This is a genomic window from Stenotrophomonas sp. C-A, from assembly GCF_054030835.1.
The window spans coordinates 2,366,688-2,424,358 of sequence record NZ_CM132916.1 but is presented as its reverse complement, the minus strand read 5'-3'; the positions used below and the strand labels follow the sequence as shown (position 1 = coordinate 2,424,358).

The window sequence follows — 57,671 nt, the reverse complement described above, 5'->3', positions numbered from 1 at the left end:
TTGACGCTCATCCAGCGCCGCAGGCATCAGATTCTACTCATCGCGTGAGAGCTTCCCGCAAGCCCAAATCGACCTTGTGACGCGCCAGTAGCGCTTCCTGGCGCTAAGCCCTCATCACGCGATCGGCGGCGAACGGCCTGAACGCGGGCGAAGTCGACCCAGAAGAGAGGAGAGGGATTGACCTTAAAGTTAACTTCAATCCTATGCTCGAAGCCCCCCCCCCTCCACCTTCAGGGCAATAAACATGAAAACCGCAACCCTAGCTCCCGTCCTTGGCGCCGGCCTGCTGGCTGCCGCAGCATTTGCCCAAGCAGCCGAGACGACATTAATCAAGATTGGCGACCACGATGTTCCCGTGGTGAAGGGAGGATTGTATGACCGCTATCGGTCCAACCCACCGCTGTCGGTCATTGCCGCGGAGGCGCCTGACACCGACCTCAGCTGGTTCAAGGGCATCACCAAGGAAAAAGTGAACATTGGGTTTGAGAGCTGGTCTCCGAACTTCTATTACGAGAACCGCCGCATCACTGTCATCTTCACCGCAGATCTGAACCGGCTACGTGAGCTGATGCCGCCGGAGGTCTTGGAGAAGGTCCAGCCCTTGCAGGTGTGGCCCGGACGTGGCGTGGTCGCGCTGACCGCCTATTCCTATCAGCACTGCGACAACGATAGCTATAACGAGATTGGGCTGTCCGTCGTCACCAGCAAGCCTGGCTCTACCAGCTGGGGACCGCTCTCCCTGATGGGTCAATCCTTCTCTGATGACTTCTGGGGCTATGTACTTAAGTTGCCGGTCGACACCGAACTGGCGCGTGTCCGTGGCGTTGTTGGCTACAACTTGCCCAAGTGGCTGACGCGAATCGATTACAACGAAGGCGACAAGGACGTTGTCGTCAACATTTTCGACAGCCAGACCCAGGCACTGGACGTAACCCTGGAAACGCGCAAGCTCGATGTCGGCTCCAGCAAAGAGACCTTCGTGACAAACCACTTCACGAATCTTGACCAGCAAGGAAATCTCCAGATCGGGAACACCACGGCGCGCCAGTTGAGCCAAGCCAGTACGTCCAGCCGCGATGCCGTCAAGCTCACGCTGACCGATGGCAGCCTGTCAGGCTTCATCTCGTCATTGAAGCTGGGAAGGATGCTCAAGTATGAGTACGTGCCCGATTTCCAAGCCGTCCTGTACGCACCCAAGCCTCTCGCCAAGGAGTGATCGCCGTGACGCTCGCTCAAGGAAGTACTGAGATGGTTGACGTATTGAGTCGACAGCGCGCTGCCTTCCTGCAAGATGGCGCGCCAAGCCTTTCCTTGCGTAAGGCACGGCTTCAACGACTACGCGCTGCAGTGCTGCGACATCGTGAGGCACTGAAGGATGCCGTCAGTGCAGACTTCGGTAATCGCTCAAGGCATGAAACCGACCTGATGGAGTTGGCCTGCATCATCCAGGCCATCGACTACCTGCTCAGCAACCTTCGCCGCTTCATGAAGCGTGAACGCCGCCACGTGCAGTTTGCCTACCGCTCTGGTCGCGCCTATGTTGAGTACCAACCGCTGGGAGTTGTAGGGGTAATGGCGCCGTGGAATTACCCTCTGTCTCTTACGCTGGTGCCGTTGGCCACTGCATTGGCTGCGGGCAATCGGGCCATGCTCAAGCCCTCGGAGCTCACGCCACGGGCCAGTCAGGCGCTGCACGACGTGCTCACTGAAGCTTTCGCAGAAGATGAGGTCGCCGTGATACTAGGTGGGCCCGAAGTCGGGGCCGAGTTCAGCGCACTGCCATTTGATTACCTCTTATTCACTGGCAGCACGCAAGTGGGGCGCAAGGTCATGCGCGCTGCCAGCGACAACCTGGTCCCCGTGACCCTGGAGCTGGGCGGAAAGAGCCCAGCAGTCATCGCGCGTGGTCACGTCAACGATCGCACGATACGAAGCCTGGTGTTCGGGAAGCTCTCCAATGCCGGTCAGACCTGCGTGGCACCGGACTATGCTCTGGTCCATGAAAGCGATCTGCAAGCATTCATCGATCAGTACACCAACACGGTCAGACGCTTCTACCCCAACGGGCTGGACAGTCCCGATTACACGACGATCATCAACACACGTCACTACCAGCGCCTGCGCGGACTGATCAATGACGCACGCAATCGGGGGGCGCGGGTGCTTGAGATCGGTCAATGCCCTGACGACGTAGCGGTACGCGAGCGCATCCTGGCACCAACGCTGGTCATCAACCCCGACGACGATGCACTGCTCATGCAGGAGGAGATCTTTGGACCGGTCTTGCCTGTGCGCACCTATAGCTCCCTTGATGAAGCCATCGGCTACGTAAATGCTCGACCGCGGCCGCTCGCGCTCTACTACTTCGGTGACGAGGATCAAGGCTGTGCCCAAGTGCTGGCGCGCACGACTTCGGGCAACGTGGGCATTAACAACACCCTGCTGCACGTGGCACAAGACGACTTGCCCTTTGGCGGCGTCGGTCCGAGCGGCATGGGCGCCTATCATGGTGTCGAAGGCTTTCGCTCCATGAGCCAAGCCAAGGGCGTGTTTGTGCAGGGGCGTTGGAATCTGCCGGCGCTGCTACATGCCCCCTTCGGCAAGATCGCTGAATTGGGCATCGCCTTTACCCTTGGGAAGAGCAGGGTGCCTTCGCCGTGAAGTAGAGGAGCTACACCAGGTACTCACAGACGGGACTCGCAGCTGGAAGCATCGCGACCTGGCCGGACAAAAATCCGCCAGGTGGCGTTCAGCGGTTCTGTGCCGGCCGTCGAGCATGCTACTGACGGAAGAAGTCCTTTCGAATTAGCTCCAAGCCCTGGCTGTACGTCGTGACTTGGAACTCCGGGAACTTGCGCTTGAACTTCGTGGAGTCGAAGATATTGTCCTGTTCGTAGCGCGGCAGCAGTTCCTGGATCTCCCGCACGGGTTTGGAGAATAGTCCGGCAGCGGCCAGCATCCACCTGCTGATGACTCCGTAGGACGGCTCGCGCCCCCACACTTGGCTGGCCATTGTGACGAAGTCTTTGTAGGTGGGGCGGTCGTCACAACACGGCAGATGCCATGTCTGGCCAAAAGCATCAGGGGTGTTACCCAGGACGGCAAGAGCGCGACTCGCATCAGGCGTCCAGATCAGCGTACGCAGGGTGTCATCACGCACAGGTACGCGCGGCTTTTTTCCAGCTTGGAGCTTGTCAATGATCAGTGCGTTGGTAAAGCTCTGCGTCCTGCCGGGACCATAGAACTCAGGTGCGCGACCGATCAATACTGGGATCTCACCGCGTGCCATCTCTTCGAGCACCATTGAGGCCATGGCTGCGCGCACGACGCCTTTGCGACCTACTGGCGCGAAAGGCGCGTCCTCAGTCAGCAGCCGTGCGTCCTGGGGGTACATGTACGTGTTGTCGAAGTAGGCAAAGCTGGCGCCCTCGGCACGGCAGGCATCCAGTGTGTTCTTCAGCATCGTCGGGAACTGCGTCTCCCACACTCTCGTGTCCGGCGGCAGGCCTGCCGTGAAGTAGACGATGCTGCTGCCCTTGACAGCTTTCAGCGTTTGCTCGGCGTCCAGCAGATTGGCCGCCATCAGAGCATCCGTGTCGTTCACCTTGCGGGGACTGCGGCTTACCAGCCTCAGCTCGCCGGTGTAGGTGTGCCGGAGTTCCCGGGCGAGTTCGGTGGCGATCTGGCCATTGGCCCCGAGGATCGTCTGCATTGCTAAGGCCTCCTCAAAATTGCACTTGATAGCGCGACGACGCAAGGCTAACCTTGAAGTAATGTTTAATGTAAAATGCCATTGTCAATTGGTGCAGCCCTAACATGAAAATTGGAGAACTGGCCCAGCGCACGGGCTTGGCGCCATCGCGAATCCGTTTCTACGAACGCATCGGCTTGCTGAAGGCGGTGGAGCGGCAAGACAACGGCTATCGCAGCTACCCCGAGGATGCAGTACTCGCACTCAGGCTCATCGCCACTGGACAACAGGCAGGCTTCAGCCTGGATGAGCTGCGCGTACTGCTTCCCAGCGACCTCGCAAGTTGGGAGCACGGCACGTTGCTCGGAACACTCCAGCGAAAGATCAGCGAGATCGATAAGCTGCAGGCCCAACTCACAGAGAACAAGGCGCACTTGTTGGAGCTGATTGAGCAGATCGATGCCAAACCACAGGATATGGACTGCGCAACCAACGCCCGACATGTGCTGTCGACGACCCAACTAGTGGACGTCGGAAAAGCGCCAGCCACGAAACGAACCCGGCGTTAGTCCGCAAGTCCTCTCTCCATCACAAGATGCGAGCTTCTGGAAACGATGAACCCTGTGCAAGGGCAGGGAATGCACTGAATCCAGCGAAGCACAACTGCCGCCGTGAGACGAACACCACCGCTTTAAGCCGCTGTTGCAGGCGAGCCCCATCTCCGGTTTCGCACTCCACCAGATCATGAACACCTGCAGCCCTGAGGCCTTCAACCACGGTATGGCCGCAGCGTAGAAGAAGGCCAGGGCAGTGAGGCCTGCAACGAGCGGCCCGTTACCGGTTTACAAGGACAACCTTGCCGATGTGTTCTGCGCTATCGATCAACCTATGCGCGTCAGCAGCGTTGGCCAGCGGGAACGCGCTGTAGACTTCAGGGTTCACACGCCCTTCGGCAATCAGCGGCCAAACATTCCGCTTCAGCTCGGAAAGAATGCCTTGCTTGTCCTCATGGGTCCGCGAGCGCAGGGTCGAACCAGAGTGCGTCAGCCGCTTGGCCAGCATGGGCCACAGGTTGAGTTCCTTAGCCGGGCCTTTCAGCACACTGACCTGGAGAATCCTACCGTTCATAGCTGCCGCTTCGTAGTTTCTGGCCACATAGTCGCCACCGATGATGTCCAGAATCACGTCAACTCCAGCGCCATCTGTCGCAGCCTTTACCGCAGCAACGAAGTCATCTTCCAGGTAATTCACGGCGACATCCGCTCCCAGGCGCAGGCTAGCCTCCTGATGGGCCTTCGATGCGACGGTTGTGATAATCGTAGATGCGCCCAACTGACGGGCGAGCATGGTTGCGGTCGTTCCGATACCTGAAGCGCCGCCGTGGATTAGAACCGATTCACCAGCCTTGAACTGCCCTCGCTGGAACAGATTAAGCCACACTGTCATGAACGTCTCGGGTAGCGCAGCGGCTTCAATCATGCTCAGACCATTTGGGATTCCAAATGTGACGCGCTCGTCAGCCACCGCGTACTGAGCATAGCCGCCACCGGTCAGCAATGCCGCAACGCGATCTCCCACTGCGTGATCTATGACATTGGCGCCCACAGCCTCCACTTCACCCGCAATCTCCAATCCTGGGATGTCGGAGGCGCCGAGAGGCGGATTGTAGAGCCCCTTGCGCTGCAGGATGTCAGGGCCGTTCACACCAGCAGCTTCCACTCTGATGAGGACTTCATTTGCCTTGGGCGAAGGGATAGGACGGGTCGTAGGGCTCAGTACTTCGGGGCCGCCAGGTTGAGTGATCTCAATAGCGACCATCTCAGTGGGACGATCGCGGGCTTGAATCGGGGTGTTCATCGCATGCTCCTTAGAGTGGCGTGCTGTCTGGCGGATATCCGCTCAGCAGGTCTGCGCGTTAGGGCTCGGATGCAGCAGATCCGAGCGTCGAGGCAACTCTAAGGTTGAAGCTTTGTTTAAGGTCAACAGCCTGGTGCGCGGAGCGTTCAGCTAAGATCGTGCTGCCAGCCCTGACTTGGCATAGCACCTTAGGGGCCGATGGATTAGGCGTAGTTATCAGGGGTAGGGTAGATGTCCGGTCCTGGCCGAAAGCAGATACTCGCAGAATCACCCGTGGCGCTGGCATGCTTACCTCCATCAAACGAGCACACGCTACAGATGGGTGCCACGTACCCCAAGGCTCACGCCAAGCGCTTGCACATGAACACACGCTCGTGGCCGGTCGGTAGTCGCTAAGTCGGGCGAGCACCGCGTAGCCATGGCGCGCGTAAAACCCCTCGGCCTGCCAGTCAAAGGTGTTTAGGCGGGCAGATCAACGTCTTCCGGCGCCGCCTGCGTCAGGGCGAGAACTTCCTTGTTGGCCATGCTTCCTCCTTCGCCATGCGTACAGTGGGGCAGGTTACCGATATTGTTGGGCCTTGGGACCGCAGTATCCCCCCGATCGTCGTTGACCTGAAGGAACTTACGTGCGCTACAAGGTAGTCGGTTTCAGCGAAGACCGGGCACAGCGCTTCTGCATCCAGCTTTTTCATGGATTGACGGTTGCCGGAAGGGCGATCTGGTCTGATCCAGACGCATCCATGGCGACCCAGCTCAACGGTTTGAAGTGGCTGAATGAAATACAGCACCGCTTCTGGACGGCTTAGTCCCAGCCTTCCGGGGCGGGCCTGGTCGTACTGCTTGATAAGCTGGCGGCTGACTGTGACCAGGCTCCGGAACTGGCGCCTCTGGTCCGGTATGCGCTGGATGAGGTTGCAAGGTGCAGCAGAGTTTAGCGCCAAGCCCGCGGCGAGGCAGGCATGCGAGGATTAGCTCCGGAATCTCTCTTCAGGATTTGTTCGTGGCAAGCGCGGTTATCGAGCGACGGCGATGTCCGCTTCTGGTCGATAGGGGACATCGGGGGAAAGGAGATCAGGGCTCGCCATCAATGATGGATGCAAAGCGTCTCTGAGGGATTTTTAGTGTAAGAATGACAAGGTCACAGAGCCATCCTGCTGATCATCTAGGGTAGTAACAGTGGCTACTCTCCTGACGTCCTCGGTGGCAACCTGTCGTCACGCTGGTGCCAGTTAGGAAGCTGCGGGGCGTGGCGTTTGAGCATGGCCTGGATGGCCGCGTGAGCCTTACCTCTCTCAGCGTGCTCGCATTGGTCCAGAATCTCCCCAGCCAGCAATTCAAACTGCGGCCAGAACTGCGCTGGATGTCGCACCTGCGCCAACCAGTGCACCAGCATCTCGCCCAGCGCATCAAGCTGCACCTGGATTTCGGGGCGAACGTTCATCCCGTGGCCGCCCCCAGATCAAGCGCAACACGGTAGTGATGGCCGTCATCCCGAAGCAGGACGGTAAGGTCCGGCTGCAACATGCCATCCACATGCAGCGTAGGCTGATCCTGCGCAGTGCGGGTCACCACGAACTCGTAGAAGCTGCGGCCGAAGCGGTAGCTCAGTTCGAATGATGGCCAGTGATCGGGCAGGCAGGGCGCAAGCGATAGGCGATTGCCCTCACGACGTATGCCGAGCAGGGATTCGACCAGCAGGCGATACATCCAGCCGGCCGAACCGGTGTACCACGTCCAGCCGCCGCGCCCGACGTGCGGAGACACGGCGTATACATCCGCTGCCAGCACATAGGGTTCGACACGGTAGGTCTGCACCGCCTCCGGGTCCAGCGCATGATTGAGCGGGTTGATCATGCCCGCCAGCTCCCACGCACGTACCGCATCTCCCTGCTGTGCGAATGCCATCGCGGCCCACACAGCCGCGTGGGTGTACTGGCCGCCATTCTCGCGCACGCCAGGCACGTATCCGCGAATGTAGCCGGGGTCTTCGGTGGTCTGGTCAAATGGCGGATCGAGCAGCTGGATCAGCTGGGCGTCCTTTCGCACCAGATGCGTGTAAAGCGAATCCAGCGCCTGCGTGGCACGCTCAGGTGCGGCAACGCCTGACAGCACCGACCAGCTCTGGGAGATCGAGTCGATGCGACATTCCTGGTTCTGTGACGAGCCCAACGGGGTGCCGCTGTCGAACCAGGCGCGGCGATACCATTCCCCGTCCCAGGCATGCTGTTCCAGATTCTGGCGGAGGCTTTCGGCCTGCTGTTGGCACCACTGCGCACGGGCGGCATCGCCACGCGCGTTGGCCTCCCCGATGAAGCGATGCAGCGTGTCATGCAGGAAGAAGCCGAGCCACACACTTTCACCGCGCTGCTGGTCGCCAACGCGGTTCATGCCATCGTTCCAATCACCACTGCCCATCAACGGCAGGCCGCGCTCGCCGAGCAGCCGGCAACCGCGTTCAAGCGCCAGGACGCAGTGCGCATACAGCGTGTCGCGCTGCGTCGAAGGGGTAGGCGTGTCGTAGTACCCTTCCTCCTCCGCGGCCACCGCACGCCCCTCGATGAAGCCGACCGTCTCGTCCAGCACGCTGGCATCGCCGGTGACCTCCAGGTAGCGGCAGGCGCCATGGGGCAGCCACAGATAATCGTCGGAGCAGCGGGTGCGCACCCCTCGACCTTGCGGTGGGTGCCACCAGTGCATCACGTCGCCGTCGGTGAACTGGTGTGCAGCGCAGAGCAGCAGGTGTTCGCGGGTCAGCTCCGGGCGAGCGTGCACGAGGGCGAGCGCGTCCTGAAGCTGGTCGCGGAAGCCGAACGCTCCGCCTGACTGATAGTAGCCACTGCGCGCCAGGTAGCGGCAGCCCAGGGTCTGGTAGACCAGCCAGCCATTGGCCAGTGCGTCCAGCGCCGGGTCCGGCGTACGCACCTGCACCGTGGCCAGCACATTGCGCCAGTGGATGCGAACCGCGTCCAGCGCGTCGATGGCCTCCTGGGCGCCCTGGCGGCTTCGTGCCAACGCCAGCGTTTCCTCGCGGTCGCGCCCCGCGCCAAGGCGGAACGTAGTTTCACTGCGGTCGCCTGCCGCCAGCTCCAGTGGCACCTGGATCGCCGCACAGGGATCCAGGCCCGCGCCCATTCGACCATCCAGCCGTTCGCGCCGCAGCGCCGCCGGTGCGTGCAGACTGCCGTTGCGGCCGATGAACTCCAGGCGATCACAGGTCCAGCCGCAGCCATCGGCATCGGTGTCGAAGAAGGCCATCCGGCCGCCGAAGTCGGTGCTGTAGGCATTGCGCGCCAGCAGCGCCCCGGTCTGTGGATCGCGCTCGGTGACCACATGCATGCGCGACTTCGCGCGCAGGTCACCCATCACCCACTCGATATAGCCGACGGCCGACAGCCGCCGCGTCCTGCCCGACAGGTTGTGCAAGCGCAGGACCGAGAACTTCAGCGGCGCGGTGACGTCGACGAAGACCCACAACTCGCTGGCGATGCCGTCCTCGACATGCTCGTAGACGGTGTAGCCGAATCCATGGCGCGTACGGTAGGCCCCGCTGCCCCTGCGCGGCAGCGGCATCGGCGACCAGACGCGACCGGTTTCCTCGTCGCGCAGGTAGAACGCCTCACCGCCCGTGTCCGAGACCGGGTCATTGAGCCAGGGCGTCAAGCGGAACTCGTGCGCATTCTCGAACCACGTGTAGCCCGGCGCGCTTTCGCTGACGACCGTGCCCAGGCGCGCGTTCGCGATCACGTTGGCCCATGGCGCCGGCGTCGGCGCGTTTTCGCGCACCACCACGACGTACTCGCGGCCGTCCTCGCTGAAGCAGCCGGTGCCGTTATCGAACTGGCCGGCGCCGCGATAGGGAAGGAACGGCCACGGGTCATCCATCTCGTCGTCGTGCTCGGCGCCCGGGGGCAAGCCGGCGTCGGGGCCCGCGTCGGCGACGATGGGCAGCCCCGGCGTCGCCTCTGGCGACAGTGCCAGTTCCTGCTGCACCGCCTGTGGCACCAGGGGCGGGATCCGTCGCGGAGGCAGCGGTTGACGGCCGACCTGCGCGGCCAGGGTGCCGTCCTCGTCGCTGATCACCGCCCGTGCCACTGCCTGCAGCAGGACGCGATCCTCGTGGGTCATGTTCTGCACCGGCCGCACGAAAATACCGCCGGGGCGATCAAGCAGGCCGGTCTCCGAACTGGCGGCCACCATCCCCAGGATCTGGTCCTGCAGTTCCTGCCGATAGCCGGCCTTGCTGTCGTTCCAGATGACCAGGTCGGTGTTGAGTCCCTTCTGGCGCCAATAGGCGTGCGCCTGCACCAGTTGCCTCACCAGTTCCACGTTGTCCGCATCGGTGACCTTGAGCAGCACGATGGGCAGGTCACCGGAGATGGCATGGCTCCATAGCCCGGATTGTCCGCGCTGATTCTGCAGCAGGACCCCGGCACCCGCGCGCAGCAGTGGCCCGGCATACAGCACGTGGGCGGCCAAACGTTCGTACAGCGCCGCCTCGGCCTGGCTGGCGTTGATCTGCCGGCGCACCACCTGGCTGTGCGTCCAGGCCAGGTCGAAGACGCGGTCGGCCAGGCGGCGATCGCGGTACTTGTCCACCAGCACCTCGCAACCGGGACGGTCGGCGCCGACGCCGTACACCATGTCGAGCTGCACGGTCTGCTCGGGCTCAAGCACCACGCGAACGCGGATCGCCACGATCGGGTCGAGCACCGAGCCATCCGTGCCGGAAAGGTCGGTATCGGTGGTCAATGCCTGTGGCGTCCGTGGCGTATTGCCACGGCCCAGGAAGCGCGCACGGTCGGTTTCGTAGGAGATCGACACCACCTCCGCGTCATGCACCGCGACCAGATGGAACATCCACGGCGGTACTTCGTCGTGCGAACGCGGCCGGCGCGTGCACAGCACGGCCTGCTTGGCCGCCAGGATCTCGCTCTGCACGAACAGGTTGCTGAAGGCCGGATGCGCATCGTCGGCCGCGGCGGGTGCCAGCACCACTTCGGCATAGGTGGTGACTTCCACCGTGCGCTGGCGACGGCTGCGGTTGGTCAGGCGCAGGCGCCTGAGCTCGATGTCGTCCTCGGCGGAGATGGCCACCTGCAGGTGGCTCTCGCAGCCGCGGCGCGTACCACGGAACTCCGCCTTGGCGTCCGAGAAGATCGCCTCGTAATTGTCCACCGCTACGCAGGTGGGCTGGTACGCGGCAGACCAGAACTCGCCACTGTCCACATCGCGCAGATAGCAGAACGACCCCCAAGCATCGGTGGTGCCATCCTCGCGCCAGCGGGTGAGCGACAGGTCGCCGTGACGGCTGTAGCCGCCGCCGGCATGGGTCAGCATGCCGTGGTAGCGTCCATTGGACAGCAGCTGCACCTCCGGGCGCGGGCCACCCGGGTCCCGCAGCACGCGCAGCGACGTCTCGTCCTCGGCCATGGCCGAGTGTTCGCCCAGCGCTTCCACCTCATGTGGATGGAAGACGCCGATGCGCGGGATGCGCTCCTGCAGCAGCAGCAAGGTGGCCTGGAACTCGACGTCGGCAAGGAAGCGGCGCTGCATCGGCTGGTCGCGCAACAGGTAGTCCAGCGACAGCAGGCCCATGCCCTGATGGTGGGCCATGAACGAGCGCAACAGCACGTGATCCTGCCCGGGCGGCAGCCGGGCAGGGGTGTAGTCGATTGCCTCGTACATGCCAAAGCGCCCGGCAAAACCCAATCCCTCAAGCACCTGCAGGTTCTGGCACGCCGCTTCCGGCGCCACCATCAGCGCCATCATGCTGGCATAAGGCGCGATGACCCGATCCTGGCCCAAGCCGCGCTTGAGCCCCAACCCTGGCACGCCGAACGCCCGGTACTGGTAGTTCAGGCGGGCATCGACGGCGTTGTAGCCGGACTCGGACACGCCCCACGGCAGGTTCAGGGTACGGCCGTAGACGATCTGCGCCTCGACCGCATGCCGCGTGGTCTGGTCCAGCAGCGTGTCCGGATAGCTGGGCATCACCAGCTGCGGCATGAGGTACTCGAACATCGAGCCACTCCATGACAACAGCGTCGGCATGCCGTTGACCTCGGTGAGCATCCGCCCAAGCGCGAACCAGCTTTCCTGCGCCAACTGGCCCTGGGCGATGGCGACGAAGGCGCACAGGCGTGCTTCGGAGGCCAGCAGGTCGTAGAAGCTGTTGTCGAGGCGATGATCGTCGACGTTGTAGCCGATCGAGAGCAGGTTGCGGGTGCGGTAGAACAGGAACCCGTATTCCATCAGCGAGAACTGCCCGGCGCGGTGCGCCAGCGCCTGCAACTGCTGGATGCGCGCACGGGCATCCGCACCGGCGGTGCCGCGCCGCGCAGCCAGCTGGCGCAGGCTGGGCACCGGTACTTCGTCGTCCGCATTGGCATCGGCAGGGAGACTGGCAAGCGACGCGTAGGCGGCATGGCATTCGGCGGCGAACAGAGTCGGCCAGTGCAGCTCGCCTTCCTCGGGCGATGGCGGCGCGGGCCACTGCGCCAGCACGACGTCGGCCAGGCCGACCAGTTCCTGCAGGCGGGCGAGAGTCTCCGCCGTTCCGACAGGGCGGTCGAAACGCGTTGAGGCCAGACGCTGGCGCAGATGGTTGAGCGCCTCGACCAGTGCTGCATCGTCGCGGCGATGGCGCTGCCGTTCCTCTTCCAGCACGCCGAGCGTATCGGCCAGGCCATCGAAGGTGTGCGGCGCCAGCACCGGCGCATCCACCAGCGCGAGCAGGCCCTGGCGCAGCGTCAGCAGATGCCCGGCAAGATTGCCGCTGTCCACGGTGGAAACGTAGCGCGGCGGCAGCGGCGCCAGGGTTTCAGTGTCGTACCAGTTCAGGAAGTGACCGCGATGGCGCGGCAGCTGGTCCAGCGCGTCGAAGGTGAGGGCCGTACGTTCAGCGACCGCGCCAAGCTGCAGATAGCCGAAATCCCACGCCGACAGATTGGCCAGCAGGGACAGGCCGATGTTGGTTGGCGAGGTGCGGCGTGCCACCACCAGCGACGGATGCTCCTGGATGTTGTCCGGTGGCAACCAATGATCCTGCTCACGCACCCAGGCCTGGAAGAAAGACCAGGTGCGCCGCGCCAGCCGGCCCAGAAACGCCCGCTGCGTAACGGAAAGCTCCGCCACGCTCGCGGCCGGTGGCCGGCCCAGCCACGCCATCAACGCGGGAGCAAAGACCCAGGCCAGCAGCAAGGGCAGGGCGAGCGGCAGTGCCTGCGGACGCAGGCTGGCCACCACGGCCACCAGCACGAGCGCCAGCACCGAGGCCGGCGCCATCACTCGCCATTCCGCGCCGCGGTCGCTGCCGAGACGGCGCTCAACTTCGCTTGAAGGGTTCCACTGCAGCAGGTGGCGGCGTGTGACAGCCATGCGCCAGAGCGTGCGCAGCACCGCGTCGCTCGCCAGCAATGCCTCGAAGGGCAGGCACGCGACCTGGGTGGACGCGCGCAGCAACGATTGCAGCGTGCCGCGCCCGACCTTGATGTAGTGCGCTTCCAGGGGTGTGTCGTCCGGAACGCTCAAGGCATCGCGCAGCATGCCTATCAGCGGCGGCGCGTACCATAGCGCCAGCACCCACACCGTCCATGCAACAGGGTTTGCGGCATGCAGCCAGCCTGCCACCAGCAAGGCCAGGGCAGCGATCGGCACCAGGCTGCGGCGCAGGTTGTCCAGCAACTTGCCGCGCGACAGCAGGCTGAGCCGGTTGCGTTCCCATCCTGGGCCCGGGCGCGGCGTCCACGGCATCAACCACGGCAACAGCTGCCAGTCACCGCGGATCCAGCGTGCACGGCGCTTGGCGTCGGCGGCGTAGCGCTCGGGGTAGTCCTCGTACAGGCGCACGTCGCTGACCAGGCCCGCGCGTGCATAGCAGCCTTCCAGCAGGTCGTGGCTGAGGATGCGGTTCTCTGGAAAGCGGCCCTCGAGCGCATGCTCGAAGGCCTCGACGTCATAGATGCCCTTGCCCACGAACGAGCCTTCGTCGAACAAGTCCTGGTAGACGTCCGAGACCATGCGCGTGTACGGATCAATGCCGGGCTCGCTGCCGAACATCCGGGCAAAACGCGAGGTGCGGCGCCGCCCCAGGCTGGTGCCGACGCTGGGCTGCAGGATGCCGTAGCCCTCCACCACGCGTTGCAACGCCGGATCGAAGCGCGGGCGGTTGAGCGGGTGCGCCAGGGTGGCGACGAACGCGCGTGCCGCGTCGCGCGGAAGTTGTGTATCCGAATCCAGCGTGATGACGTAACGCACGCTGATCAGCGCAGCCGCATCACCCACGATGCGTATGAACGCGGCCGCATCGCCCAGACGGAGCAGGGCATTGAGTGCCGCCAGCTTGCCGCGCTTGCGCTCGTGTCCCATCCACACGCCTTCGCCCGGATTCCATTGCCTGGGGCGGTGCAGCAGGTAGAATCGATCACCGCGCTCGGGCGCATAACGCCTGTTCAACGCCTCGATCCGTGCCGTGGCGTGCGCAAGCAGGGTGTCGTCCGTCGGCGCCGTGGCCTCGGCCGCGTCGAGAAAGTCCGTCAGCAGCACGAAGCGCAGCTGAGGATCACGGTTGGCCAGAAAGCGGACCTCCAGCGCTTCGACCAGCACGTCGATTCCCTCGATGCTGGACAACATCGAGGGGACCGCGACCACGGTGGCGCAGGCGGCAGGGATGCCCTCGCTGAAATCCAGCTTGGGCAACGGCCTGGGGGCGACCAGCACCGTCGCGGTCCAGTTCACCAGCACGATGCCCAGCTCACTGAACACCAGCAGCGCGAGCAGCGCGGCCAGCCAGAGCGGTACCGAGCCGCTGCCGGTTGCCAACAGGCCAGCGGTGGCCAGCACTGCCAGCAGGGCGATCGGCAGCAGATACAGCGCAAGCGGCACGCGATGTGCCAGCCGCCGTGCCCTGCGGTGGCGCGGTGCTGCCTCGGCCACCGCTTCAACGGTAGCCTTCAGGCCTTCGCCAACCAGCCAGTAGCCTACGTGCGTGCGCGGGCCCTCCGGTGGTGTCGCCGCCCGCGCCAGGTCCAGCGCGATGGTGGCAACGCGCTCCTCTGCCATGTGGCTACCGCGGGCGATCTTCTCCACCACATGGCGATAGGCGTCGCGGGTGGCGAAATCCATCTGCGCATAGACGGCCATCGGGTCTTCGCGCAGCCGCTGCTCCACCACACTCATCTCTTCAACAAAGGTGCGCCAATCCATGGTGGACAGAAAGCGCAGGCTGCCGATGCTGTTGCCGATGGATACCTGGTCGGCCGCCTGCTGCTGCCCCTCGGCGGCGACCAGCTCGTCCACGCGCTGCCCGGCCGCTGCAGCCCACTGTTCCAACCATGCGACAGGCATGGCCCACGCACCGCCGCGCCCCTGCAGCGAGCGCGTCAGCTCGGCGATGAATGCGCCGGTCAACGGCGGCGCGGACCGTGCCATGTCGGCAACCACGAGGACCACTTCGGTGGGGGTCTCGGAGGCAGCTTGATTGAGGCTATCCGCCCATTTCGAAGCCAGGCGGCGGTCGGTTCCATCGCGCATCACCCGCGCAGCCATGCGCCGCAGATTCTCCAGCAGAGCCAGGCGCAGCATGATGGGAACTGCCCACAGTTCGCCCAAGCTCATTGGCGCGAGAGACTGGTAGGACGCAATGAACCTGCCCAGCGTGTCCGCGTCAATGCGCCCATCACCATGCGCAATGGCCTGCATCGACAGTTCATATACCCGCGGCAATCCAGCCGAGGGGCCGGAGGCAAGTGAAGGCAGCTGCCGGCTGTAGCCGCGCGGCAGGTGCCGGCGCGCGATCTGGATCTGTTCCTCGATCAGGTAGTAGTTGTCGAGCAGCCATTCCCCCGCCGGGGTCACCGGCCGCTGTTCGCGGACCACGCTGCTGAGTAGCGTGTTGGCGTCTACCAGCACGCGCTCATTGGCTTGCAGACGACCGAGCAAGCGCTCCGGGCCGGGGTGCATCCGTACGCGATGCTGGCGTGCAAGCGCCCGGCCGTAGACTTCCATCTGTTCAACGCTGTACAGCGCGGCGCGCAGTGGGCCCTCGGTGGGCTCGATGGCCGGCGCCGAGGCCTGGTGCTCACGCCATCGCCAACGCAAGCGACGACGCAGGCGCAGCCAGCTGCCAAATAGACGACGAAGGTGGGGCATGGGCTACCAGGGGAGGGACGCGTCCTGCATAGTTGCATCGGATGTGCGTCGCTGGCTGTGAAGGCCAGTCGCCGGCTGGAATCACCTGTGCTGTTTACGGTTACGAGCCTGCTGTTCTTTAAATGCGCGCAGCTATCAGACGGGCCAGGAAGCTGATTAACTTTTCTAAATCAGTTGATATCTCAGGAAGGACGGATGGGGGCAGCCGGCCTACTTGAGGTGGGAGCCACCAGACCTCGACACAGTGACGATTCGCTTGGGCGGCTAGACCCAAGTGTCCGCTCTTGGCCGCAAGCGGACATCGGGCGGAGACGGCGATGAGGAATATTTATCCAGGTCGCTTCAAAAATAGTCGGCAGTCCCCCGTCAAGACATTGGCTACTGCGGCATCTCCACAACCACTTTGCCCTTGGTCCGCCCGCTCTCCACATGGGCCAGCGCACCCCGGGTATCCTGGAAAGTGAAAATCCGGTCGATGACCGGGCGGATGGCACCGGACTCCACGAGCGAAGTGATCTCGCTGAGCTGACGCCCGTCGGCGCGCATGAACAGGAACGTGTACGTTACGCGCTGCCGTTTGGCCCTGCTGCGGATTCCACGGCTGAGCAGGCGCAGAACCTGCTTCAGTGGCCAAGCAAGCCCGCGCGCCACGGCAAACGCGGGAGTGGGCGGTCCGGAGATGGAGATGAGATGTCCGCCCGGCTTGAGGATCTGCAGCGATCGGGTCAGTTCATGCTTGCCCAGGCTGTTGAGCACTACATCGTAGTCACGCAGTTCAGTCGCGAAATCCTGCTGTCTGTAATCGATGACGACATCAGCGCCCAATGCTTTTACCCACTCGACATTGGCCGTACTGGTGGTGGTGGCAACGAAGGCACCCAGATGTTTGGCCAGCTGGATCGCTACGGTACCGACGCCGCCGGAGCCGGCTTGGATGAAAACCTTCTGACCCGGTTTGAGCTGGGCCGTTTCGACCAACGCCTGCCATGCGGTGAGCGCTACCAGTGGCAGTGAGGCCGCCTCCACCATGTTGAGGTTGCTGGGCTTGAGGGCAACTGAGGCGGCTTTGACCGCGATGAACTCGGCGAACGTCCCGATGCGATCATCATCGGGACGCGCATACACTTCATCGCCCGGTTTGAGGTGGTGCACGCCTGCACCCACACTGACCACCGTGCCGGCCATGTCGTTGCCAAGGATCAGCGGCAGGCGATAGGGCAGGATCAGTTTGAACTCGCCGGTGCGGATCTTGGTGTCCAGCGCATTGACGCTGGCCGCAGATACGCGGATGAGAACATCGTCATGCCGCAGCGAAGGCTGTGGGGCGTCGCCGATGCGACCGGTTTCCTTTTTGCCGTAGCGGTCGATGAGGAAGGCTTTCATGCGCGGTGTGTCTCTGATGAGGGAAGCCGTCGGGCTGCAGGGCAGGGATTGCGGGGACCTGTGAGCCCAAGACTCACTGGGCGGGGCGATAGCGTTCCGCCGCCTGCGCCTGCCGGATGTCCGAGAGCAGGCCTTGGCGCGAGGCGTCCAGCGTGTCCCAGCGTGAGGCCACATGCAGTGGTGGAATGGTGACGGACTCGCGGCGATCGAAACCGACCAGGGCGGCATCGACCAGCTCGCCGACATCCATCACTTCCGGCAACGTGTTGATATCGATACCGGCACGCTCCCAGATCTCGGTGCGCGTGGCGGCAGGCAACACGGCCTGCACGTAGACGCCCTTTGGCTTCAGCTCCAGGCTCAGCCCCTGCGAGAGGAACAGTACGAAGGCTTTGGACGCACCGTACACGGACATGCCGAACTCCGGCGCCAGCCCAACCACCGATCCAATGTTGATGATCGCGCCTTCGCCAGCGTTTGCCAGGCGCGGTGCAATAGCGGCAGCCAGGCGGGTCAGGGCGAGGGTGTTCAGCGTGACCAACTGTTCGATGCTGTCGGCCGATTGCTCGGTGAAGCTGCCGGATTGGGCGATGCCAGCGTTGTTGACCAGGATGCCGACGCGGGCATCGTCGCGCAGTCTGGCTTCAACGGTAGCCAGGTCGCTGCGCTGGGTGAGGTCGGCCGGAAGTACGTCGACGGCAACGCCGGTGTCGTGGCGCAGGCGCTCGGCCAGTGCGTCCAGCCGCCCCTTGTCGCGCGCGACCAGTACCAGATCGTGGCCGCGGCGAGCAAAACGTTCGGCATAAACGGTACCGATGCCGCTGGAGGCGCCGGTGATGAGGACAATAGGCAGGCTCATGATGTGTCTCTTGAAATGTGATGGGCGAACGGGGACGCGGCCCGGCGCTGGCCGCACGGTTACTGCGGGAGAGTTCCAGTCAGGGCGGGGTAGTCGGTGTAGCCTTCCGCGCCACCGCCATACAGCGTGGCCGGGTTCAAGGCGTTCAAAGGCGCGCCGGTCTTCAATCGTTCGACCAGATCCGGATTGCTGATGAAGGCACGGCCGAACGCGAACAGGTCGGCCTTGCCAGCGGCGAGATGCGCGTCGGCCAGTTCCAGGTCATAGCCGTTGTTGGCCAGGTAGGTGCCGTTGAAACGGCGGCGCAAGCCGTCGAAATCGAACGGTGCGACGTCGCGCGGGCCGCCGGTCGCGCCTTCGACCACATGCAGGTAGACGATGCCCAGCGCGCTGAGCTGATCGACGATGTAATCATACTGCGGCTGCGGGTCGCTGATGGTTGCGATGGCGTTGGCCGGAGAGACCGGCGAGATGCGCACGCCGGTACGATCGGCACCGATCTCAGCAGCCACCGATGCAGCCACCTCCAGCAGCAGGCGCGCACGGTTTTCTATAGAACCGCCGTAGGCGTCGGTGCGCTGGTTGGCGCCGTCCTTGATGAACTGTTCGAGCAGGTAGCCGTTTGCACCGTGGATCTCGACACCGTCGAACCCGGCGGCAATCGCATTGGCGGCAGCCTGGCGGAAATCGTTGACGAGGGCGGGTAGCTCATCGATCTCCAGGGCGCGCGGATCGGACACATCAACAAAGCCGTTGTGGACGAAGGTCTTTGTCTGCGCGCGGATCGCCGATGCGGACACGGGCGCGGCGTTGCCCGGCTGCAGGTCCACATGCGAGATGCGGCCCACGTGCCACAGCTGCACGAAGATGCGTCCGCCGCGTGCATGCACGGCTTCCGTGACCGTGCGCCAGCCATCAATCTGATCCTGCGTATAAAGCCCCGGGGTGTCCTGGTAGCCCTGGGCCTGCGCCGAGATCTGGGTGGCCTCGGTGATGATCAGGCCGGCCGAGGCGCGCTGTGCGTAGTAGGTGGCGGCCAGCGGACTGGGCACCAGGCCGGCAGCGGCGCGGTTGCGCGTCAGTGGCGCCATCACGATACGGTTGGCCAGGGTAAGCGGGCCAAGGGGATAAGGCTGGAAGAGCTGCGAAGTCGTCATGGTGGATGCAGGGTCGTAATCGTTGTGGGGTGACAAGGGCGGGTCAGCAGCGTCGCCGCGTGCATGGGCTCAATGATGATGATCGTAATCTTAGATGTCAATGGTTTGATGATGACAATCATCTAACCGTGATAAACTGTGCTGCCCAGAAAGGCAGAGCATCAAGAGACAACCTGTTATGAAGGTCACCAAGGCGCAGGCGCAGGCCAACCGGGCCCACATCGTCGACACCGCATCCACGCTCTTCAGGGAGCGCGGCTACGATGGCGTGGGCGTGGCGGACCTGATGGCGGCGGCCGGGTTCACTCACGGCGGCTTCTATAAGAACTTCGGCTCAAAGGCCGACTTGATGGTCGAGGCCGCGAGACACAGCTTTTCCAAATCGGCCGAAACTGTTGCCGAAATGGATTACCGGACATTCGTGGCCAACTATCTCTCGCGCGAGCATCGGGATGCGCCGGGCCGAGGCTGCACGATGGCAGCTCTATGCAGCGATGCAGCTCGCCAGCCAGAATCTCTCAGGGAAGTGTTTGCAGCAGGTATTGAAGCCCGGCTAGCAATGGACGTGGACTCAAAGGATCAAGCGGATGCCACGACCGTTTCGCGTAAGCGAGCCCAGCGCATTGCGCTCATTGCACAGGCAGTGGGGGCAGTGGTGCTGTCGCGATCATGCCCGGATGATTCCTCACTTGCGGATGAGATCCTCAGCGTGTGTCGGGAAGAAATCCTGTCAAATCTGGAGTGACCATACGACCACGTGTGGCGGCGGCCTTGACCTCGCTGCCACCGTGCATGGGTGTCCCAACGGTGGATTAGCCTGACGGCGACCAGCCGCTGTTCCGGCACCATGACGAGGTGCTGCCCCAAACAACCGTTGGCAGCGAATGCCGCGGTTGGCCCGCGCTGCACATTGAACAAGTCGGTCGGTTCTACGGCGGCGGCTGGTGACCTGTTCACCATTTCGCCAGCTCGGGACCGAGAGATCGGGCTTAGCCTCCGACCGGATGACGACCGGCAATCGACCCCATCGTGAAGACGTATCCAGCGTCTTCAAGCATTGATCGCAGCCGCATTTCTGCTCGTCGCGGCATGGGAAGACCGCGCGACGCATACAGCACATAGACAACATGACCGTCCGGGCCATGCTCCCTGCGCACGCTGCAGGTATTCGTCTCTGCAGCATCTGACCAAACCGCCTTCAGCTTCTCTGGCCCGATGGACTGCCCATTTCGCAGACGAAAGCTAAGCCAACGTACGCTTACTGGGTCGTACTTTTCTAGGTCAGCCATTGGGCACCTTCAATACGGCGATGGAGATCGTCCAACACCACCGGATCTATCCGGGGATGCTCGTCAACAGAGGACATGGGCAGATCAATGCGAGTTGATCGCCTAGCCAGGGCCGGAGAAGCACGTGACAAGTCGATCCACCACCCTTCAGGCAGGCGTAACCCTCTCCCATTTCTATCGTAGATGCTGATGAAGAAAGGCATGTGGAGGACCCAAACCCGGTAGCAGGCTCAGGCATGCCCGCTCGGGGCGACGCGACTGGCACACAGGAAAACCTGGGCCTCGTCCTGCTGAACCTTCAGAAACGAATCAAGCCAACGGACAGCGGCGCCGCGATTCTCGATGACTCTTCCCAGCTCTTCAGTAAGGCAGCGTGCGCATTCCATTCCACCGGGGCTGGGGGAATGACAAGAACGACAAAGCCCCATGGTGGTCGTAGTCGCGGGGCGACACTGATACATGATCTTGGCCATCAAACTTACCGCTTTCTCATGCAATTTCATGATCTCTGATTCCTGCTGAGCCCGAAGAAAGCCGCGCCAAGCGCGGCTCCTCGTTATGCCCTAGCGGCGAGAGTTTTGCTGCTCACCATGCTTTTCCTTGGCACTTCCCTTTTTGCTGCCCTCCTGGCTGCCTTGCTGCTGCTTCTGCGGATCCTTCTCGCCCTTTCCGTCGGGACCGCCACCGAGCTCCTCGCCATTCACTTGGCCCTGTTGCCCCTGCTGCCCAGCGCGCTTTGCATCGCTGCTGTCGTTGCTTCGGGCATCCTGACCCTGGTTGACATTGTTCATTCGTTACTCCACTGCAGCTAAGTGCTGCCCACTCACAATCCTCTCTGCGCCGTTAGGAGGGCGTACTGCAGCGTCCCATTTATGAACAAGGGCTCAAACAGCAGAGTGACTAAGCGAGTAGAGTCGGAGCCCCGAAAGGAGAACTGCCATGGAAAGCCCCAGAAACAAAGACTACGTCGACATAGACAGAGAACTTGCTCACTGGGAATTGGCTTTCAATGCCGGGGCTCTTCCTGCGCTGAACTTTCGTCACGAGGTTGCGCCCGTAATTCGACTGGCCTGCGACATATACACCAGAAATCCACATGGCACCCAGGTTGCCTGGCTACACGACCTTCAGGAGCGTTTGGCAAAGCGGCCTAGCCTGCGAGGAAATCCCGGCGCTGAAGAGATCGCGGAAGGCTGCTGGAAGCTCATTTCCGTTTCCCCTTTGTAGGATAACGAATGCGCCAGCAACCTCGAGCAGGCGCGAGGGACTATCGAACATAGTCGCACTTTGCTACACACGCCAGAAATGTTCACGAGAGAGTCGTTGGCACAGCTCGGCTTGATGCGTCCTTCATCGGATTGACGATAGGATAGCAACTGTTGGCTCTTCTCCGGCGCGACATTCTTCGCGCCCCTGTCCAGCCCTGATATGGCTGGACCCCATGACCACCCCCACTTCGTTTCGGATCCTGAGGATCCATGCTTTGCTTCGCGCCAATGGAAGTTTTGAAGGTGTAGAGGCAATGACTTGTAGATGCCAGGCATGCGGCAAAGAGTCCAAGCTATCTCGAACCTCCGGGCTTGAGGAGCTTCCGAACGTCGTTCAGCTTACCTGCCCGACATGCCACCAATGCGCTGATGTGCCAACGCCGTGGATCTGGGCAGAATGGGCCGAGCAATTGCGGCGTGTGTTTGGGGTGCGGGTTACCGAAGTGCGCCAGGACGTTTCGGCCTCTGTTCTGGATCCTGACAGTGCCCGACTGCTGCAGGCAGCCCCTGGTAACGCGGCACTACAGGTCATTCGCTTCTACTGTAGTGAAGCGCGCCCCGTCCAGGTTGCGGTAAGCCTCTATCCCAGCGGGAGGCTTCGGCAGAGCATCCGCTTCAAGATTCCACCGGAGGATGGCAACGGGGGATAGCGCCTGCAGGTAGGCGCCGAACGCCAGCGCCGTGTGCCATCAACGATGGAATTGATAGCACTTCTTCAGATCACACCGGGCCTAGAACAGTTGGAACCAGCGCAAGCGCGGCCTCGCAAGCATCGAGGCGATCAAGGATTTCTGTGATCTCGGGTGTCATGGCAGTCTGGACAGGAAGGGGAGGGCGATAGTCTGCAATCGTCTAGACGAGTCCGCCATGAGCATCCTCAACGTTCTGCTCACTTCTGACCACCTGGTCGTCGCAGCGGATACCCTGGCAGAGGATGCTCTCACAGGGGCACATTCTGCAGGGGCAAAGCTGCTGCTGATCCCTCAGCACAACCTGGTGTTTGCTACGCGAGGTTCTACGCAGTTCTTCCTTCGCATCTATGAGCTGGCGCTGCAGGCGAGCTTCCGCGCAGATTTCACAATGGAACAGTTATCTGCCGAGCTGGGATTGGTGGTGGACCAGCTGTGGCCGAACTGCGAGAAAGCGGCAGCCGAGGCAGGACTGCCGACCGAGCACCTCGGGACCGAGTTGGTGCTTGGCGGCTGGTCGCCGAAGAACGGCCGGATGATGGCCACGGCATATGCCAAGAGCGGCAACCAGCTCCCTTGCGTGGTCCAGCCGATTGGAGGCCAGCTGGCGTCGCCAGGCGAACCGCTCAAGCCCGTGACGCCTAGCATGGCCCAGACGGATCTTCTGGCCCATGCGCGTCTGCAGGCGAGCTACCTCAATAAGCAAATGGGCCGAAAGGTGGCAGGAGGACGGCTGCTGGTTGGGTTCCTCCAGAAGGAGCAGGCCGTGCTCAAGGATCTAGGAGAAATCTAGCTCGTGAAGCCAATTGCGCCAGAGGCTGAATTCTATGTTCAACCCCTGGCCCCAAGGCCCAAGAACCGCAATAGGCCAAGGTCATCCGTGGATTAGGAAGATTTATCGCGGGTATGGATGGGCACCGCGCTCGCAACCGACGTTGTGCTCGGCTTTGCTAGATCGACGATGTCTGCTGTACTCGGTTTCGAGTTCAATCTTAAACTCGAGGGCTTACCCGACTCTGATGCGGGGGGGGGGGGGGGCGGGGGCGTGGCAACGGCCCTTCGCGCAGACAGAAGAAGGAGGGCAAGAGAGGGCCAATCGAGGACCTGGTGCCCTACTGGATCTGCGAGGCGTCCTGAGATTCGGCGGTAGATCGGGTGCTCCAGCTTCCTTTGAGCCAGAACCGCCTGCGCTTGGTTTTTGGCCAGCCATGTCGGCGGGACCTGCTGGGGCACTTGCAGGTACGCAATGACGCCGGCGAAGACGTCCAGATCAATTGCGGGTTGCGTTACTTCCCGACTAGAAGGATCTAACCGGACTAAGGCCAAGGACCGCCCTTGGCCGATTTGTTGGGAGGCCACATGGTAGGAATCGCGAAGCACCCGAATACATCCCACGCGAAGTGCATGCTCACAGTTTGATGTTATCGAGCCGAATCTTCCGGAATGGCTGCGACGATGTCTCGCGCGAGTGAGCATGAGCGCGGCGCACGTATCCGACGGCAGTTCCGTTCGAATATGTCGCGGCGCCAGCGCGCCATCCAATGAATTCCGGCCAACCACTCGGCCGCGGGAACAATGTCTCTGAGTGGATCAGTGCATCAGGGTGCGCTCGAGCCTCTTCGGCGGTTGTGACACGATATCGCCTCAACATTCCATTGTTCGAATCCAGGACCGCGTGATTGAGGCGGTGCCTAGATGGAACGCGCCTGGCTATACACTCATCGAACTCACGAGCGATCGCGGTTGCGTCCTCAATTTCTCGGAAGTAAACATTTGCCATCCCGGTGAGCAGCTGCTGCTGATTGAGCATCCGCACGTCATTCTCATCCCTGACGTCAACCCAACGACTGGACACAGGAAGCGAGTAGACATCGCCGTCGTATGCCAAGAAGAAATGCCTGGGAGTGAGAGGAAGCAGGCAGATTGCCCCAGATTTTGCCAGGCCTGGCGAACCCAGTCTTTCATGTCCAGGGCGCAGGTACCAACGATTCGTATGAATCGCCGGATCGTCACTAGTGAAGAAGTCGACAGCTGAACGATTGCGCAGCAAACACACTTTGAGGTCCTCCACGACAGAGACCATTTCTGGCACTGTCGACATCGCCACCTGCACGGCGTCCGCGATAGACGCACGGAACTCTTCGGGTGCCCCAGTCGTGTCGACCACCTCATTAGACAGAGCAGCGAAAGCGCGCGAAGCCGCATCTGTCCGCAGGTGCTGCAGCACCCAGAACGAGCGAAGGATCTCAGAGTCGTCGCTGGTCAAGGTGTAGCCGGGACTAGAGATGCGCGACACAGCTGCAGAATAAAGCCCCTCAATCACCTGCATACTCTTTTCGTAGTGAAGGTCCTTTCCATAGAAGTAGTCCGCCGAACATTGATTCTTCGCCGGCGCATTAGGGACCGCACGGCCCCGTGCGAAGTTAAACAGGTTTATCGCCAAGCCTTCACCATTCAGAGTGAATGGCCTCAGGTGGCATCGCGGCACATAATGCTGATTCTTGAGTGCAGGCATAGAGCGTGATTGTGCCGTTGTCCGGTTTTCGGAAGCAAGCGTTCCCGACAAAGTGCGTTGCTAGCGAGCGGCATTCACGTAGACGGCTGCCGCCGAGGGAGGGGAGGGGGCGGGAGGGAACAATAGGTGACAGGGTGCGGCAGTTAGACTTACCGCAAATTCCGAATTTGTCGGAACTTATCACGGTCTGCGCAATCGACCCCGGCATGCGGAGCGCCCTAAAGCGCGGGGCATCAGGAATGATACCGAGAGGGGGGCAGCGGCCCGCCACCGAAAATGACCAACCTTCCACATCTGCCTATAGCAACCCGGCTGTTCCGAGTCGGGACGGCATGGTATACCTCAACTGTAGCCTTGGGGAGACAAGCCCCGGCTTAACCTTGCATCCCCAAATCATTACGTAGCTCACATGTCGCCCACTTTCAACGACCTGCCAGAAGCCCTTCCGGGTCCGGACGAGCTGAAGGGCGACCCTGCACGCCAAGCCGTAGCCTCTATCCGAGGTATCGTGTACCAGATTTGGTGGACGATCGATGCCTGGTTACGTTTGAGCTCATCAGATGAAGTCATCTTCCTGGAAGGTGCAGAGGATCTTGACCGCATAGCATCAAGCGGAGCCATCGCCGAACAAGTCAAGCATGAGGCGCAGAGGCTCTCGCTTAACAACCAGCGGTCCCACGAGGCGCTTGAGAACTACTGGACGCTCAGCCAGCGCGAATCGACCCGGCGCGTTGACTTTCACTACATCACGACTGCCTCCGCCGCGCTTGAACAAGATGCACAATTTGGTGGTATCACGGGCCTCGAGGCGTGGCGAATTGCTCAAACCGATCCCGAAATGGCGACAAGGATTCAATCCTATCTCGCAGCAAAACTCGCAGCTAACAGCGCGCTGAGAGCTTTCCTTACATCGGCGACAGCGGAGCAAGTCAAAGAACGCCTCATCAGTCGCGTTCATTGGTTTCTAGACCAGCCCGGTCTCGAACAGGTGAAGCAGAGCGTCGACGACAGACTTGTCGTCCGTTTGAACTCAGCTAAAGCCCCGCTATCGTACGTCGGGGCAGTCCGGGACCGCCTTCATTCCTTCGCCTGCGATGTGCTGGTCCGACAGGAGTCCGCCAAGCGCCGTTTGTGTCTTGCGGACCTCCTCAGAGAGATTGACGCCGCCACAACGGAGCACATCCCGGTCCCCGCACATCAGTACCAGCAGTTTCAATCAGCACTCCAGACAGGCGCCTTCGACCCTGGCTCTGCGCTTCTTAGAATTATGCGACTGCCCGTACCCCGGGCACCATCACCGCTCCTGAACCGAGCATCTCTCATTGAGCACGTTAGACTGCGAATTGCGCAGCGGAAGACCGTGTTGCTAACTGGCACTATCCATAAAGGAAAGACGACCATTGCTCAACTGGTGGCAAGTTCATTGTGTCCAGATGCATGGTGGTTCACCCTTGCCTCACGCAGCGGAGTTGACACCGACAATATCTTGAAAGCAATTGCAGCATGCGTTAGCGATGAATCAACTCCTTCGCTTATCGTAGTCGACAACATTGACCTTTCCCCGAATACACATGGGGCATACAAGGAAACATTGGCGCTGCTGGTAAATCGCGCTTTGCGCTCGGGGCGTGGCTTACTTCTGACTGCTCGCGGCGAGTCTGCCGAAGCAGCGCAGCTCTCGGACTTTGCGAACATCGAAGCCATCGATGTTCCTGAGATGTCGGTCGAAGACGTCCAAGAGCACTGCCTTAGTAATGGCTGTCCTAAGCACATGTGTGAGGCGTGGGCGGCCTTCATTCGCGGAGCCGCTGGAGGCCATCCCAAGCTGGTTCAGGTGAGAATCGCCGAACTTGAGGCCAAACAGTGGCCACCGCCCACACCAAGTGACATCACGACGATCTCGCCAGCTATAACTAACGCAAGACAGGTCGCACGGCGGATGTTGAGCGAGACCGTCTCGCCCGAGACGGCGGCATTTGTGTACACGGCTGCGGAGGCCACACTGCCCCTGACCCGGCCGATGCTGCTCAGCCTGACCCAGGCTGTGGGCGGCATCGTAAATGGCGGCGACATCATTGATGCATTGCAAGGCAAGTGGCTAGAGCAGGCTCTCGTAGGAAGGCTGAGTGTGACTCCCCTCCTAAAGGGCTCTGCTGGAGAGGTGTGGTCACTGGGACGCAGGCGGCTTGCCCACAGCCAGATCTACGATGCAATCGCAGGCGTCAGGAGTCTGGATGTATCCGACGCAGGGGCGCTCCTGTTCCACGCCTACATCGCGCAAGACGCGGGCCGCCTCATGCACTGCGCACGCATTCTGGAAACCATCGACGAGGACACCATATCGGCCGCTGTCTTTCAGCATCTTGTTTGGCTACCGTACGTGTCGTTATCTGAAGGCCAGCGCTTCCTTGAATCCCAGCCGTTCGTCAGTGTCGTACTACGTCAGCTTCAATTTTCAGTGGCTACCCAGCTCGATTCGGAGATGCTACCGACCATCCTGACCCGCTGGACCGAAGAGGTTGATCAAATCCCTGAGCAAGAACCGCGTGCGGCGCTCCAGGTCATGCGCTGCTCCAAGTTGTTCACCAATAGGAATCCACGGATTCAGCTAAGACCGAAGTTGACTGCGATTGGGATCCTCAGCAGGTTGAAGGGAGAGGCTGCAATTCTTGCCGAAGAATTCGCTCGTCAGTTCATGGCCCAATCCGATGAGCTGTTGCATGGCTTGCCACCTAGCGCGACGAGCACACAGTTCTTTCTCTCGCTCCAAGCGTCTTCTGTGCGAGATCTGGAGAGCTTGACGCAAGTTGTCGACTGGCTTGAGTTAGATGCCGACGTCGATGATCGGCGAGCCTTCGAGGCTATTCTCACTTGGCCTTTAGTAAACTCTTGCGGAGCCTTCGTCCACGGCGCCTGGGCCTCACAGAGCGCTAGTGGAACAGAATGGGAGCCTATGATTGCACTTCTGTCCCGAGCAGGGGCGATCGCACGCCGCTTAGACCTCACCCAGTTCGGTAGTGAGGTAGCGAAGGCCCTTTCCATCATCCATGGCGAGTACCTTCATGATCATTCGGCGGCAATTCAGATCTTGGAGCACGCGGCGTCAGCGCATGGGGAAACTCCCACAATTCGTGAGCAGAGAGTGAATGCTCTCTTCCAAGCGAACGATGAAGTCGGTGCTCTTGCTGCTTGGAATTCGCTTGTTTCCGACCCAGTGGCTGCGAGTGGCTTAGATGCTTTTGCGTTCCGACGAGCAGGAATCTGCGCTTGCCGCCTTGGGGAATGGTCGCAGGCTGAGCATTATTTTATCGCTGGCTCAACTGTTCGGCCCGAGTACCGTCTTAGCATCACGAAATTTGGGCTCCTAGTTGACGCCAGTCACGTTATGGCTGTAGCTGGCGCGCCTCAGCGCGCCGCAAAAATGCTCACTGATATGCTATCTGACTTGCCAGCGACGGCTCAGGACGATGGAGAGGAGGGCTGGGATGCCATATTTCAGCTCATCAATGGCGTTTGCAATCTAACTGATGCCATCGCAAGACAGAAAGACATCTCAACACTGAGGCTACCCTTCGGAAAGGCCTCTGAGCCTGGCCTAAGCTTTGGCCAGCCGCGCCCTGGCCAGGCGATACGGACTCAACTTAGCGTTGTAAAAGCAGGGCTGTTGGCTTCCCAGCTCGGGGACATATCTCCAAAGTTCCGGACCCAACTAGAAGCCTTGCGAACCTCGAACTTCCCATTGGTGAGGTTCTCCGTTGCAGAGGCACTTCTTGCGTTTGAGTTCAATGCTGGAACGAGCAAAGAGTTCGTATGCGTGCTCGCTGATTTCGAACGAGAGTTCAACCTCATCACTTCACTTGTCGATTACCCTCAAGAACTGCCGAGCAATGCTGGCAACATGTCTACGAATGCGTCTAGATTAAGCCCTGAGGGATTGTTTGCAGTTTTTGCCGCAGCTGCAATCTGCTGCGATAGCCCCGCGCGGACCATTGGCGCGTGGCAGGTCGATGCAGCTCGCACTTGGGGACCAAATAGTGCGATCGTCTCGACGCTTGCCGACATTTCATGCGGTTTTGCGCTGTCGGGCCAAGCGGCCCGGGCCGCTGCCAGCCGCCAAGTAGAACGCTCCTCAGTTGGCAGAACGTTCGGAGCGGCACTTGCGCTCATGCAGAACTCCTCTCTCACCCCTGAAGACGCGTTCCACATTCACCTTCTCGCATCTTCGGCGACGGTCTGCTTCTCCGAAGGTTTATTGCTTCAGAAGACGTTCGGCAGACCTTTGGCACGTAGACTCTCTCCGACCTGGAAGCACTTGGCTTCAACTTCGTCCCGATTCAGTTCTCCCCAGCACCTTCCCGCGCTGCACGAAACAGTTGCCGCGGTCGACCGTGGTGAGGCCTCTATAGGCGAACTCCTGAACGCTGCAGCGCGTACTATTGACGCAGTTGTCGGTGAAGTGGGGACTAGGCTGGAGTAGACTCCGATGCGCCTGTCGCCATCTTTGTAGCGAACGGCTGCAACAGGCTGCGTCATCGGCAAGATTGCACAGATTCCAACCATTGGCGGCAGCGATTTCGGATAGAGCGCTTGGAAATCGGCCGCCAATGGCAACCCGCTTTTCAAGAATTTATCGCTGATCTATGGGGATCACTGAGGTAGGCGAAACTCACTTAAGAAGTCGTGCTGCTGGATTGTGTTCGGCAGCGCCCGCCTGAAAGTACCCAATCACGCTCGCCACGGAGCGATGCTCTGTCATCGCCATCACTGCTGGCAGCGGCACGCCTTGCCTACCGGCCTCGGTCACAAATCCTGATCGCAAGCTATGGGCCCCAAAATCCCCCTCCAGCCCCGCCAGACGGGCTCGGCGCTTGACGATTGCGGCCACCGAGCCCGGAAGTAGGGCGGGGCCGACTCGATCCTTCCAGATCCGTCGGAAGATTGCCCCCTCATGGATATCTGCCGCCTCCAGCCAGATCGCCAAAGCGTCAGCACTGCGACCGAGGATGGGCTTGTCCGGCGTCGAATCCGTCGTCACCCCTGCCTGCTGCGTCTTTGAGTACTCCAGCCGGTAAATGTAGCCATCATCGCCAACCTTGCGCAGGTCACGCATGTCAGCAGCCGCGATCTCGCTGCGCCGGCGGCCGCCGCTGGCGAAGCCAAAGCAGAGCAGGGCACGGTCGCGCAGGCCCTCTAGGCTGTCATCGCAGGTGGCCAGCATGGCTTCCAGTTCGGCCCGGGTGATCGCGGTCTTTTTGGTCGGCCGCTCACCACGCTTGACCGCGGCGCGGCGGGCGCGGCTGAGCAGGGTGCGTACGCTGGGCAGCTCGCACGGGTTGGCCAGGCGCTTGAGCTTGTGGGCGGTGGACAGCACCGCCATGCGCTGGACCACGGTCGACAGCTTCAGCGGCCCGATCTTGGCCTTGAGTCCAGCGGCGACCAAGGCCTGATCCAGTGTCGGCGGCAGCTCGCTGACCAGCTCGGCCTTGCTTCTACGCTGAATGTGGTCAACCAGGAACTGGATCACCACGGCCTCGCTGACCGGAAGCGCCAGTTCGAACCCGTAGCGCCCCTGGTGCCATCCGGCCCAGTAGCGCAGGGCGGTGGCATAGCTGCGGGTGGTATTCGCCGCGGCTGCCTCAGCGAGCAGTTGGCGCACTGCATCGCCGGCTTGCTGGGCCAGTTGCTCCGGCAGGGCCAACTGAGTCGTCGTTGCCGGCAAGATCGCAGTAATGGGATTTCGCTCCATAATATGTAATGTACAATATGAAATGAGGCATCTACTAGCGATAATCATCACTTATCGTGAGTAAGATATCAGCAGAGCAGGGCGCCAGTACAGGAGAGCTCACATGGCCCGCGGCATCACCGAATCTGACGTCCATGCCGCCGCCGACGAGCTGGTGGCCAAGGGCGAACGCCCAACCGTCGAGCGGATCAGGGCTCACCTAGGGACAGGCTCGCCGAACACTGTGACCCGCTGGCTGGAAACCTGGTGGAAACGACTCGGCACGCGCCTGCAGCGAGGGCGCGCAGACCTTGAAGACGCACCAGCTGTGCTGGCGGAGCTGGCCGGGCAGTGGTGGGAGCTGGCGTTGAACCACGCCAAGGACGTGGCCCTTCGAGAGCTTGCATCCGCCCAGCAGTCTCTGGCTGCTCAGCGTGATGAGCTGGATGTCAGCTCTAGGCTTGCGGCTGAGGAGCTGACGCAAATGCGTTCAGAGCGTGACGTGGCGATCACCGGAAAGAGAATTGCAGCGACCCAAGCTGCAGAGCTACAGCACCTGGTTGATCAGCTCCGTCTGCAGATCTCAGAACTTGCAGAGCAGCGGACCCTAGAGCTTCGAAGAACCGATCGAACCGAGGCAGCGAGACAGCAGCTCGATGCCCGGCTTCACGAAACTCTTGAGACGGCGAAATCTGAGCGGGAGGACTGGACCGAGTACGTCAGATTTGTCGAGAATCGGGCGCTCAGCGATGTTGATCGCGCACGCCAGGAGGTGAAGGAACTCCAGGCGCAGCTAAGCAAGGAATCCGAACAACACAGGGCCCTTGAAAAGCAGCTGCGTCAGGATATCCAGGCCGCCCAATCAGCGGCCGCCACAGCCAGTCAGTCTGCCGATATCCTGCGCGGCAGATGTGACGCGCTCGAGGGGCAACTTTCAGCGCTTCAAAACTTGCCGGCACAGCTTGAAGTGGCACTAAAGCGGTCCAAAAGGGTTCCTTCGCCTACGACTCGGAAGCGCTCAAAGCAATAGGGCGCACGCTACGACCCCAAAGGCTTACAGAGGCACCAGCTCTAAGGATTCCACGTCAATGCAGGGCGTTTTTTCAGTAGATCGAGCGAATCCAGTGCATCTTGTGCGAGGGTTCTCAGATCTACGGGCAGATTTCCCCGGAAAAGCGGGCAAGTCTCTTCGGCTACAAGGGTGACTTTTCCGCGGTAATCAGGAGTCACTCACGCTCAGGCACCGAATAGATAGCGGCTATTCTTCCTCATTGAATTCGATGAGCGCCGCACGCAAGACCGCGGCAGGATCGGTCCTGAGAACCTCCTCAGGGGTCGCGCCGTCCAGTAAAGCGTTGCAACTCATAAACCACTCCACCTCACCCCAGCCGGTCGTGCGACCCTGATCGTCCGGCGTAAACGGTCCTTTTGCTCGCATGACCGTCAGGATGTCATGCAACTGGCTGACGGGCTGACCGTCCTCCCCAAACTGCCATGCGGGGTAGCGGTAGTGGGATGACGGCGGATCCATGTATACAGCGAGAAGTCGCCACTGTTGGCGGAGCTTCGTTGCCACTGTCGGCAGCGAGCTCTCATAGGCTGGATCGACGATCCTAGATACTTCCTGGGCCGTCAGCCAATGCTCCGCCAACCTCGCACGTTTTTGGGCGGCGGCGACCAAGATTGGGGGGAGGCTGTCGAAACGGGAAATCACCATCTTGCACCTGCACTCTAGGACAAGAAGTCCTGCTCAGTGGTGGTGCCCCTGGTCGGAATCGAACCGACGTGTACGCGCTTATCTGGCACGTGCTCTCACCGGAGTATAAGGCCGGCGCTCTGACCAACATGAGCAACAGGGGCGTGATCGATCGAAGCGATCACGCGGGTATTCGAGGGTCGAGCGATGCTAAGCAGGTCATAGGGCAAGCATACCGGCATCGACACCAGGCTGCCATGTACAGAGACGCGAACCCCGGTTTGCCACAGAGCGAAGGCGATGGATCGCCGGGAGCCACGGTCCAGCGACAGAAGCCTCCGTTGCTTCCGAACTAGTAACACCTTTACATGGCGCTAGGTAACAGATTTACCTGCTTCGTCACCAAGCCAGAGCCGGAGCCATTGCCAAGCGGATCCCACGAGCCGGATCAGGACAGATACTGCATTTCGCATAATGTATATTATGTTCATGGCATCCCAAAGGACGCTGGCGTACCGCTCGCCTCAACCAGCGGCCTCGCTATGCCAAGAAGCCAGCCTCCTCAGCGTGCCCCTCGCTGCCTGGCAGGCTACGGCTTCCTCCATCGTCCAATCAGGGTCTTGTGCATGACCCAGGCAATCCAGCCGCTCCGCAACGCGGGCCCCAGCTCTTCACGGATTTCCCGGCGCAGGCCATCCTCGATGCGTTCGTCGGGCTCCAGCCCGCCACCGGACAGCGCCCATTGGCCTGGAAATGCACCACGATCCAACGGCATACGGCACAGCAGATAGGCGCCCTGGTTCTGGATCAGCGGGCATACGATGACGCGTTGTCTCACAGTGTCTTCCTTGGATGTTGAGCAGGTCCCGGAAGGATTGTATGAAACCCAACCCCATCCCGATGGATTGCAATTGATTTAGCGTGGCACATCACAACGAACCTGCGCAGCGCACCGGCTTCACACGTTGCCGCCGCTCACTTCGCAATAGTGCGGGGGTCCTCGTTGTTCGAGTGGTACATGTCCCCTCCTCCTGCGCCCGCGCTTCACCTGTCACGGCGATGGCGCATTGCCATCTATATCCTGCTGGGCCTCTACGCGCTGTACCTCCTGGCCGGCAACATCTTCCTCAACACGCCCTTGTTCGACCAGGTCACCAACCGCAAACCGCACAAGTTCGTGATGACCACAGGCCCGGCCATCACATTGCTTCCCGGCCACGTGATCGCCTGGAACGTGCACATGCGCGGCCACGTCAACCACACCGTCTACGTGCTGCATGCCGACCGGGCAAGCGCCAGGCTGGCAGTCCTGCCGCTGTTCCAGCGCGAAGTACGGGTTCCGCGCCTGCAGGCCACGGGCGTATCGGCCGAGATCAGCCGCGTTGACGAGGCCATTCCGCCGCCCCCGCGCAGCGACGAGGGCTGGACGCTGCGTTTCGATGCCATCCACAGCGACAGCATCCGCAGCGCCCGTTTCGGCAAGCTGCTGATCATCGGCAAGGGCCAGGGCACGGTCGGCTTCATCAAGCAGCTGCGCGGTGGCCCCTCGGAACTGCTCGATTCAACCGTCACGTTCAAGGGTGCGGACACCAGCTTCGATGGCGTGCAGCTGCTGGATGACATGAACCTTGCCGCGCGCTTCAGCTACCCGCGCCACTACCGTGACCAGGCGCCTGGGCTGGCCAAACTGAAGATCCTGCATGCCCAGCTGGACGTTGATGCACGCAGCCAGGGCTTGCGAATGGATACGGATGCCGCCACCCCGAAGATCTCCAGCGCCCCGGTGCCGGGCCGCCTGCAGCTCTCGGCACACCTGATCGACGGCCAACTGCAACCCGGCGACCACGCTCTCTGGCAGGTGCCGCTCTATCTTGGCGACGGCGCTCCCGACCGCGGCGTGCTGGCCCTTCAGCTCAATGTGGCCAACGACCTGCGCCTGCAGGCCCGCCTGCCGCCAAAGCCCGGCTCGGGCAGCGAAGTGGACGCGGACCTGCACATCACGGGCCGTGATATTCCCTTCCAGGATCCGGCGCAGTTGCTGGAGCGCAGTTCCGGCACGGTGCGCGGCGCATGGACGTTCACCTCGCTCAACTGGATCCCTGCCCTGTTCGTCCGCAGACCGTGGCTGCAACTGGACGGCGGCGGCACGCTGAAGGCAGACCTCCGGCTGCGCAACGGCGAGCTGAGCGAAGGCAGCACGGTGGACATTCCCTCTGCCGAAGCAGTTGCCGAGGTGGCGGGCGTCCGGCTTGCCGGTACCGCCAGCGCGCATGGGGAACTGAAGTCAGGTACTCCGAATCAGGCCCTGCTTGCCGTCCGCCTGCCCCGCTTCACCGCACGTCCCACCGATGCCAAGGACGTGCGGCTGTTCGACGGCCGCGATCTGCTATTGGACCTGACCGGCGACGGCCGGTTGCAGGAGCTGCGCAAGGGCGTGCGCGCGCACCTGAGCTTCAGCGAAGCCACGATTCCAGATCTGTCGGCCTACAACCGTTATCTCGGTTCAAAGCAGGTGCGCCTGCTGCGCGGCACCGGCTCACTCAGCGGTGATGCCACCCTCGATACCGATGGCCGCGTTGGCCATGGCACGGCCCGCCTGCGGGGGCGCAACACCAGCGCCAAGGTCGCCGGCCTGGACATGGGCGGCGATGTGGACGTGAACGCAACGCTGCGCCGTGGCGACTTCAACCAGCGTCACTTTGATCTGTCCGGCACCACGGTCGAGCTACGTAACGTGCAGGTGGCCGGCACTGAACGCTCGACTGCGTGGAAAGGGCGTGCGGCCTTCAAGCGCGGCCGCATCGATGCGCAATCGCCCTTCCAGGTGGACGCCACCACCGACCTGACGCTCAGTGATGCGCGCCCCTTGCTGGCGTTGTTCGCCGAGCGCACGGACTACCCGCGCTGGACCTTGTCGCTGCTGGATTCCGGCCAGGTGGATGCACAGGCCAGGCTGCGCTGGCGCCCCGGCCATCTGGTGATCGATGGCCTGCAGGCCGAGAATGATCGGCTGTCGGTGCGCGCGCGGCTGGATCTGCTGGAACAGCGCAAGCGCGGCGACCTTTATCTGCGCTGGGGGCTGTTGGGAGCGGGCATCGAACTGGATGGCGACCAGCGCCAGTGGCACCTGGCCAAGGCGCGCGAGTGGTTTGACGAGCGCCCATCCCTGCTGCCGGCAAGTACGGGCGGATCTTCAGACTGAAAGCCGCGGTACCTGCATCCAAATATCGCTTTCAAGCGTATGCAGGGGCATACGGAGCATGGAGCGGTATCGGGATGAAGCGCGGCACACAGATTTCCGGGTTTCTGGGCTGGTTGGCGATCACCTTCGCTGCGGCCGCGTTGGGCGCGTGGGCATCTTCATCGGCGGCCTCCTTCTATGCCTCGCTTGCCCTGCCCGCGTGGGCGCCGCCGGCCGGTGTCTTTGGTCCGGTGTGGACGCTGCTCTATGCCCTGATGGCGGTGGCGGCCTGGTGGGTCTGGCGCGAGCGCGGCTGGCGCGGCGCGCAAACGGCGCTGCGACTCTATCTGCTGCAGTTGGCCGTCAACGCACTGTGGAGCTGGTTGTTCTTCGGCTGGAAGCTTGGCGCTCTTGCGTTCGCGGACATTCTTCTGCTGATTGCGCTGGTGTGCGCCACGATTCTCAGGTTTGCACGCGTCAGCCGCATTGCGGCAGTAATGCTGCTGCCCTACCTGGCCTGGATCGTGTTTGCCTGCGCGCTGAACTACGCGGTGTGGCGCGCCAATCCCGCACTGCTGTGAGCGCAACACATCTGAATCAGGCCTGGGCAATGGCCTGCGGGCGCCACGCCCGCAACAGGGAGGGCTTGAAGGCCTGCTGGCCACAGCCGGTGGGGCAGCGCACCACTCTGGCTGCAGAATGGCTCACTAACCCTTGGCCTTCCTCTGCCTTGAACACCGTTTCGCAGGAAAGGCAGCGGGCCACCAGTGAGTACAGATGCAGAAGACGACCGCTGGCAGGATCCTGCAGGGCATCCACATCCAGCAGTTCAAACTGGCAGCTGTCAGGCAGCATGCGGTACGGAAGAGATGGCAGCGTCTGCAGGTTCACGGGCGTGGCAACGGTTGAAGGTGGATTCACCATAGGGCAATCGCTGTCGAGTTGGCGTGCAGCCGACATGCACCGGCTGCGAAACCTTTTGCACGGACGCCTTCCACATCGTTTGTCGCTGCGTAGATGAAGAATTCAGGTTTGAATGAAATGCCTTTCACATGCATCAGGTGGTAGGCGAATGCGCGCTTTTGCTTCACCATCCCTGCTAGCAGGATGTAGCTGGGCTTTTCCAGCCATCCATGAATCATGAGTCCCGCCCTTGATGCCATCTGCCGAGTCCACGCACGACCTTGCCCTGTCCCGCTGTGCGCGCGAACCGATCCACACACCCGGCGCGATCCAGCCCTACGGTGTGCTGCTGGTGCTGGAGCCGCAGTCACTGCGGGTGCGCGAGCGCGCCATCAGTCAGCCGAGCGTCCTTCAGCAGTTCGGCGAGCCGTTGCTTCAGCACGTCAGTGAGGTACTCGGTGGCGTGCTGGCGCCCTTCCAGGCGCTGCTCCAGCAGGCCACCATCGGCAGCAGTGCGCATGTGGGCGCCGTGCACCTGGATGGTCACGGCCGGCACCAGCTGCTCGTGCATCGCTCCGCCACCGACCTCCTTGTCGAGCTGGAAGCACCGGTCCCGGGCCAACCGGGCTCGCTGGAAGAACTGTATCCGGCCATCCGCGAGCTGATGACCGCTATCGAATCGGCCTCGACGGTGGAAGACCTGTGCCAACTGGCCGCCGCGCACATGCGCCGGCTCACCGGCTTCGATCGCACCCTCGTCTATCAGTTCGACGCCGGCTGGAACGGCGTCGTGGTGGCCGAGGACGGCAATGGCCTATTGCCCTCGTACCTGGACCTGCGCTTCCCTGAATCGGATATTCCTGCGCAGGCCCGTGAGCTGTACCGCCGCAACCGCGTGCGGCTGATCGCAGACAACAACTACACCCCTGCCCCGCTGATGCGCGCCGAGGCCCATTGGGATGCACCGCCGACCGATCTTAGCCTGGCGGTGCTGCGCAGCGTGTCCCCCGTCCACCTTCAATACATGCGCAACATGGGCACCGGGGCGTCGATGTCGGTCTCGCTGGTCCATGAGGGCCAGTTGTGGGGGCTGGTGTCGTGCCATACGGTGCAGCCGCGCCGCCTGCCCTACCACGTGCGCACGGCCTGCGAGTTCATGGGCCAGATCCTGTCGCTGCAGATTGCCCTGAAGGAGCGTGCGCGCGCGATCGAAGAACGCGTGGCTCGCCGTTCCGTGCTGGTCAAGCTGCTCGCGCGCATGGCCGGCGACGAGGACTTCATTGCCGCGCTGCGCATGGATGAGGCCAGCCTGCTATCGCTGACCGGCGCCACTGGCGCGGCCATCGTGCACAAGGGCGACTGCATGCGCATGGGCCAATGCCCTTCTGCCAGCGACGTGCTGGCCCTGGCGAATTGGTTGGCCACGCAGCAGGCCGGCCAGGAAACCTACTGCACCGATCACCTGGCAGCCGACTGGTCACCTGCCGTGCACCTGGCCGACGTAGCCAGCGGCGTGCTGGCGGTGTCCATTTCGCAGTTGCATGACAGTTACCTGATGTGGTTCCGGCCGGAAGTGGTGCGCACCGTGCGCTGGGGTGGCGATCCCCGCAAGGAAGCAGCACCGGGCGTGGCGCTGTCTCCGCGCAACTCGTTCGAGGCCTGGAAGGAGACCGTGCAGCAGCGCAGCCTGCCGTGGAGCGATGCTGACTGCGACGCGGCACACGAGATGCGCACGGCCATCGTCGATATCGTGTTGCGCAAGGCCGAGGAAATGGCCGAACTGAACGAGCAGCTGCTCCGCAGCAACAAGGAACTGGAAGCCTTCTCCTACTCGGTCAGCCACGACCTGCGCGCTCCGTTCCGTCACATTGTCGGCTATTCCGAACTGCTGGGCAGCTCGGCGGGCGAGCGCCTGAACGATACCGAGCGCCGCTTCCTGGACACGATCGTGGAATCGGCCAAGTCCGCCGGAACACTGGTGGATGACCTGCTCAGCTTCTCGCAGATGGGGCGCTCCACCCTGGGGCGTGTGCGGATGGACATGACCGCGCTGGCCGAGGATGTGCGCCGGAGCCTGGCCCTGGACTACGCCGGCCGCGACGTGCAGTGGACGCTCGCACCGCTGCCGGAGGTCGAAGCCGATCCGACGATGCTGCGCCTGGTCTGGCAGAACCTGCTGGCCAACGCGATCAAGTTCACCCGCGAGCGCGACCAGGCGGTGATCGAGGTTGGCCACGAGCGCAGTGACGACGAAGATCACTTCTTCGTGCGCGACAACGGCTGCGGCTTCGACATGCGCTATGTGGACAAACTGTTCGGCGTGTTCCAGCGCCTGCATCACGTCGAGGAATTCGAAGGCACCGGCATCGGCCTGGCCAATGTACGCCGCATCATCAGCCGCCATGGCGGCCGTACCTGGGCCGAGGGCGAGCCCGGCATGGGCGCCACCATTCACTTCACCCTACCCCGTTCCACAGGAGATCACCCATGAGGGACCTGCGGCCGATCCTCCTGGTCGAGGACAGCCCCAAGGATGCAGAGCTGACGCTGGCCGCATTGTCGCGCTGCCAGTTGCTGAACGATGTCATCCATGTACGCGACGGCGCCGAAGCGCTGGACTACCTGCGCTGCGAAGGCAAGTTTGCCGGCGCCATGCACGGCGGCCCGGTGGTGGTGCTGCTGGACCTGAAGCTGCCCAAGGTCAACGGGCTGGAAGTGCTGGAACAGGTTCGCGGGGATCCGCAGCTGAGCAGCACCCCGATCGTCATGCTGACCTCTTCCCGCGAAGAGCAGGACCTCGTGCGCAGTTACGAACTGGGTGTGAATGCATTCGTGGTGAAGCCGGTCGACTTCAAGGAATTCTTCGACGCGATCCAGGGCCTGGGCATGTTCTGGGGCATCACCAACCAGCCACCGCCGCATCGCCCCAACGGCTCGGGGCAGCACAATGCGTGATGGATCGCGCCGCAGCGAGCGCCTGCGCATCCTCATGCTGGAGGACAGCGCACTTGATGCGGAGCTGATCAGCGCCCAGCTGCAGCGTGCCGGCCTCGATTTCGAGGCCGAGCGCCTGTGGACCCGCAACGCGTTCATCGAGGCCATCGACAACCGTGCGTTCGACGTGATTCTCGCCGATCATGTATTGCCGGGTTTCGATGGCGACGCCGCCCTTGCGCTGGCGCGTGAGCGCGTTCCGCAGACGCCCTTCATCTTTGTTTCCGGCACGCTGACCGAGGAGCTGGCGGTCCAGGCACTCACGCGCGGTGCCCGCGACTATGTGGTGAAGCAACGCCTGCAACGCTTGCCCGATGCGATCCGCCGCGCCCGCCAGGAGGCGCACGAGCGCGCCCAGCTGGCCAATGCGCAGGCCGCACTGAACGACAGCCAGGCCCAGTTGCAGCAGGTGACCGACGCCGTTCCTGCGTTGATCGCCCAGCTGGACAAGGACCATCGCTACCGGTTTGCCAACAAGGCGTTTCTGGACTGGCATGGCTTCAGCCTTGCAGAACTGCTGGGCCGCACGGCACGGGAAGTCAGTGGGATTTCTGCGTTTGAACACGCATTACCTGCCCTGGAGCGCGTGCTTCAGGGCGAGCGCACCAGCTTCCAGGTGGAAATGACCCATCGCAGTGGGCAGTCACGATTCGTGCAGATGGACTGCGTGCCGCAGCGTGGCGGCGACGGCGCGGTGGTCGGCTATATCTGCCTGGGCAGCGATGTTTCCGGGCTGAAGCAGGCCGAGCTGGCGCTGCGCGAGGACAACCAGGCCCTGGAGCGCCAGGTCCAGGCGCGCACGGCCGAGTTGAGGGCCAGCAAGCGCCGCCTGCAGGCCATTTTCGAATCCAGCTTCCAGCACCAGGTGCTGCTCGATCTTTCCGGCGGCGTGGTCGATGCCAACGTCGCCTCGCTGGCCGCCGTGCTGGCCGACAAGAAGGATGTAGTGGGCCAACGTTATGCGCGGTCTCCGTGGTTCGCCATGACTGAGGAGGTCGCCGCGACCGTTGATAGGGCCGTCGCCGATGCCGTGCACGGCCGAAGCTCGTTGCATGCGCTGGATATCGAGCTGCCTACCGGACGGCGCAGCTTCGACTTCTCGTTCCGTCCACTGGTGGATGCCGAAGGTGTAGTCACGGCCGTGGTCTCCGAAGCGGTGGAAACCACCGCCCGGCTGCAGGCCGAGCACGCGCTGCGCCAGTCGCAGAAGATCGAGGCCGTGGGCCAGCTGACCGGTGGCATCGCCCACGACTTCAACAACATCCTGACGGTCATCTCCGGCAACGTCGAGCACGCCATGCTGCTCAGCGAGCGCGCCGGTGAGCCGGCCGCGCTGGTCGGCCGCGCCCTGGACAATGCCCTGAAAGGCGTGGGTCGTGCCGCCAGCCTCACCCAGCGGTTGCTGGCATTTGCCCGCCGCCAACCGTTGCACAGCCAGGCGGCCAACCTCAACGACCGGCTGCTGGACATGCACGACATGCTGCAGCGTGCGCTGGGCGAGCTGGTACAGCTGGAGATCCGCAGCGCCCAGGACATCTGGTGCGTGGAGATCGACGTCAGCCAGCTGGAGGCCTCGGTGCTCAACCTGGCGGTCAATGCCCGTGATGCAATGCCCCACGGTGGCCGGCTGGTGATCGAGGTCGACAACAGCCATCTGGACCTCGACTACGCCGCGCTGTTCCCCGACGCCGAACCCGGCGAGTACGTGATGCTGCGGGTACGCGACAATGGGCACGGCATGGATAGGCTCACGCTGGCACGCGTGTTCGAGCCGTTCTTCACCACCAAGCAGGTCGGCCGCGGCACCGGGCTCGGCCTGTCAATGGTGCACGGCTTCGTCAAGCAATCCGGCGGCCACGTCCTGATCGATTCGGTGGAGGGTGCCGGCACCAGCATCACCATGATGTTCCCGCGTTCGGCGCTGGCCCTGCCCTGCGAAGCGCGTGCGCAGCAGTCTGGCCTGGCCGGTTACGCGCCGCGCGAGGAAACCATCCTGGTGGCCGAGGACAACGACGATGTGCGCGCGCACACGGTTGATTCACTGCGCTTGCTGGGCTACCGCGTACTGGAAGCGCACGACGGACCGTCGGCGCTGCGCCTGCTGGAGCGACCGGACACCAAGGTCGACCTGCTGTTCTCCGACGTGGTGATGCCCGGCATGTCGGGCTGGGAACTGGTCCGCGAGGTTCGCGAGCGCTGGCCCGACGTGGCCATCCTGTTCACGTCAGGCTATCCGCGCGACCACGATGCGGTGGGCAGCCAAGGGCGGGCTGCTGCTCTCTTGCCGAAGCCATTTACCCGAAGTGACCTGGCACAGGCGGTGCGAACCGTGCTGGACGCCGCAGCGCACTAAGCTCAACGCGCCGGATCAGGTGTTCCCGCTGCGATCCGGTTGATGTCCGCGCACTCCACCGTCGCAGGTGGATGCTCCCGTCCGGCAAGTGCGATCATCGCCTGGCCCACCGCCAGATTGCTGGTGACCAGGGAAGGGACGAGTGCCCCAGCCAGTTTCATCAGCGGTGCGCCACCCCAGTACAAGGGCTTGAGCACCACGTGGCGCGTGCCGGTTCCCGATACCGGCCGCACGCCGCCCGGGCGCAGCATCACGGTACGCACCGGCATCGTGCGGAGCGCCAGTTCGATTTCGCCCTTGATCCGCAGCGGCATCACCCGGCTCTGCGGGTCGGCGCCGGCGCCGGACACATACAGGAAGCATCCGTCGGGATTCACTGCGGCCCACGCGCGGGCCACGGCCAGTGTGGTGTCCAGCGTCACCCGCCGGTACTCGGCTTCGGCGGTGCCCACCGGAGGTGCGCCCGCGCAATAGAAGCACGCGTTGAAGCCAGCCAGATCGTCACGCTGCTCATCGATGCGCAGGAAATCCGGCACGACCCGAGGGTCGGCAGGGAATCATTACGTACAGGGCCAGAACTGACCTAAGCGGCTGACGTATAAGGCTGTTTTCTCGTCGCGGGGGTGATCTCCCCATCTATGGGGCCTGTTCGAGGACCTTGGCCGTGTAGCTCAAGGGCGCCACTGCCCTTTCAAGATCCAGGTGGTAATCGCCAAAGCGATTGATGTGACTGGTCCGATAAGGCGACAGACCGGCCAGGATCTCGGGCGTCAGTTCGACCCCCTCCTTCCGCATCTCAGCCAACGTCCGGCTCATACCCTCCACGTTGTGGAGGATGATCATGTTGGCCACCAGCTGGCTGTACTTGATGATCTTGCGCTGCTCGTGTTGGACGTTCTCAGCAATGATCCCTTGGCTGCCAAAGAAGACCCATTTCACGAAGCCGTTGTACTCCTCGCTCTTGTTGGTCGCGGCATGAATCGTTTTGCGAATCTCGTTGTCATCAATGTAGCGCAGCAAGAACAGCGTTCTAACAGCCTTGCCCAGCTCCCGAAAAGCGAAGTACAGCTTGTTCTTCCGGCTGTAGGTGCCCAGCCGGCGCAGTATCGAGGACGCGGTGATCTTGCCCAGTCGGATCGAGATCACCACACGCAGCATGTCGTGAAGATGGGTGGCGATCAGCTGCCAGTCGATGCTGTCCCCGAATAGCGCCTGGATGTTCTTATAGGCCCTGCCCGGTTCGGGTCGGAAGAACGTCAGATCCTTGATGTTTCGGATCCTAGGCATCAGCTGGATACCCAGCATGTGGGCCAAGCCGAAGACCGGATAGCTTTGGGCCTGCGTGTCCCCGTGGACGATCTCGGGCTGGATGTCGGAAGTGTTGGCCAACAGGCCGTCGAGGATGTAGATGCCCTCGTGCACGCCACAGGGAATGAAGTGGCTGAACAGGGCCACGTATTTGTCGGACACGTGGTAGTAGCCGATGCCGCCATAGCCGCCGTAGCGGATGTGGTACTCAGACAGCAGGTTGTCCTCGTAGACGCTCCACTTAGTGCCATCTGCTGACGTGCTCTTCCCGCTGCCCCAATAGCCCGGTAGGTCGAATTTGTTGTAGGTATTGATGACCTCTACGATGGCCTTCTCAAGCACATCCTCGGTCACGTATTTGAGGTTGAGCCAAGCGACTTGGCGCCGGCTGAAGCCCTTGATCGACCGCGCCGTTTGCGTCGGTCCCAAGTTGCAGCCATAGCAAAATAGCGTGGTGATTACGCGCCGGGGCAGATCTTCGACCTGGCTCTCGGTGCCGGCGATCGGGTGGAAGAAGCGATGCAGGTCCAGCCATTGGCTGGCATCGATCAGGACATCGACGATGCTGGACTCGGGCAGCCGTTCAGTGATGAGGCCGTCCACGGTAGCAATTGCACTGGAGACTTCTGCACGCTGCCCCTTCCGTAACACCAGACGACCATCCAGAATGTCCGCATGCACATTCTCTGGAAAGCGCTCGTCGACTTCGTCGGCCAAGGCGGTCAATTGTGCACGCAACCCGGCCACGAAAGACTCGGCGTCGGTGGGCAAGCCTGACACCTGGCCATAGGCCTCCAGCTCCTGGGCCAAGGTGGCTTCATCGACCAGTTGCTCGCGGTAGTCGTCAAAACGCTCACTGCTGGGAACGAAGAGATCTCCCGACTTCAGTTCGTCTTTGACCTGCACCAGCACGGCCAGCTCGAAGTACTTGCGGTGCATCCAGCCGGCGCCTGCCGCGCTGGCCCGCTTGCCGAACACGTGTTGACGCCAGAGCTTGGACATCCAATCGAAGTCCTTTTCCGGGTCCAACCCGAGGGAAGCGACCTCGATTAGCTCACGGCGTTGGTTGCGCAACGACAGTACCGCTGCGATCAACGGCTCCATGCCGGCATCGTGGCTGGTCGCCCGCAAGTTCATCAGCTCCAGCCCGTTGAACAGCAGCGGCCTGACCGCGCCGTAGGGCTGCAGCATGAACGGCAGGTAGTTTTTCCCCGCGTAGGCCATATGTTCTTCGCATTCGGCCAGCAAGGTAGACACTTCAGCTTCCAGGCTGTTGTCGATCGCGTCCACTCGCTGACTATCGCTGCCATCGAGCTGATAGGCCTGCAGGACTTCCTTGAGCTGGCCGATGAGGAAGTCGGCCCGCTTGGCATGTTCGAGCTGATACGCCAGCAATTTCTGTTGCGCGGTGTTTTCCAATCCACGCACCTGCTTGATGAACAACTCGGCCGCATCATCCAGTGTCTTGGCATGCTGAGCGCGAATGAATATGGTGGCCAGCGCATAGCGTTTGTCCGGAGCCAACTCGGACAACTCGCTGGCGTCATACGCCCGAGCCATTGCACGGAATTGCTTGAGCTTGGGCACTGGCACATCGATGGGAGGCAACTGCTCAGCCAACTGCTGCAGCATGCGGATGTGCTGCAGATAAAACCGAACTTCCTTGTTGGTAGGCCGGCCAGGCTCGCGTTTGAGCGAGTTCCAGCCAGTGAACCTCGACCCTTCCGGTGCGCGCAGCAGTTCGTCAATAAGCGTGCGCGTGTCCGGCGTCAGCGCGTGACTGATGTTGCGGTAGTAACCCAGATTGACCCGCTCCCGCGCCCCGATTGCGGCTAACTCCAGGGTGCGGAAGCCAGGAAGTTCATAGCGATGGTGCACCAGCTCTTCAAGCAGGACGTTCACGATGTCCGGGATAGTGTGCTTGGTCTGGGCTGCAGCGGTGGCCACGGTGTCTAGCCAAGACGACCCGGCTTTGTCCAAGGCACGCACGCCAATGAACTGCCGAAGCTGCGGCATGTGCCGGCGCTTGCTACCTGAGGCGTCATAACGGTCGAGCTGGTCGGAGTCCAATACCCGCCCAAGACGGGCGGCCTTGGCGATGTGCTTCCTGATTCGCTCAGGCACCTCGGCCAACAGGGTGAAGTAGCCCAAGCGCTGGAACAGCTTCAGATGAATCAGTATGGCCAGTTGGGGTCCTGGCTGGGTAGTCAGCCGCTTGGCGAATGCAATTTCAGCGGCGCTGGGGGTATAGATCTCCTCCAGTTCCTTGGCGGTGGGATCAGGCTTCAGTCGCGGATAGGCGGTCTCGTGAAGGGTAGCCATTGGATCCTGAGGTTGTTAGGGGGAGATCAGTCCCAGTGCCGGCCGTCGTCTGTACTCAAAGACGCTTCCAGGAAGCACTGGTGCGTATCGGCCATGCGGTGCATGTCATCCAGCAGCGTGGCCAGGATTTCATCCAGATCCCGGTCGGGATCGGTGGGAACGGTCAACCGGTACTCGCTGCTGGCGGTGTTCAGCCGCACAGCTTGGAATGGGGCCAAGCAAATCTCTTCGATCCGGCCCCTGGCCTTGGCCGCGCCGCGGCCCGCGCGGGCAAACGGGGTCAGCACCATCCGTAAGAGCAACTGCAGCGCAGATCCGCCCTCTGGCGCCGACGGCGGCAGCACCATCGCCGGAGCCGGCGCGGTTGGACTGGGCAGGCTCGCTTCAATGCGGTCTCGGGCGAACGGGTCACGCCCATCTAGGTATCGCATGGCCGACTGCACATCGCGCCAGCCCACGTACTCCATTAGCGCCTTCATGTCCCAGCCTTGGTCGTTGGCCCAGCTGGCAAAGCCTCGACGTAAGGAATGGCTGCTGTGGAGTCCAGCATCGGCAAAGCCGGCACTGGCCAGTAACTCGCGCAGAAGGCGCACCAAACTGTTGGGATGGAGGCCTTCGGCGCTCACCTGGCCCCATTGGTTGACCGCCCGAAACACCGGCCCCTCTTGCAGGTCAGCCGCCTGGAGCCACGCTTGGGTTGCCTCCACCGGACACAATCGCGACAAGGCCGGCACTTTGTAGGTGACGCCTGCCGCCTGCCGATCGCCCTTGCTGCGTGGCAGGAAGCAGGTCATCCCCTGGCCCGGCACTAGCATGAGATGGGCCACCTCCAGACGCAGCAGTTCATCGCCACGGAAGCCACGCCAGAATCCGAGCAGCACCAGCGCTCGGTCCCGTTGGTGGCGAAGCGCCGCTGCTCCATCGCCCCGGGCATGCGCCGCGGCGATCGCTGCAGCCAACCAGTCATCGAGCTCGACGAGCCGTCGAATCTGGAGCGGTGCGGCTTGCTTGACCTGCCCTGGGTGCAGGGTCTGGATACCTTTGAGGACCTTGCGCACCAGTGGCGACCGGGTCGGGTCGACAAAGCCGTGGTCGCGGTGCCAGTAGGCAATGGCGGCCAGGCGGTGGCGAAGGGTGCTGGTGGCTAGGGTCTGCGCATACGTGGCCAGGTACCGCGCCACGCTGTCCGGTGTAGCTGGGAGGTGGCCTTGCCACTCGACTTCAAAGTGCCGCAGCGCCGACGCATAGCTGCGCACCGTGTTCTGGCGCGTGGCCGCATCGAGGTAGCGGTCCAGTTCGGTCACTGGCGCGTGGCCTCCACCGAGGCCGGCTGCCGCAGCGTTGACAGGATGGTGCATTCAGCCCGCTGCCCGCCGTGGCAACTGGCAATCACCCGTTCCAGCTCGCTGGCCATGCGCTGCAGGTCGGCCATGCGCGCCCGCACGTCGGTCAGATGGCTGCGGGCCAGCCGATCCACGTCCCCGCACGAAAGCTCTTCATCGCCCGCCAACTGCAGCAGGCTGCGGACCTCCTCCAGGCTGAAGCCCAGGTCCCGGCCGCGCGCAATGAAGCGCAGTCGCTCGATGTCGGCCGGGCCATAGACCCGGTAGCCATTGCCCGAGCGCCCCGGGCGCGGCAGCAGGCCGATCCGCTCGTAATAGCGGATGGTCTCCAGATGGCACCCACTGGCGTCGGCAGCCTCACTGATTTTCATTCGTAGTGCGCTTGACTCCGTAGTAGCTACGGACTTTACCCTCACCGGCTGTGCCATGCCAGCGGTCCGCCTGGGCCTGGCTTCCCTGCGACTGGAGATGTTCCGATGAGTGATTGCGGCTGCCACCACGAGGCCAAGAACGCGCAGGAGCGGCGCGTGCTCTGGATCGCCCTTGCCCTGAATGCGGCGATGGCCGTGATCGGCGGCATCGCCGGCTGGGTTGCCCATTCCACAGGCCTATTGGCCGACGCGCTGGACATGCTGTCTGACGCCACCGCCTACGCCATTGGCCTGGTCGCCATCGGGCGCACGGCCCGCTTCAAGGCGAACGCAGCCTGGGTCAGCGGCAGCGTATTGCTGGTGCTGGGCGTGGGTGTGCTGGTGGAGGTCGGCCGTCGCGTGATGTACGGCGCCGAGCCGGTCAGTGGCTGGATGATCGGCACGGCGCTGCTGTCGCTGGTGGTCAATATGACCGTACTGCGCATGCTGGCGCCGCTGAAGTCCGGCGAAGTGCATCTGCGGGCGACCTGGTTGTTCACCCGCGCCGATGTGGTGGCCAATGTTGGGGTGATCCTGGCCGGCCTGTTGGTGTGGTGGTTGGCTAGCCCCTACCCGGATTTCGTGATCGGCGCCCTGATCGGTCTGTATGTGATCAAGGAAGCCTTCGAGATTCTCGGTGATGCCCGCCGGGCACGTGCCGACGCGCGCAAGACACCTGCATGATCGCCCTTGGCCGGCTGCGGACGGGCCTACGCTGGCTGCTGCTGGCGCAGCTGGCGGTGGGTTTGCTGGTCCAGCCGGTCTTAGGTCTGGCGAGCGAACTGCACGTTCACATCCATCCGACCATTGCCGCCCATGGGCCGGCAGTGGCCGCACCGGCACCTGAGCGCGGCATCGGCGCCGCCTTGCACCGCCTTCAGCAGCTGGCGTTGTGCTGCAGCCAGGCCGCGCAGCCCCCTGAGATCCTGCTGACCGTTGCGGACATCGGCCGGCATTTGCCGGTGATGCAAGTCAACACGTTCCCGTATCCGCACGAGCAGCCGGTCGCGCCGTTCCGGCCTCCGATCGCAGGGTGATCTCCGCCGGCAGCGCCGGCCTAGCGACCTGCTGCTGTGCGCGGTGGTGATCGTTTGTTGATGTCGAAACCCTTCGGAGTACTTCCATGCATGTGCGATTGGCGGCCTTGGCCGCATGGCTGCTGCTGACTGCGGCGACAGCGCCGGCGGCAGCGGCCGAACTGATGACCTTGGACGACGCGTTCGCGCGCGTGGCCCAAACCCACCCCGAGCTGCGCTTGGTCGATGCGCGGGCCACCGTGCTCGCTGCCGAGCGCGACCAGGCGGTGCAGCGCCCACCGTGGACGCTCGGTGCCGAGGTCGAAAATGCGTTGGGCACTGGCGCGGCACGTGGATTGGACAGCGCCGAGTTGACCTTGAGCCTGAGCTCGGTGCTGGAGCGCGGCGGCAAGCTCGACGCCCGCCGTACCTTGGCCCAAAGCCGGATTGATGCACTGGCCGTGCAGCGCGAGACCGGGCGGCTGGACCTGCTCGCCGAGACAGCGCAGCGCTATTTGGCGGTTGTCGGTGCCGACCGGCAACGCGGCCTGGCGGACATGGATGTTGGCCAGCGCCAGCGAACCGTGGCCGCCGCCCGACAGCGCCTGCAGGCCGGCGCTTCACCCGAATCGGTGCTGCTCACCGCGCAGGCAGCGCTGGCGCGGGCCGAGCTGACGCGTGATCGGGCCGTGCAACAGCGACTGGCCGCCCGTCAGCATCTGGCCGCGCTGTGGGGCGAACGTACTCCCACCTTCGAGGTGATCCCGGCCGATCCGATGGCCCTGCCGGCGATCGCCTCCATGCAGACGCTGGCCGATGAGCTGGAGCGGACGCCGGAACTGGCGCAGTTTGCCAACGCTCGACGGATCGCGCAGGCACGACTGCAGCTGGCGCATTCAGCGGCCTCACCGGACCTGTCCTGGCAGCTCGGTGTGCGCCGCCTGCAGGAGTCCGACGACACCGCGCTGGTGGCCAGCCTGTCCATGCCGCTGGGCAGCCGCAGCCGCGCACAGCCAGAGATCCGCGCCGGCGAAGCCGAGCTGGAGGTCCTGACGATCGAGCGCGAGGCCAAGGGCCTGTCGCTGTATTCCACGCTGGTCGAGGCCCATGGCCGCTACACCGTGGCGCAGGCCGAGGTGGCGCGCCTGCATAGCGACGTACTGCCGAAGCTGGCCCGGGCTGAGCAGGCTGCCGAGCGCGCCTATCGCGCCGGCGCCATCAGCTACCTGGAATGGGCACAGTTGCAGTCCGAACGTACGGCCATGGCCCAGCAGCAGCTGGACGTGGCCTTGGATGCGCAGCGCGCCCTGATCGAAATTCAACGACTGACCGGCCAGGCGCTTGTAACGCCGCCGGCGGCCGCTTCACTTGGAGATAGCCCATGAGCCGTTTTTCCTGGACCGCACTGGGCATGGCCCTGTTGCTGACCGCCTGCAATGCGTCCGACCCCAGCGAAGGCTCCGAGGGCGGCGCCGCGGCTGAGGGCGAAGAACACGGCGAGCACGAGGAAGCGCCGCTGGAAACCAAGATTGCCGCCAAGGCGGCGGAGGCGGCGGGAATCCAGGTCGCGCCGGCAGGCCCCGGTGAGATTGCTGACGAGCATGAGGTGCAAGGGCTGCTCACCCCCATCGATGGGCGCATCGCCCAGGTCACTGCACGCTTCCCCGGACCGGTCCGCTCTGTGCGAGCCGGCGTTGGTGATCAGGTACGGGCCGGCCAGGCACTGGCCACGGTAGAGAGCAATCTAAGCCTGACCACCTATACCGTCACCGCGCCGATCAGTGGCGTGGTCATGGCGCGTACGGCCGCCGTGGGCATGGCGGCGGCTGAGGGCGCGCCACTGTTCGAGGTCGCCGACCTGTCCACGCTGTGGGTGGACCTGCACATCTTCGGCGCCGACGTCCAGCACATCGGTGCGGGCGTGCCGGTGACGGTCACCCGCTTGAGCGATGGCGTCACCGCGCAGACCACCTTGGAGCGCGTCCTGCCCGGCACCGCCACCGCCAGCCAAAGCACCATTGCGCGCGCCACCGTGGCCAACACCGATGGCCTGTGGCGGCCGGGGTCGGCGGTCAAGGCGCGGGTCACCGTGGATCGCCAATCGGCGGCGCTGGTGGTGCCGATCACCGCGCTGCAGACCGCAGAAGACCAGGACGTGGTCTACGTGCAGCAGGGAGAGACCTACCACACCCGGCCAGTCAAGCTGGGGCGCCGCGACGCTGAGCGCGCCGAAGTGCTGGAAGGGCTCAAGGCCGGTGAACAGGTGGTGGTGGCCCAGAGCTTCCTGATCAAGGCCGACATCGAAAAGTCCACCGTGGAAGAAGAATGAGGCCCGCCATGCTCGAACGCCTCATTGGGCTGTCCATCCGCCACCGCTGGCTGACGCTGGTGCTCACCGCTGCGCTGATTGCGCTGGGTGTGTGGAGCTACCGTCACCTCTCCATCGACGCCACACCGGACATCACCAACGTCCAGGTCCAGATCAACACCCAGGCCCCGGGTTACTCGCCGCTGGAGGCTGAGCAACGAGTGACCTTTGCCATTGAAACGGCCATGGCCGGCCTGCCCAAGCTGGACTACAGCCGCTCGCTGTCGCGGTATGGGCTCTCACAGGTCACCGTGGTGTTCAAGGACGGCACCGACCTGTACTTTGCCCGCCAGCAGGTCGCCGAGCGCCTGCAGCAGATCGCTTCCCAGCTGCCCGACGGATTGGACCCGGAAATGGGGCCGATCTCCACCGGGTTGGGCGAGATCTTCATGTACACCGTGGAGGCCGAGCCCAACGCTCGCAAGCCCGACGGCACCCCGTACACCGCCACGGACCTGCGCACCCTGCAGGACTGGGTGATCCGGCCGCAGCTGCGCACCACGCCCGGCGTCACCGAGGTCAACACCATCGGCGGCTTCGAGCGGCAGATCCACATCACCCCGGATCCGGCCCAGTTGGTGGCGCTGGGCTTTACGTTGAACGACGTGGTCGCCGCGGTCATGCGCAACAACCAGAACATCGGTGCCGGCTACATCGAGCGCAATGGACAGCAGTTCCTGGTGCGCGTGCCTGGCCAGCTGGCGAATCTGGATGCGATCGGCAACATCGTGCTGGATCGCCGCGATGGTGTGCCCATCCGGGTGCGCGACGTCGCTAGCGTGGGCGAAGGCAAGGAGCTGCGCACGGGCGCGGCCACCCAGAATGGCCACGAGGTCGTGGTCGGTACCGCCTTCATGCTGTTTGGCGCCAACAGCCGGGAAGTCTCCCAGGCGGCCGCGGCCAAGCTGGACGCTGCCAACGCCAGCTTGCCTGCCGGCGTCCATGCCAAGGCCGTCTATGACCGCACGGCGCTGGTGGACCGCACCATCGGCACGGTGTCCAAGAACCTGATCGAGGGCGCGCTGCTGGTGGTGGTGGTGCTGTTCCTGCTGCTGGGCAATGTGCGCGCCTCGTTGATCACTGCGGCGGTGATTCCGCTGGCGATGCTGTTCACCATCATTGGCATGGTGCGTGGCGGCGTGTCGGGCAACCTGATGAGCCTGGGCGCGCTGGACTTCGGCCTGATCGTGGACGGTGCGGTGATCATCATCGAGAACTGCCTACGCCGGTTCGGGGAGGCGCAGCACGCGCTGGGCCGCCAGCTCAATGATGAAGAGCGCTATGACCTGACCGCCTCGGCCACCGCCGAGGTGATCCGTCCCAGCCTGTTTGGCCTGGGCATCATCGCCGCGGTCTACCTGCCGATCTTCGCGCTGTCCGGGGTGGAAGGAAAAATGTTCCACCCGATGGCGATCACGGTGGTGCTGGCCCTGACCGGTGCCATGGTGTTGTCGCTGACCTTTGTGCCGGCAGCGATCGCCAGCTTCCTGCGCGGCCGTGTGGCTGAGCACGACAACCGCCTGATGCGCTGGTCGCGCGCCCGTTATACGCCGCTGCTGGATTGGGCCCTGCGTCGGCGCGTGGTGGTGCTGGCCGGCGCGGCCGTGCTGGTGGTGGGCTGTGGCGTGCTGGCCACCCGCTTGGGTTCGGAGTTCGTGCCGAGCCTGGATGAGGGCGACATCACCTTGCAGCCCATGCGTATTCCCGGCACCAGCTTGGAGCAGTCGGTGGCCATGCAGGAAACGCTGGAGAAGCGCCTGGCCCAGTTCCCGGAGGTGGCCAACATCTTCTCCAAGATCGGCACCGCCGAGGTGGCCACCGATCCTATGCCGCCGTCGATGGCCGACACCTTCCTGATGCTCAAGCCCCGCGACCAGTGGCCCGATCCGCGCAAGCCCAAGGCCGAGCTGGTGGAAGAGCTGGAGACGGCGGCTAAGGAAATTCCGGGCAGCAACTACGAGTTCACCCAGCCCATCCAGATGCGCACCAACGAGTTGATCTCCGGCGTCCGTTCGGACGTGGCAGTCAAGGTCTACGGCGACAACCTGGACCAACTGACGCGCCTGGCCAGCCGGGTCGAGCGGGTCATGCGCAGCGTCCCCGGCGCCGAAGACGTCAAGGCCGAGCAGGTCACCGGCCTGCCGCTGCTGACCATCACACCAGATCCGGCGGCATTGGCTCGGTATGGCCTGAACCCGGGCGACGTGCAAGAAACGGTGGCCACCGCCATTGGGGGCAGTGTCGCCGGCCAGTTGATCGAGGGCGACCGCCGCTTCGACCTGGTCGTGCGCCTGCCCGAATCGCAGCGCCAAGACCCGGCTGTGCTGGCAGATCTGCCCATTCCACTGCCGGAAAGCGCCAGCGTGGACGAGTCCAGCCGCCTGGCCACCGGCGCCAATGGTGGGCCTCGTACGGTGCCGCTGCGGGAAGTGGCGAAGATCCAGGTGGAGCGCGGGCCCAATCAGATCAACCGCGAGAATGGCAAGCGGCGGGTGGTGATCACCGCCAACGTGCGCGAGCGCGATCTGGGCGGGTTCGTCGGCGAGTTGCGCACGCGCATCGGCCAGGATGTGAGGCTTCCGGAGGGCTACTGGATCGACTACGGCGGCACCTTCGAGCAGCTGATCTCGGCCAGCCAACGCCTGGGGGTGGTGGTTCCGGTGACACTGGCGTTGATCTTCGCTCTGCTATTCATGGCCTTCGGCTCGGCCAAGGATGCGGCCATTGTGTTCAGTGGCGTGCCGCTGGCGCTGACCGGCGGTGTGCTGGCACTGGCTCTGCGCGGGATTCCGTTGTCGATCTCTGCCGGCGTGGGCTTCATCGCGCTGTCGGGCGTGGCCGTACTCAACGGGCTGGTCATGATCGCCTTCATCCGCCGTCTGCGCGAACAGGGCGATCCGCTAGACGACGCTGTCCGGGACGGCGCCCTTGGACGCCTGCGACCGGTGTTGATGACCGCCCTGGTAGCCTCGCTGGGCTTCCTACCCATGGCCTTGAATGTCGGTGCTGGCTCGGAAGTGCAGCGGCCGCTGGCCACTGTCGTCATCGGCGGCATCGTCTCATCCACCGCATTGACCTTGTTGGTGCTGCCGGTGCTCTATCGTTGGCTGCATCGCGACCGAGCTCCCCGCGCCGGTAGCACTGCTTTGGAGTCCCCATGAACGAGCTCAACCTGGAACAGGTCCGTGCGGCGATGTTTACCGACCCGGGCGTGAAAGCGGTGGACGACCTGCGCCTGGTCGCCGGTGAGCATGGCCGTGCGATCGCGGCCACCATCACCGTCGCTGCGCCCTCGGTCGACCTGGACCTGGTGCATGCTGTGATTGCCCAGGTCCTGGCCGATCAATTCGGCATCGATCAGGTCATGCTTTGCTTCAACGACCCGGGACCGGTGCCGCCGCCACCCACCGCGGCACCCTTGAAGAAGATGTGATCACTGCCGGCGGCTCTATGCGTCTGCACTGGCAGGCGCATAGAGCTGATGACCCGGCAAAGCGCACGCGCCGGCATACACAAAGGCCACGCTTTGCCGCGCCCGGGTGAAGGCTACGTAGTACTTCGGTGGCGCGGTGATGCGCGCCGCATCGGCCGTGCGCAGGTACTGCGTCAACGGCCCATTGGGGAAGATAAGGACCCGACTGTAGGTGCGGCCCTTGCTCTGCCCGAAGTTCACCGCAGGCATTCCGTCGCAGGTTTGCCGCCGGTCATGCCGGAGCACGGTAGGGGCAAACTCCTGCATGTACGCGGCCACATCCCCTGGAGCGACGAGGAAGATGCCATCGTGCCCGGTGACCTCGCCATTGCCTGATTCGGTGCGGGGCATCTGCGGATAGAGCGTGTCAGCCATATCGCACAGGGCCTGGACGCAGCGCAGACTGATGAGACGGTGGTCGAGCTGGCATAAGCCGTCCGACTCCCAGATCTGGAACAACGCCGCCAAGTTCGGTCCGCGATATTGACTATGCCTTTGCGCATAGTTGGTGGCATACGTCGCCTGGCGCGTATCACCCACCAACGTGATGGCGATATCGCTCTTCAACAGCCGCTCGACCAGATCCAGATCAAAGCCGGCCAGGTCCTGAACTTCGTCGATGTAGAGCTCGTCGTACATGGCCGCCAGGCGTGCCATGACCTGACCTTGGGTCAGCTCATCGCAGCGCACAGCAAAGTCGGCGGCCCGGTCCGAATACATCCGGTTGCCTGCCAGGTAGTGGCGCGCCACCTGGGTGCGTGGAGCCCGGTTGTTGGTGACACCTTCTACGAACAGGATGGTCTCGATACGAGGCTCAGGGCACAGTGCCGCCTGGTACGGGCGGATGCACTGGCGCAGCAGGAAGCCATACCAGCTGTGCAAGGTGACATGCGCGGGGACCGCACCGGCGTGGACCTCAAACGAGCGCCGGATCTCTTCTAGATTCTCCAGCGTGTAGGTGACAATCGCGATGCGACGCTCGGGCCGCTCCAAGGCCTGCCGGACCAGCAACGTGGTCTTGCCCGATCCGGCCGCTGAGAGCAGGACCCGGTTAGGTGATGGCACGCTGGACATAGTCCGGGAACCTGATCGAGTGCGGGCTGTTGAAGATTGCCAGGGCCGTGTCGGTCTTGTGACCTTTCATGTACTTGAGCAACGCCACCTCATCGGCGAAGGTCTTGCCCAGCACGGTGTTGAGCTCAGCCAGCGAGTTGGCTTTGATCAGCTGCTCTTCCAGCGATGGGGCACTTTCGTCGGAATCGTAGTAGATCGCGGTAAGGTGCTCGGCGTAGCGAGCCTGCACAACGGCGATGTCGCCATCGTTGTCGGTGATCACCTTGGCCTGAATTTTCAGCCGATCTGCAATCTGCAAGAAGCGTTTGAATGCCAGCGATTTGACCGAGATGATGTCCACGCCATGGGCCATCGGCGCCACGCCGTGGTGGTCGCTGTAAGCACGCTGCACGATCAGCTCATCGGACGGCCCTTCCACCAGGATCGCCTGTTTGGCCAGGATCAGCCGCAGCGTGTCGTGGCCAGGCAGCTTCATGAAATAGTCGTGCGTATCGGATGGCAGCTGGTCCAGCTTCATCTGGCCCTGCGCACTGAACAGGATCACGTTGTCCACGCCCAGCTTGTTCAACACGAAGCTGCTATGGGTGGCGATGATTACCTGCTGGGCGGTTGAGAGGGCCGCAATCCTGTCGATCAGCTGGGTCATGCTGGAGAAGGACAGATGGTTCTCTGGCTCCTCAATCAGCAGCACGTGGGCGGCCCCGGCCGCGTGCATGGCCAGCTTCATCTTCACCGCGCTCTGTTCACCTTTGCCGGCCTGGGTGAAGGGGAGCTCATCCAGGTACGGTGACAAGCTGGTTTCCCACGTTGAGCGCGGCGATGTGTCCACCCCCACCGTGAGCGCCCGGTGGCTGATGTCCCCGGTATGCTCGGTGAGATAGGCATTGATGGCCGCCACATCGGCTTCTTCGGAAAAACTCTGCCGCATGCGGCGGAAGCTCAGCGACAGCGAGACGCGTTGCGCAGGCGTCAGTGCCTGCTCGATGATGCCGGCGATATAGCGATCGGCACCGGACAAGGTCTTGATGCCGTGCGTGTCGATGATGGTCGAGTCGAACGGAATACTGCGGGCGGTAACGCCATTGTTGGCAAAGGAGTACCAGCGCACCGTGTAGTACTCCACCGGCAGGCTGACCGCGCCCTGGTGCTGCTGCAGGTAGGCGTTGAACTCCTCGCGGTAGTCGTCGTTGAGCTCGACCAGCAGCCGGATGCCGGCGGTATCCAGACGCAGGGAGTTGTTGGTGCCGCGTAACGACGCCAGCGCGGCGTCGGCGCCCAGATAGGCTTCGATGGAGATCCGTGGCGGCGAGGCCGGCGTGCCCGTGGCAAGCGCTCCCAAGTACTCCTGCACCGTGGGCTGGTGGAACAGGTAGGGCGTGAGCTCGTAGGCAAGATTGCGCCCATGCAGCTGGCCGGTGACCACCGCGTGGATGGCCTCCAGCAGGGTGGATTTACCGACCTCGTTGTCGCCCACGACCAGGTTCATGTGGGCATTGAGGGGCAGGTCCAGATGGCGAAACGACTTGAAGTTGTCGATGACGATACGTTCGATCGGCATGCACAGTCCTTTGATGGCCAACGGGCTCGGTGGCGGAGCCTGCCTGCACCCTGGCTGGCCTCCTTTCCGCTCTGGGCCATACTACCCAGCGATCGCCGGCCCTGGGCGGTTTCGTACTGCTTGGGACGCCGGGAAGGGTCAGAATCCGCCTTACGCGGGATAATTCAATATTATCCCGCCTTTAGATACGACCCGTACTCGGCGAGTAGTGTAACTTGATTGGTATGTAATTACGTGGTATGTAATACATTACGAAATAGTCGGAGAGTGCGATGGCACGCGGCGGCTTGTACAAGAGCGACATCCAGAAGGCCCGCGATGCGCTGCGGGCACAGGGCAAACACCCGTCGGTGGACGCGGTGCGGGTGGCGCTGGGCAACACCGGCTCCAAGACAACCATTCACCGCTACCTGAAGGAGCTGGAAGAAGATGAAGGGCAAGGCCTTGGCGCCAAGGTCGCGGTCAGCGACGCGCTACAGGACCTGGTCGGTCGGCTTGCCGGTCGCCTACACGAGGAGGCCGAGGCTGTAATCGCCGAGGCCCGGCAGCGCTTCGAAGCGCACTTGCAGGAGCGTAGCGAGGCGCTGGAACGCACCCAGCAGGAGGCGTCCACGCTGAGCGCGCAGCTTCAGCGCATTGAAACTGCCTTACGCGAAGAAAAGACGACCCACGCCGCAGCCCAGCAGGCCTTGGCCGAACGGGTCACCGAGGTCGCGCAGCTCGGCGAACGGATCGCGGGACTGACCGCGCGGCTGGCGGAGCACGAGGCGCATGCCCAGTCGCTGGAGCAGAAGCACCAGCATGCTCGCGAGGCGTTGGAGCACTACCGCACCTCGGTCAAGGACCAACGCGAACAGGAACAGCGCCGCCACGAGCACCAGGTGCAGGAACTGCAGGTCGCGCTGCGCCAGGCCAACGAGGCGCTGACCGCCAAGAACCACGAACTGGTTCAGCTCAACCGCGACAACGGGCAGTGGCTGGAACGCCACAGCCGCCTAGAGAGGGAACTGGCGCAGGTGCGGCAAGCTGCGGACGACCAGCGGAAGGAGCTGGACGCGCTGCGGCTTACGGCTGCGGAGTACCAGGCCTTG

General features: G+C 62.9%; 41 protein-coding genes, 1 tRNA gene and 1 pseudogene (2 of these 43 cut by a window edge). 22 read left to right on the top strand and 21 right to left on the bottom strand.

Features of this window, described 5'->3' with window-relative positions:
* From ACW5IY_RS11405 to ACW5IY_RS11395, 3 genes are all read left to right on the top strand, one after another.
* Positions 1–80: the 3' end of a MerR family transcriptional regulator gene (locus ACW5IY_RS11405; protein ID WP_065428021.1), read on the top strand. The gene continues 427 nt to the left of window position 1, outside the view; the window shows 80 of its 507 coding nt (coding positions 428–507); the start codon falls outside the window, past its left edge; it ends in the stop codon at positions 78–80.
* Between the two features lie 164 nt (positions 81–244).
* Positions 245–1,216: a hypothetical protein gene (locus ACW5IY_RS11400; protein WP_049433719.1), complete on the top strand. Its 972-nt coding sequence runs from the start codon at positions 245–247 to the stop codon at positions 1,214–1,216.
* Positions 1,217–1,248: 32 nt separating this feature from the next.
* Positions 1,249–2,661 (top strand): coniferyl aldehyde dehydrogenase, encoded by a 1,413-nt coding sequence (locus ACW5IY_RS11395; RefSeq protein ID WP_049433718.1) that lies wholly within the window; start codon positions 1,249–1,251, stop codon positions 2,659–2,661.
* A gap of 118 nt (positions 2,662–2,779) precedes the next feature.
* Here ACW5IY_RS11395 and ACW5IY_RS11390 read toward each other — a convergent pair whose 3' ends face one another.
* Positions 2,780–3,712 carry an SDR family oxidoreductase gene (locus ACW5IY_RS11390; protein WP_049433717.1) on the bottom strand — a complete coding sequence of 311 codons (933 nt, stop codon included), beginning with the start codon at positions 3,710–3,712 and terminating at the stop codon, positions 2,780–2,782.
* A gap of 104 nt (positions 3,713–3,816) precedes the next feature.
* Between ACW5IY_RS11390 and ACW5IY_RS11385 the strand changes: the two genes are divergently transcribed.
* A complete protein-coding gene (locus ACW5IY_RS11385; RefSeq protein ID WP_049433716.1) occupies positions 3,817–4,260 on the top strand; it encodes a MerR family transcriptional regulator in 444 nt (147 codons plus the stop codon).
* A 265-nt stretch (positions 4,261–4,525) separates the two neighbouring features.
* Here ACW5IY_RS11385 and ACW5IY_RS11380 read toward each other — a convergent pair whose 3' ends face one another.
* Positions 4,526–5,548 carry an NAD(P)H-quinone oxidoreductase gene (locus ACW5IY_RS11380; RefSeq protein WP_239682879.1) on the bottom strand — a complete coding sequence of 341 codons (1,023 nt, stop codon included), beginning with the start codon at positions 5,546–5,548 and terminating at the stop codon, positions 4,526–4,528.
* A gap of 626 nt (positions 5,549–6,174) precedes the next feature.
* Here ACW5IY_RS11380 and ACW5IY_RS11375 point away from each other — a divergent pair.
* Positions 6,175–6,354 (top strand): hypothetical protein, encoded by a 180-nt coding sequence (locus ACW5IY_RS11375; RefSeq protein WP_049433715.1) that lies wholly within the window; start codon positions 6,175–6,177, stop codon positions 6,352–6,354.
* Positions 6,355–6,728: 374 nt separating this feature from the next.
* Here ACW5IY_RS11375 and ACW5IY_RS11370 read toward each other — a convergent pair whose 3' ends face one another.
* The 5 genes from ACW5IY_RS11370 to ACW5IY_RS11350 form a co-directional block, all read right to left on the bottom strand.
* Complete coding sequence (locus ACW5IY_RS11370; protein WP_049433714.1) at positions 6,729–6,989, bottom strand: hypothetical protein; 261 nt, start codon at positions 6,987–6,989, stop codon at positions 6,729–6,731.
* Complete coding sequence (locus ACW5IY_RS11365; protein ID WP_457326773.1) at positions 6,986–15,697, bottom strand: glycoside hydrolase family 94 protein; 8,712 nt, start codon at positions 15,695–15,697, stop codon at positions 6,986–6,988. The genes ACW5IY_RS11370 and ACW5IY_RS11365 overlap by 4 nt, the downstream gene beginning before the upstream one ends.
* 378 nt (positions 15,698–16,075) lie before the next feature.
* Positions 16,076–17,080 carry an NADP-dependent oxidoreductase gene (locus tag ACW5IY_RS11360; protein ID WP_049433713.1) on the bottom strand — a complete coding sequence of 335 codons (1,005 nt, stop codon included), beginning with the start codon at positions 17,078–17,080 and terminating at the stop codon, positions 16,076–16,078.
* A gap of 73 nt (positions 17,081–17,153) precedes the next feature.
* Entirely contained in the window at positions 17,154–17,942 is a 789-nt protein-coding gene (locus tag ACW5IY_RS11355; RefSeq protein WP_049433789.1) for an SDR family NAD(P)-dependent oxidoreductase, read from the bottom strand.
* 56 nt (positions 17,943–17,998) lie between these two features.
* Complete coding sequence (locus ACW5IY_RS11350) at positions 17,999–19,096, bottom strand: alkene reductase (RefSeq protein WP_049433712.1); 1,098 nt, start codon at positions 19,094–19,096, stop codon at positions 17,999–18,001.
* Positions 19,097–19,274: 178 nt separating this feature from the next.
* Here ACW5IY_RS11350 and ACW5IY_RS11345 point away from each other — a divergent pair, with 178 nt between their 5' ends.
* Positions 19,275–19,841, top strand: a complete 567-nt coding sequence (locus tag ACW5IY_RS11345) for a TetR family transcriptional regulator (RefSeq protein ID WP_049433711.1) — start codon at positions 19,275–19,277, stop codon at positions 19,839–19,841.
* Between the two features lie 1,107 nt (positions 19,842–20,948).
* Here the strand turns inward: ACW5IY_RS11345 and ACW5IY_RS11340 are convergent.
* On the bottom strand, positions 20,949–21,176 hold the full coding sequence (locus ACW5IY_RS11340) for a hypothetical protein (protein WP_152906233.1): 228 nt from the start codon (positions 21,174–21,176) through the stop codon (positions 20,949–20,951).
* A gap of 650 nt (positions 21,177–21,826) precedes the next feature.
* Between ACW5IY_RS11340 and ACW5IY_RS11335 the strand changes: the two genes are divergently transcribed.
* Positions 21,827–22,303 (top strand): UTRA domain-containing protein, encoded by a 477-nt coding sequence (locus ACW5IY_RS11335; protein ID WP_100049925.1) that lies wholly within the window; start codon positions 21,827–21,829, stop codon positions 22,301–22,303.
* Between the two features lie 217 nt (positions 22,304–22,520).
* Positions 22,521–23,135, top strand: a complete 615-nt coding sequence (locus ACW5IY_RS11330) for a hypothetical protein (RefSeq protein ID WP_049433709.1) — start codon at positions 22,521–22,523, stop codon at positions 23,133–23,135.
* Positions 23,136–23,750: 615 nt separating this feature from the next.
* On the opposite strand, the gene ACW5IY_RS11325 is transcribed toward ACW5IY_RS11330, so the two are convergent.
* Complete coding sequence (locus ACW5IY_RS11325) at positions 23,751–24,857, bottom strand: DUF4238 domain-containing protein (protein ID WP_457326772.1); 1,107 nt, start codon at positions 24,855–24,857, stop codon at positions 23,751–23,753.
* Positions 24,858–25,365: 508 nt separating this feature from the next.
* Here ACW5IY_RS11325 and ACW5IY_RS11320 point away from each other — a divergent pair.
* Positions 25,366–29,334, top strand: coding sequence for a hypothetical protein (locus tag ACW5IY_RS11320; protein WP_152906234.1), 3,969 nt, complete (start codon positions 25,366–25,368; stop codon positions 29,332–29,334).
* Between the two features lie 189 nt (positions 29,335–29,523).
* On the opposite strand, the gene ACW5IY_RS11315 is transcribed toward ACW5IY_RS11320, so the two are convergent.
* Positions 29,524–30,603 carry a site-specific integrase gene (locus ACW5IY_RS11315; protein ID WP_049436424.1) on the bottom strand — a complete coding sequence of 360 codons (1,080 nt, stop codon included), beginning with the start codon at positions 30,601–30,603 and terminating at the stop codon, positions 29,524–29,526.
* A 103-nt stretch (positions 30,604–30,706) separates the two neighbouring features.
* Between ACW5IY_RS11315 and ACW5IY_RS11310 the strand changes: the two genes are divergently transcribed.
* Positions 30,707–31,612, top strand: a complete 906-nt coding sequence (locus tag ACW5IY_RS11310) for a DNA-binding protein (RefSeq protein WP_457326771.1) — start codon at positions 30,707–30,709, stop codon at positions 31,610–31,612.
* A gap of 228 nt (positions 31,613–31,840) precedes the next feature.
* Here the strand turns inward: ACW5IY_RS11310 and ACW5IY_RS11305 are convergent, their stop codons facing one another.
* The 3 genes from ACW5IY_RS11305 to nudI all read right to left on the bottom strand — a co-directional run bounded on the left by ACW5IY_RS11305 (position 31,841) and on the right by nudI (position 33,116).
* Positions 31,841–32,299, bottom strand: a complete 459-nt coding sequence (locus tag ACW5IY_RS11305) for a hypothetical protein (protein WP_049436422.1) — start codon at positions 32,297–32,299, stop codon at positions 31,841–31,843.
* A gap of 40 nt (positions 32,300–32,339) precedes the next feature.
* A tRNA-Ile gene (locus ACW5IY_RS11300) sits at positions 32,340–32,442 on the bottom strand.
* 425 nt (positions 32,443–32,867) lie between these two features.
* Positions 32,868–33,116 (bottom strand): nucleoside triphosphatase NudI, encoded by a 249-nt coding sequence (gene nudI, locus ACW5IY_RS11295; RefSeq protein WP_100049927.1) that lies wholly within the window; start codon positions 33,114–33,116, stop codon positions 32,868–32,870.
* Positions 33,117–33,296: 180 nt separating this feature from the next.
* Here nudI and ACW5IY_RS11290 point away from each other — a divergent pair, with 180 nt between their 5' ends.
* Entirely contained in the window at positions 33,297–35,480 is a 2,184-nt protein-coding gene (locus ACW5IY_RS11290) for a hypothetical protein (protein WP_049436421.1), read from the top strand.
* Between the two features lie 74 nt (positions 35,481–35,554).
* Positions 35,555–36,040 carry a TspO/MBR family protein gene (locus ACW5IY_RS11285; RefSeq protein ID WP_049436420.1) on the top strand — a complete coding sequence of 162 codons (486 nt, stop codon included), beginning with the start codon at positions 35,555–35,557 and terminating at the stop codon, positions 36,038–36,040.
* A 16-nt stretch (positions 36,041–36,056) separates the two neighbouring features.
* Here the strand turns inward: ACW5IY_RS11285 and ACW5IY_RS11280 are convergent, their stop codons facing one another.
* Positions 36,057–36,350 (bottom strand): hypothetical protein, encoded by a 294-nt coding sequence (locus ACW5IY_RS11280; RefSeq protein WP_049436419.1) that lies wholly within the window; start codon positions 36,348–36,350, stop codon positions 36,057–36,059.
* A gap of 26 nt (positions 36,351–36,376) precedes the next feature.
* Complete coding sequence (locus ACW5IY_RS11275) at positions 36,377–36,601, bottom strand: hypothetical protein (protein ID WP_152906235.1); 225 nt, start codon at positions 36,599–36,601, stop codon at positions 36,377–36,379.
* A gap of 14 nt (positions 36,602–36,615) precedes the next feature.
* On the opposite strand from ACW5IY_RS11275, the gene ACW5IY_RS11270 reads away from it, so the two are divergent.
* From ACW5IY_RS11270 to ACW5IY_RS11260, 3 genes are read left to right on the top strand one after another with little or no spacing between them, the layout of a single operon-like run.
* A complete protein-coding gene (locus ACW5IY_RS11270) occupies positions 36,616–38,853 on the top strand; it encodes an ATP-binding protein (protein ID WP_049436418.1) in 2,238 nt (745 codons plus the stop codon).
* Positions 38,850–39,317, top strand: coding sequence for a response regulator (locus ACW5IY_RS11265; RefSeq protein WP_049436417.1), 468 nt, complete (start codon positions 38,850–38,852; stop codon positions 39,315–39,317). The genes ACW5IY_RS11270 and ACW5IY_RS11265 overlap by 4 nt, the downstream gene beginning before the upstream one ends.
* Positions 39,310–41,709: a response regulator gene (locus ACW5IY_RS11260; protein ID WP_049436416.1), complete on the top strand. Its 2,400-nt coding sequence runs from the start codon at positions 39,310–39,312 to the stop codon at positions 41,707–41,709. The genes ACW5IY_RS11265 and ACW5IY_RS11260 overlap by 8 nt, the downstream gene beginning before the upstream one ends.
* Before the next feature lie 2 nt (positions 41,710–41,711).
* On the opposite strand, the pseudogene ACW5IY_RS11255 reads toward ACW5IY_RS11260, so the two are convergent.
* From ACW5IY_RS11255 to ACW5IY_RS11240, 4 genes and pseudogenes are all read right to left on the bottom strand, one after another.
* Positions 41,712–42,248: pseudogene (locus tag ACW5IY_RS11255) on the bottom strand (Rossmann-fold NAD(P)-binding domain-containing protein); the annotation flags it as partial.
* 97 nt (positions 42,249–42,345) lie between these two features.
* On the bottom strand, positions 42,346–45,339 hold the full coding sequence (locus ACW5IY_RS11250) for a Tn3 family transposase (RefSeq protein WP_049436415.1): 2,994 nt from the start codon (positions 45,337–45,339) through the stop codon (positions 42,346–42,348).
* 26 nt (positions 45,340–45,365) lie between these two features.
* Complete coding sequence (locus tag ACW5IY_RS11245) at positions 45,366–46,643, bottom strand: site-specific integrase (RefSeq protein WP_082443474.1); 1,278 nt, start codon at positions 46,641–46,643, stop codon at positions 45,366–45,368.
* On the bottom strand, positions 46,640–47,053 hold the full coding sequence (locus ACW5IY_RS11240; RefSeq protein WP_014159616.1) for a MerR family transcriptional regulator: 414 nt from the start codon (positions 47,051–47,053) through the stop codon (positions 46,640–46,642). The genes ACW5IY_RS11245 and ACW5IY_RS11240 overlap by 4 nt, the downstream gene beginning before the upstream one ends.
* A 105-nt stretch (positions 47,054–47,158) precedes the next feature.
* Here ACW5IY_RS11240 and ACW5IY_RS11235 point away from each other — a divergent pair, with 105 nt between their 5' ends.
* The 6 genes from ACW5IY_RS11235 to ACW5IY_RS11210 all read left to right on the top strand — a co-directional run bounded on the left by ACW5IY_RS11235 (position 47,159) and on the right by ACW5IY_RS11210 (position 53,909).
* On the top strand, positions 47,159–47,776 hold the full coding sequence (locus tag ACW5IY_RS11235; RefSeq protein ID WP_014159617.1) for a cation transporter: 618 nt from the start codon (positions 47,159–47,161) through the stop codon (positions 47,774–47,776).
* Positions 47,773–48,129 (top strand): hypothetical protein, encoded by a 357-nt coding sequence (locus ACW5IY_RS11230; protein ID WP_032961113.1) that lies wholly within the window; start codon positions 47,773–47,775, stop codon positions 48,127–48,129. Before ACW5IY_RS11235 ends, ACW5IY_RS11230 begins: the two co-directional genes overlap by 4 nt.
* An 86-nt stretch (positions 48,130–48,215) precedes the next feature.
* On the top strand, positions 48,216–49,493 hold the full coding sequence (locus ACW5IY_RS11225) for a TolC family protein (protein WP_032961117.1): 1,278 nt from the start codon (positions 48,216–48,218) through the stop codon (positions 49,491–49,493).
* A complete protein-coding gene (locus ACW5IY_RS11220; RefSeq protein ID WP_074053035.1) occupies positions 49,490–50,437 on the top strand; it encodes an efflux RND transporter periplasmic adaptor subunit in 948 nt (315 codons plus the stop codon). The genes ACW5IY_RS11225 and ACW5IY_RS11220 overlap by 4 nt, the downstream gene beginning before the upstream one ends.
* Before the next feature lie 8 nt (positions 50,438–50,445).
* Positions 50,446–53,637, top strand: coding sequence for an efflux RND transporter permease subunit (locus ACW5IY_RS11215; RefSeq protein WP_049436414.1), 3,192 nt, complete (start codon positions 50,446–50,448; stop codon positions 53,635–53,637).
* Positions 53,634–53,909 carry a hypothetical protein gene (locus ACW5IY_RS11210; protein WP_049436413.1) on the top strand — a complete coding sequence of 92 codons (276 nt, stop codon included), beginning with the start codon at positions 53,634–53,636 and terminating at the stop codon, positions 53,907–53,909. The genes ACW5IY_RS11215 and ACW5IY_RS11210 overlap by 4 nt, the downstream gene beginning before the upstream one ends.
* Positions 53,910–53,924: 15 nt before the next feature.
* On the opposite strand, the gene ACW5IY_RS11205 is transcribed toward ACW5IY_RS11210, so the two are convergent.
* Both ACW5IY_RS11205 and ACW5IY_RS11200 read right to left on the bottom strand, forming a co-directional pair.
* Complete coding sequence (locus tag ACW5IY_RS11205; protein ID WP_032961126.1) at positions 53,925–55,022, bottom strand: UvrD-helicase domain-containing protein; 1,098 nt, start codon at positions 55,020–55,022, stop codon at positions 53,925–53,927.
* Positions 55,000–56,580 (bottom strand): ATP-dependent nuclease, encoded by a 1,581-nt coding sequence (locus tag ACW5IY_RS11200; RefSeq protein WP_049436412.1) that lies wholly within the window; start codon positions 56,578–56,580, stop codon positions 55,000–55,002. Before ACW5IY_RS11200 ends, ACW5IY_RS11205 begins: the two co-directional genes overlap by 23 nt.
* A 272-nt stretch (positions 56,581–56,852) precedes the next feature.
* On the opposite strand from ACW5IY_RS11200, the gene ACW5IY_RS11195 reads away from it, so the two are divergent.
* Positions 56,853–57,671, top strand: partial view of a DNA-binding protein gene (locus ACW5IY_RS11195; protein ID WP_017354988.1) — the 5' portion only. Its footprint extends 222 nt past the window's final position; only the first 819 of its 1,041 coding nucleotides appear in the window; the start codon lies at positions 56,853–56,855; its stop codon lies off the right edge, out of view.

Bases quoted from the DNA above. Each gene is read 5' to 3' on its own strand.
- ACW5IY_RS11400 (WP_049433719.1), top strand. From the start codon at position 245: ATGAAAACCGCAACCCTAGCTCCCGTCCTTGGCGCCGGCCTGCTGGCT.
- ACW5IY_RS11395 (WP_049433718.1), top strand. From the start codon at position 1,249: ATGGTTGACGTATTGAGTCGACAGCGCGCTGCCTTCCTGCAAGATGGC.
- ACW5IY_RS11390 (WP_049433717.1), bottom strand. From the start codon at position 3,712: ATGCAGACGATCCTCGGGGCCAATGGCCAGATCGCCACCGAACTCGCC.
- ACW5IY_RS11385 (WP_049433716.1), top strand. From the start codon at position 3,817: ATGAAAATTGGAGAACTGGCCCAGCGCACGGGCTTGGCGCCATCGCGA.
- ACW5IY_RS11380 (WP_239682879.1), bottom strand. From the start codon at position 5,548: ATGAACACCCCGATTCAAGCCCGCGATCGTCCCACTGAGATGGTCGCT.
- ACW5IY_RS11370 (WP_049433714.1), bottom strand. From the start codon at position 6,989: ATGAACGTTCGCCCCGAAATCCAGGTGCAGCTTGATGCGCTGGGCGAG.
- ACW5IY_RS11365 (WP_457326773.1), bottom strand. From the start codon at position 15,697: ATGCCCCACCTTCGTCGTCTATTTGGCAGCTGGCTGCGCCTGCGTCGT.
- ACW5IY_RS11360 (WP_049433713.1), bottom strand. From the start codon at position 17,080: ATGAAAGCCTTCCTCATCGACCGCTACGGCAAAAAGGAAACCGGTCGC.
- ACW5IY_RS11350 (WP_049433712.1), bottom strand. From the start codon at position 19,096: ATGACGACTTCGCAGCTCTTCCAGCCTTATCCCCTTGGCCCGCTTACC.
- ACW5IY_RS11345 (WP_049433711.1), top strand. From the start codon at position 19,275: ATGAAGGTCACCAAGGCGCAGGCGCAGGCCAACCGGGCCCACATCGTC.
- ACW5IY_RS11340 (WP_152906233.1), bottom strand. From the start codon at position 21,176: ATGAACAATGTCAACCAGGGTCAGGATGCCCGAAGCAACGACAGCAGC.
- ACW5IY_RS11335 (WP_100049925.1), top strand. From the start codon at position 21,827: ATGACCACCCCCACTTCGTTTCGGATCCTGAGGATCCATGCTTTGCTT.
- ACW5IY_RS11330 (WP_049433709.1), top strand. From the start codon at position 22,521: ATGAGCATCCTCAACGTTCTGCTCACTTCTGACCACCTGGTCGTCGCA.
- ACW5IY_RS11325 (WP_457326772.1), bottom strand. From the start codon at position 24,857: ATGCCTGCACTCAAGAATCAGCATTATGTGCCGCGATGCCACCTGAGG.
- ACW5IY_RS11315 (WP_049436424.1), bottom strand. From the start codon at position 30,603: ATGGAGCGAAATCCCATTACTGCGATCTTGCCGGCAACGACGACTCAG.
- ACW5IY_RS11310 (WP_457326771.1), top strand. From the start codon at position 30,707: ATGGCCCGCGGCATCACCGAATCTGACGTCCATGCCGCCGCCGACGAG.
- ACW5IY_RS11305 (WP_049436422.1), bottom strand. From the start codon at position 32,299: ATGGTGATTTCCCGTTTCGACAGCCTCCCCCCAATCTTGGTCGCCGCC.
- ACW5IY_RS11290 (WP_049436421.1), top strand. From the start codon at position 33,297: ATGTCCCCTCCTCCTGCGCCCGCGCTTCACCTGTCACGGCGATGGCGC.
- ACW5IY_RS11285 (WP_049436420.1), top strand. From the start codon at position 35,555: ATGAAGCGCGGCACACAGATTTCCGGGTTTCTGGGCTGGTTGGCGATC.
- ACW5IY_RS11275 (WP_152906235.1), bottom strand. From the start codon at position 36,601: ATGATTCATGGATGGCTGGAAAAGCCCAGCTACATCCTGCTAGCAGGG.
- ACW5IY_RS11270 (WP_049436418.1), top strand. From the start codon at position 36,616: ATGCCATCTGCCGAGTCCACGCACGACCTTGCCCTGTCCCGCTGTGCG.
- ACW5IY_RS11265 (WP_049436417.1), top strand. From the start codon at position 38,850: ATGAGGGACCTGCGGCCGATCCTCCTGGTCGAGGACAGCCCCAAGGAT.
- ACW5IY_RS11260 (WP_049436416.1), top strand. From the start codon at position 39,310: ATGCGTGATGGATCGCGCCGCAGCGAGCGCCTGCGCATCCTCATGCTG.
- ACW5IY_RS11250 (WP_049436415.1), bottom strand. From the start codon at position 45,339: ATGGCTACCCTTCACGAGACCGCCTATCCGCGACTGAAGCCTGATCCC.
- ACW5IY_RS11240 (WP_014159616.1), bottom strand. From the start codon at position 47,053: ATGAAAATCAGTGAGGCTGCCGACGCCAGTGGGTGCCATCTGGAGACC.
- ACW5IY_RS11235 (WP_014159617.1), top strand. From the start codon at position 47,159: ATGAGTGATTGCGGCTGCCACCACGAGGCCAAGAACGCGCAGGAGCGG.
- ACW5IY_RS11230 (WP_032961113.1), top strand. From the start codon at position 47,773: ATGATCGCCCTTGGCCGGCTGCGGACGGGCCTACGCTGGCTGCTGCTG.
- ACW5IY_RS11225 (WP_032961117.1), top strand. From the start codon at position 48,216: ATGCATGTGCGATTGGCGGCCTTGGCCGCATGGCTGCTGCTGACTGCG.
- ACW5IY_RS11220 (WP_074053035.1), top strand. From the start codon at position 49,490: ATGAGCCGTTTTTCCTGGACCGCACTGGGCATGGCCCTGTTGCTGACC.
- ACW5IY_RS11215 (WP_049436414.1), top strand. From the start codon at position 50,446: ATGCTCGAACGCCTCATTGGGCTGTCCATCCGCCACCGCTGGCTGACG.
- ACW5IY_RS11210 (WP_049436413.1), top strand. From the start codon at position 53,634: ATGAACGAGCTCAACCTGGAACAGGTCCGTGCGGCGATGTTTACCGAC.
- ACW5IY_RS11205 (WP_032961126.1), bottom strand. From the start codon at position 55,022: ATGTCCAGCGTGCCATCACCTAACCGGGTCCTGCTCTCAGCGGCCGGA.
- ACW5IY_RS11200 (WP_049436412.1), bottom strand. From the start codon at position 56,580: ATGCCGATCGAACGTATCGTCATCGACAACTTCAAGTCGTTTCGCCAT.